Origin of the sequence: Streptomyces scabichelini, from assembly GCF_011045015.1 — a bacterium.
GTDB classification, from domain to species: Bacteria; Actinomycetota; Actinomycetes; order Streptomycetales; family Streptomycetaceae; genus Streptomyces; species Streptomyces scabichelini.
On sequence record NZ_JAAKZY010000057.1, the window covers coordinates 1 to 52,528 of the forward strand.

Here is a 52,528-nt window from a genome sequence, read left to right on the forward strand (position 1 = left end):
GCCACGGAACCCGGCCCGGCGGAGCCCCCCGGCCCCGACCACAAGAACGGCCGCAGGCGCGACACGGCCCGCACCCACCCGGCGTACCGGAAGATTTTCTGACGTAGTGTCAAACCAAGTGCGCACCTGACCAGGGGCGGTTGCGAAAAAGGCGGGCGTAGCCTGGCATATGCGTGGCGATCGGGGGAACGCTTGCCTCCATTGGCTCGTCTCCACAAGCGAGGCGGCACATCATCTGCTGACAATGGCGAAGACCCTCGCGCGGTGTTCGGTGCAGGCGAGACTACGATGGAAGCCTTCACGTCACAGCGCTCAACCCTCGCCGACCTAACAAGCCATCAAAAGCTCCACTTGGGAAGGCCAGACGAATCCTGATGGGGAACTCAATGTCGTTCATCGGCCGTGACATGGCTGTCGACCTCGGGACCGCCAACACGCTGGTGTACGTCAGGGGTCGAGGGATCGTACTCAACGAGCCGTCCGTCGTCGCGATCAACACCAACACTGGTGGAATTCTCGCGGTCGGCGCGGAGGCGAAGAAGATGATCGGCCGGACACCCGGCAACATCGTCGCCGTGCGCCCGCTGAAGGACGGCGTCATCGCCGACTTCGAGATCACCGAGCGGATGCTCCGCTACTTCATCCTGAAGATCCACAAGCGGCGGTATCTCGCCCGTCCTCGTGTCGTGGTCTGTGTGCCCTCCGGGATCACGGGCGTCGAGCGGCGCGCCGTCATCGAGGCCTCCTCGCAAGCCGGTGCGCGCCAGGTGCACATCATCGAGGAGCCGATGGCCGCGGCCATCGGCTCCGGCCTGCCGGTCCACGAGGCCACGGGCAACATGGTGGTGGACATCGGCGGCGGCACCACGGAGGTCGCGGTCATCTCGCTCGGCGGAATCGTCACGGCACAGTCCATCCGCGTCGCGGGCGACGAACTGGACAACGCGATCATCCAGCACATCAAGAAGGAGTACTCGCTCCTCCTCGGTGAGCGGACGGCCGAGCAGATCAAGATCACCATCGGCTCTGCGTACGATCTCGACACCGACGAGCACACCGAAATCCGCGGCCGGGACCTCGTGTCCGGTCTGCCGAAGACCGTCGTCATCTCCGCGGCCGAAGTCCGGAAGGCCATTGAAGAGCCGGTCAACGCCATCGTCGACGCGGTGAAGACCACGCTCGACAAGTGTCCGCCCGAGCTCTCCGGTGACGTCATGGACCGGGGGATCGTTCTTACGGGTGGTGGTGCGCTGCTGCGCGGGCTCGACGAGCGGCTGCGGCGTGAGACCGGTATGCCGATCCATATCGCCGAGGACCCGCTGGACAGCGTGGCGCTCGGCTCCGGCAAGTGCGTGGAGGAGTTCGAGGCGCTCCAGCAGGTGCTGGACGCCCAGCCCCGCAGATGACGTAACTCTTCGATTCCGCCGTACGAGACGATCTCTTCTCGTGCGGCGGATCGTTGATATGGAGACATAAGCTCCCGCGATATGGAGACATAAGCTCCCACATAGCGCCCCGGCGCCCCTGCCTCGGGGAGCCCTCCACAAGAACACAAGAATTCCGACGAGGAAGGCACGGCCGCCGCACGTGAGGGACACACGAGAGAGCCGGCTGCTCCTGGTGCTGCTGATCGCCATCGCGTTCGCATTGATCACGGTGGACATCCGCGGCGGCGAGGACTCACCCGTCGACGGGGCCCGCTCGGCCGCCGCCACGGTCTTCGGCCCGATCGAGGACGGGGTGTCCACCGCGGTCGACCCCGTCGGCAACGCGATCGCTGCGGTCCGCGACTCCGGCGACCGGCACGACAGGGTCGCCCAACTGGAGCGTGACAACGCCGCGTTGAAGGCGAAGCTGGGCAGTGACGACCGTAACCGCAGCCGGCTGAAACAGCTCGACAAGATTCTGAAGACGGCGGGCGCCGGGCAGTACGGCATCAAGGGCGCCGAGGTCATCGCGATAGGAGCGGCCCAGGGCTTCTCCTGGACCGTCACCATCGACGTCGGCGCGAACGACGGCATCAAGCGCGACATGACCGTCCTGAACGGTGACGGTCTGGTCGGGCGGGTGACCACCGTCGGGCCGAACACCGCCACCGTGCTGCTCGCCAGCGACCCGGACTTCACGGTCGGTACGCGCATGGAGGCCACCGACGAACTCGGCTTCGCCTCCGGCCAGGGCGACCGCCCGCTGCGCGTGGAGATGCTCAACGGCAAGGCCGAGATCAAGAAGGGCGACCGCCTCGTCACCTTCGGATCCCAGGCCGACAAGCCGTTCGTACCCGGCGTCCCCGTCGGCGTCGTCTCCCGCGTCGACCCCTCCGGCGGCGACCTGACCCGCACGATCTACGTCGAGCCGTACGTCGGCTTCACCAAGCTCGACATCGTCGGCGTCGTCACCGAGAACCCGCCCAGGGACCCCCGTGACCAGGTGCTGCCCCCCAAACCCAAGCCGACCCCCACGCCGACGGTGACCGTGACGGTCACCCCGTCGGCCGAGGTGCCCGCCGACGGCCTGCCGCAAGAGCAGCAAGAGCAGTAGGAGCTGAATCCCGTGCGCTTCAACCGAATGCTGCTCTCCGCCACCCTGGTGATCGTCGCCCTGGTGATCCAGGTGAGCATCCTCGCCCGCCTCCACCTCCCCGGCGCCGTACCGGACTTGCTGCTGCTCACCGTCCTGGGCCTCGCCCTGGTGTACGGCCACGTCGGCGGCGCCTTCGTCGGCTTCGGCGCCGGCCTCCTCGCCGACCTCGCGCCACCCGCCGACCATGCCGCCGGGCGCTACGCCCTCGTGCTGTGCGTCATCGGCTATCTCGTCGGCCTCGCCAAGCCCGACAACGGCCAGCTCAGGTCCGCGACCGGCCCGATGGTCGTGGTCGTCGCCGCCGCGATCGGCTCCACACTTCTGTACGCGGGAGTCGGCGCCCTCGTCGGCGACACCGCCGCCCGCCATGTGGGCCTGGGCAGCCTGCTGTTCACGGCCGCCCTGTACGACCTGCTGCTCGCGCCCTTCGTGGTCCCCGGGATCATGGCGCTGGCCCGGCGCGCCGACAACGACCCGCTCGCCGAGACCACCACCTCCGCCAAGACGGACGTCACCGCGGGCTGGCTGTCGTCCGGCACGGGGCTGCGGCTCGGTGGGCAGCGGGGTGGGCTCCGTATGAAGTCCGCGAAGTCGCGCGTTGCGCGGGCGGGACGGATCAAGGGGGTCAAGCGGCTTTGACCCCTGTCCCTACCCTTCCCATCCCTGAGGGCTGCGCCCCCAGACCCCCCTTGAGACGTCGTATTTCGGCTGCGGGTACGCCGTGGCTTGTCGCGCAGTTCCCCGCGCCCCTAACGGGGCGCATGTCCCGTACGCGTGTTGAGAGGGGGAGGCAGCAGCCGTGACCAATATTCCTGAGACCGGGCGGACCCCACGGGTTCAGATTCGGCTCGTCATCATTCAGATTCTTGTGTTCTCCCTCCTTGCCACCCTCGGCGGACGCCTCTGGTATCTCCAGATCCGCGAGGGCGACGCCTACGCCAAGGAGGCGTCCGGCAACCACGTTCAACAGGTCGTCAGCCCCGCCGTACGCGGCTCGATCCTCGACGCCCGCGGCGTGCCGATCGCCGACAACGAGACCCGGCTCGTGGTCTCCGCCTCGCGCACCGACCTGCTGAAGATGAAGGACGACGGCCAGGCGGTCCTCACCAAGCTCGCCGGCGTTCTGGGCATGAAGCCCAAGGACGTCATGGACAAGGTGCGGCTGTGCGACTCCAAGACGCCCCAGCCGTGCTGGAACGGCTCGCCCTACCAGCCGATCCCCATCACCGACGAGGCCACGCCCAAGCAGGCCCTTCAGATCCGCGAACGCTCCGAGGCCTTCCCCGGCATCACCGCCGAGCCTCAGGCCGTACGCCGCTACGCGAGCCCCGGTGACGCCAACACCGCGCAGGTTCTCGGCTATCTCTCGCCCGTCACGGACGAGGAGATCAAGGAAGCGGAGAACACCGAGTCCCCGTATCTCCGCTCCGACATGGTCGGCCGGTCAGGGCTCGAGCGCGAGTACGACAAGCAGTTGCGCGGCAAGGCCGGCGTCACCCGCTACGAGGTCGACAACCTCGGGCGCGTCATGGGCGAGGCCAAGAGCGACCCGGCCGAGCCCGGCGCGAACCTCGTCACCAGCATCGACGCCCGCGTCCAGCGCGTCGCCGAGTACGAGCTGAACGACGCGATGAAGAAGGCCCGCGATGTGTACGACAAGAACACCGGCGAGAAGTACAAGGCGGACTCCGGCGCCGTCGTCGTCATGGAGGCCAAGACCGGGCGCATCGTCTCCATGGCGTCCAGCCCGACGTACGACCCGAACGCCTGGGTCGGCGGAATCTCCGGCAAGGACTACGCCAGGCTCACCGGCAAGGACTCCAACTACCCGCTCCTGAACCGGGCGATCCAGGGCCAGTCCGCACCCGGCTCCATCTTCAAGGTCATCCCGACGGCCGCCGCGATCAACGCGGGTTACCCCTTCGACGGCCCGTACCAGTGCTCCAGCTCGTACTCCATCGGCGGCCAGGTCTTCAAGAACTTCGAGTCCAAGGGGTACGGCCCGATCAGCCTCGGCCGTGCCCTGGAGGTCTCCTGCGACACCGTCTTCTACCGGCTCGGCCACGAGGAGTGGAAGCGGGACGGCGGCACCAAGCCGAAGAAGAACCCTGACGACTGGTTCTACAAGACCGCCCACCAGTTCGGCCTCGGCAAGGAGACCGGTATCGACCTGCCGAACGAGGTCACCGGGCGCGTCCCCGACCGTCAGTGGAAGCAGGACTACTGGAAGGCCAACAAGAACTCCTGGTGCAAGACCGGCAAGAAGAGCGGCGACTACGCCGAGCGCATCGCGTACGAGAACTGCCTCGAGGGCAACAAGATGCGTGCCGGTGACTCCGTCAACTACTCCATCGGCCAGGGCGACACGCTCGTCACACCGATCCAGATGGCCACGATCTACTCGGCGATCGCCAACGGCGGCACCCTCTACGACCCCACCGTCGGCAAGGCGATCGTCGGCGCCGACGGGAAGAGCGTCCAGGAGATCGCCCCGAAGTCGCACGGCAAGCTGCCGATAACGCAGAAGACGCGCGACGAGATGGACGAAGCCCTCGCGGGAGTCGCCACCCGCGGTACGGCCGCCTGGCGTTTCGCCGATGTCGGCTGGCCGCAGGACAAGATCCCGATGCACGCCAAGACGGGTACGGCCGAGGTCTACGGCAAGCAGACGACGTCGTGGTTCGCCACGTACACCAAGGACTACACGGTCGTCATGACGATCTCCCAGGGTGGTACGGGTTCCGGCGCCTCGGGACCCGCCGTGCGCAACATCTACGACGCGCTGTACGGCGTCTCCGACGACGGCGACATCAACAAGAAGAAGGCCCTGCTGCCCGAGCCGCAGAAGAGCCTGCCGAAGATCGAGCCGGACGGTTCGATCGACTCCCCGAAGATCAAGCCGTACGTGCCGTCCCCTGAGGCGAGCGAGGGGGCCCAGCAGGTGGGAACCGGTGACGACCCGGCCGCCACGGTGCCCTCGCCGACCCCCGGCAACCGCGACACGCGAAGGCGCACCGACCGCCGCAAGAAGAGGCGGAGGACCACCTCATGACGGGCGCGAACGGCTTCTCCGTCTCCGGGTACGGCCCCCAACGCCCCGTCTGGGCACGGCTGTTCGCCCGCGACTCGCTGGCACGCCGGCTCGACTGGCCGATACTGCTCGCGGCCATCGCGCTCTCCTTGATCGGCGCGGCCCTCGTCTACTCGGCGACCCGCAACCGCACCGAGCTCAACCAGGGCGACCCGTACTACTTCCTGGTCCGGCACCTGCTCAACTCGGGCATCGGCTTCGCCCTGATGATCGGCACGGTTTGGCTCGGCCACCGCACGCTGCGCACGGCCGTGCCCATCCTGTACGGCATCTCGGTGTTCCTGATCCTGCTGGTGCTGACCCCGCTCGGCGCGACGATCAACGGCTCGCACGCCTGGATCAAGCTCCCCGGCGGCTTCTCGCTCCAGCCCTCCGAGTTCGTGAAGATCACGATCATCCTGGGCATGGCGATGCTGCTCGCGGCCAGGGTCGACGCGGGCGACAAGCCGTACCCCGACCACCGCACGGTCCTGCAGTCCCTGGGCCTGGCCACCGTGCCGATACTGATCGTCCTGCTCATGCCCGACCTCGGCTCGGTCATGGTCATGGTGATCATCGTGCTCGGCATACTGCTCGCCTCCGGTGCCTCCAACCGCTGGGTGTTCGGCCTCATGGGCACGGGCGCCGTCGGCGCGATCACGGTCTGGCAGCTGGGGATCCTCGACGAGTACCAGATCAACCGCTTCGCCGCCTTCGCCAACCCCGAACTCGACCCGGCCGGCGTCGGCTACAACACCAACCAGGCCCGGATCGCGATCGGTTCCGGTGGCCTCTTCGGCACCGGCCTCGGCAAGGGCTCGCAGACCACCGGCCAGTTCGTCCCCGAACAGCAGACGGACTTCGTCTTCACGGTCGCGGGCGAGGAACTCGGCTTTCTCGGCGCGGGCCTGATCCTGCTGCTGCTCGGCGTCGTGCTGTGGCGGGCCTGCCGTATCGCCCGCGAGACGACTGAGCTGTACGGCACGATCGTCGCCGCCGGGATCATCGCCTGGTTCGCCTTCCAGTCCTTCGAGAACGTCGGCATGACGCTGGGCATCATGCCGGTGGCGGGTCTGCCGCTGCCCTTCGTGTCGTACGGAGGGTCGTCGATGTTCGCCGTGTGGGTGGCTGTGGGGTTGTTGCAGTCGATCAGAGTGCAGCGGCCGATGTCCGCGTAGGCGGGGAGCGGGGATGTCGCCGGGGGAAGCGCGAAGTAACGCCCGGAAGGAAGTAACGCCCAGAAGAACGTGAAATGTGTCTCGGATGGCGAGCGCGTGCCTTCTGGGGGCTGCCCCCGATATGGAATCGTGACTAGATTCGGTCCATGGCGGACACAAAGCGGGAGATCGAGCGTAAATACGAAGCCGGTGAGAGTACGGGGCTTCCGGATCTGACCGGCGTCAGCGGCGTCGCGGGCGTCATCGACAAGGGCGTCGCCGAACTCGACGCGACCTACTACGACACGGCCGACCAGCGGCTCGCCGCCGCATCGATCACCCTGCGCCGCCGCACCGGAGGCGACGACGCGGGCTGGCACCTGAAACTGCCGGTCTCCGACGGCGTACGCGACGAGATCCACGCCCCGCTGTCCGACACGCTGCCCCGCACCCTGGCCGGACTCGTCCGCTCCCGCGTGCGCGACACCGAACTGCTCCCCGTCGTACGGCTGAAGTCCGCGCGCGACGTCCGCCACCTCGTCGACGCCTCCGGCGGCCTGCTCGCCGAGGTCAGCGTCGACCGCGTACACGCCGAGCGGCTCAGCGGCGGCGACGGTACGACGGAATGGACCGAGATCGAGGTCGAACTGGGCGACGACCGCGACCCCGCCTTCCTCGACAAGGTCGAGAAGAAACTCCGTAAGGCAGGCATCAGCCGCTCCAAGTCGGCGTCCAAACTGGCCAGAGCGCTGGGGGAGACCGGGCGGACGGGGGAGAACAGGCGGACTGGGGAGAACGGGAAGGCCGTACGCAAGAAGCCCAAGGCCGTTGCCACCAAGGCCGTCGCCACCGCCACCAAGGCCGTCGTCACCAAGGAGCCGGTCACCGCGGGCGACCACGTCCTCGCGTACGTACGCGACCAGCGTGACGCACTCGTCGAACTCGACCCCGCCGTACGGCGCGACGTGTACGACTCCGTGCACCGGATGCGAGTCGCCACCCGCCGCCTGCGCAGCAGCTTCCGCTCGTACGGGAAAGTCCTGGACCGGGCCGTCACGGACCCGATCGGCGACGAACTGAAGTGGCTGGCCGGGGAGTTGGGCGTCGACCGCGACCAAGAAGTGCTGACGGAGCGACTGACCACGGCCCTCGACGAGCTGCCGCGCGCCCTGTCCGTCGGCCCCGTCCGCACCCGCCTGCGCACCTGGGCGCACGCCCGTCGCGGCGGATCGCGCCGCCGGCTGATCGCGGTCCTCGACGGGAAGCGGTACCTGGACCTGCTCGCCGCCCTCGACGCACTGATCGCCGAACCGCCACTGCTCAAGGCCGCCGCCGGACCGCCGGACAGAGTGATCGGCAAGGCCGTCCGCGGCGACTTCGCGAAGCTGTCCGCCCTGGTCGTGCAGTCCATGGAGGTGCCGGCAGGGCCGGACCGCGACCTCGCGATCCACGAGGCCCGCAAGAAGGCCAAGCGCACCCGGTACGCGGCGGAGGCAGCCACCAAGGCGCTGGGCGAGCCCGCCGTCGACATGGTCAGGTCGATGAAGTCCCTCCAGGGCCTGCTCGGCGACCACCAGGACAGCGTGATGGTCCGCCTCGCCCTGCGTGACCTCGCCACCCAGGCGCACGCGGCGGGGGAGAACTCCTTCACGTACGGGGTGCTGTACGGCAGGGAGGAGCAGCGGGCGGCGGCGGTCGAGCGGGCGCTGCCGGAGGCTTGGGGGTCGATCTTCGCCGCGGCCGGAGGGCTCCTTGGGACGCGTTAGTCTTGAGGGTCACCCCTGTCAAGCTCACGAAGGTCCCCACCACGATGTCTGTCGAGTCGGTCTTTCCACAGCTCGAGGCCCTGCTCCCGCATGTGCAGAAGCCCATTCAGTACGTCGGCGGTGAGCTGAACTCCACCGTCAAACCGTGGGACGAGTGCGACGTCAGGTGGGCGCTCATGTACCCCGACGCGTACGAGGTCGGGCTGCCCAACCAGGGCGTACAGATCCTCTACGAGGTGCTGAACGAGCGCCAGGGCGTGCTCGCGGAGCGCACGTACAGCGTGTGGCCCGACCTCGAGGAGCTGATGCGGGAACACGGCGTCCCGCAGTTCACGGTGGACAGCCACCGCCCGGTCCGCGCCTTCGACGTGCTCGGACTCAGCTTCTCCACGGAACTCGGCTACACGAACATGCTGGCCGCCCTGGACCTCGCGGGAATCCCCCTGGAGTCGAAGGACCGTGGGCTCGACGACCCGATCGTCCTCGCCGGAGGCCACGCCGCCTTCAACCCCGAGCCGATCGCCGACTTCATCGACGCGGCGATCATCGGCGACGGCGAGCAGGCCGTCCTCGACATGACGCAGATCATCCGCGGCTGGAAGGCCGAGGGGCGGCCGGGCGGCCGCGAGGAGGTGCTGTTCCGCCTCGCGAAGACCGGCAGCGTCTACATCCCGGCGTTCTACGACGTGGAGTACCTGCCCGACGGCCGCATCGGCCGTGTCGTACCGAACAAGTCCGGAGTCCCGTGGCGCGTGTCCAAGCACACGGTCATGGACCTGGACGAGTGGCCGTACCCCAAGCAGCCGCTGGTGCCTCTGGCGGAGACGGTCCACGAGCGGATGTCGGTGGAGATCTTCCGCGGCTGCACGCGCGGCTGCCGCTTCTGCCAGGCCGGCATGATCACGCGCCCGGTGCGCGAGCGCTCCATCACGGGCATCGGCGAGATGGTCGACAAGGGGCTGAAGGCGACGGGGTTCGAGGAGGTCGGACTTCTTTCGTTGTCGAGCGCCGACCACTCGGAGATCGGCGACATCGCGAAGGGCCTCGCGGACCGGTACGAGGAGGACAAGGTCGGCCTGTCGCTGCCCTCCACCCGGGTGGACGCCTTCAACATCGACCTAGCGAACGAGCTCACTCGTAACGGCCGCAGGTCGGGCCTGACCTTCGCGCCCGAAGGCGGTTCGGAACGCATCCGCAAGGTCATCAACAAGATGGTCTCGGAGGACGATCTGATCCGCACGGTCGCCACCGCCTACGGCAACGGCTGGCGCCAGGTGAAGCTGTACTTCATGTGCGGCCTGCCGACGGAGACGGACGACGACGTCCTCCAGATCGCCGACATGGCGACGCGCGTGATCCAGAAGGGCCGCGAGGTCTCGGGCCAGAACGACATCCGCTGCACGGTGTCGATCGGCGGCTTCGTCCCCAAGCCCCACACCCCCTTCCAGTGGGCCCCGCAGCTGTCGGCAAAGGACACGGACGCCCGCCTGGAGAAGCTCCGCGACAAGATCCGCGGCGACAAGAAGTACGGCCGCTCCATCGGCTTCCGCTACCACGACGGCAAGCCGGGCATCGTCGAGGGCCTGCTCTCGCGCGGCGACCGCCGCATCGGCGCCGTCATCCGCGCCGTCTACGAGGACGGCGGCCGCTTCGACGGCTGGCGTGAGCACTTCTCGTACGACCGCTGGATGCAGTGCGCCGACAAAACGCTGCCCGCGTACGGCGTGGACGTCGACTGGTACACCACCCGCGAGCGTACGTACGAGGAGGTCCTCCCCTGGGACCACCTCGACTCCGGCCTCGACAAGGACTGGCTCTGGGAGGACTGGCAGGACGCCCTCGACGAGACGGAGGTCGAGGACTGCCGCTGGACGCCTTGCTTTGACTGCGGCGTCTGCCCTGCCATGGACACCGAGATCCAGGTCGGCCCGACGGGCAAGAAGCTGCTGCCGCTGACGGTCAAGAACGCTGCGACCAGCGGGCACGCGCACTGAGCACTCCCTGGGGGTCTCCTTAGCAGGGATCTCCCTAGTCGGCAGTCACCACTTGGAATACCGCAATCAGAATGGGCAGGACCAATGTGGTTGCACTGCGAGTCAGTGTGCGCATGGGCGGGGGCAGCGAGTGCTGCGCGGCCATTTCTCCCCGCACTTGGGACAACGCCTGGAGGCTGTAGTAAACACGAGCAGCTTCGTCCAAAGGCAAGCGGTCTGCGTGACGCAGACGCAGAACGAGTGCCTCCATCTGCGGGGCGAGCTGATCCAGAGCCTCCTCCTTATGGCGCTCGAGCAGCCTATAGATATAGATAGAAGGAATGGTGAAGAATCCAAGCCCACCCGCAAAGAGATATGCCACATAGATCAGCACAATTACTTGCGAGGTGGCGCTGAGATGCTCTCGAATGATGAGCAAGACAGGGATCATCAGCGTGCCCGTACTAAAAATGACGCCCATCACTTGCAAGACGGAATATGCCTTGTCGATCAACTTTGACGGCGTCGATCGATAAGGGCTCCACCGTAGGCGGACGGTCGCCGCAGCGGCTGGAATGACTGCGAGAGCTTTCATGAATCCCCATGCCCCGCTGGCGGCGGTGAGCCCGAAATGGGTCACCACAATTAAGCCCGCCGCAGTTTCCCATCCGCCTCGCACGGGGATGATGGAATCCACGGTGGCGACTGAGGCCAAGAGTGCCACGGCGGCAAGAAGCCCGAGCGGCAGCACAATGTGATAGTAAAGCCTGTCAATTTTGTTGAGTCTGTGCTGGATGGCAGGGAGGTCCCAACCCTCCAAAGTGCCCTCCCTGTTGAACTCGGCGAGAAGATCCTCTTCCATGAACTCGCCGTGCTGCATGAGAAGAGGGGCAAGGGTGATCAGAGAACCGGCAAGCGGGATCGCCAAGCGAAGGCTGGAGAAATCCCCTACGATTTTGTCTTGTACGTCAAAAAGAAACCATGCCCAAAAGGCCAAGGTGGGCGCGAGTCCAAATGTGAGAAGATTCCCTAAACGCTGACGGTGGCGATTTGCGGAGAAGAAGGGGATTCGCCGGGGGATTTCTGTGAATGGTGTCACCCAGACAGTGAGGGACACGGCAGTACCGCCAGCCGTCATGTCTCATTCCCCCGGCCTTGAGTATTCAGAGATAGCTCGTGCAGTGCGCCTTGGCCCCCCGTTTGGCCACGCAAGCCTTCACGTCGAGGTCGGCGGACACCATCGGAGTGTGGAATGCATTGATCAGGTTCGACGACTGGCCCTCGTGGATCCTGCCGTCGACCGTCCCCCAGATTCGCTCCGTCGGCTTGCTCAGTCCTCGCCGCTCAAGGAAGTACGTCGCGGATGCCGGCCCACTGGTGAGGACGACCCACTTCATGTGGCAGTCGCTGGACTCGTAGACGCGGGCCGTGCCGACACCCTTGAGCACCACGGCGTCACCGAGCGCACGGGCGTCTCGCCCGCAGCCTTGCGCGTACGGGTCCGAACTCAGGGGCTTGACCCCGTCTTGTCCGGCTGTGGCGACTGGTGTGGGCGTGGCCACGGCGTCGCCCTGTGACAGGACGGTGATTGCCGCTACGGCGATGCTCGCGATCGCGGTGATCACGGCAACGATCACGGTTGGGTCGAACCGGTGCCGTGACCGGCGGGCCTCATCCTGCTGCGGCTCTGCCGCCCCGTCAGCAGATGCTGCCGAGTCGGCCGGTGATGGTGCTGTCATCCCTGGTTCCTCTGCACAAGCCGTCTCACCTGATCTTCGGGTGACGGTGCCATGCCCGGCGGCGGAGCCTTTTGGATTCAGCGGTTGATTCCCCTGTTTGAGTGACCGGACCTCATGGGCGGACGCAAGCAGAGGGAGCGCTGGGGCCGTGCCCAGCGCGATCCGGTCGTTCTGGACCGTCGTGTTCGAGTTCGCCACGCCGGTTGTTCTCGGCGCTTCGGGCCGGCGACGGCCCGGTGGGCGGCCGTCGGCGGAAACGCCATGGCCGGACCCTCGTGCGCCCCGGCACAATGATCCGATGCCGCAACTCATCCGCCCTGACCCCCGCTTCCGTACGTCCTTCCTGGCAGCGGTCCAGGAGAATCTCGCCGAGGGTGAGTACTTCGGCAACAGCCTCAAGCGAGAGCTCGCCGTGTACGGCGACAGCTGGCACGAGGCGGACGGGTTCGCGCGCTATGTCGCCGCCGTCCGCGAGGAGGAGTTGGAGGAGGGGCGCCGGCCCGAGGGTTTTGTGCCCGGGAGTTGGTACTGGTACGTGGACGGTGAGACCTATCTCGGGCGGATACAGCTGCGCCACCGTCTGACACCCCACCTTCGCGACTACGGCGGCCACATCGGCTACGGCGTACGGCCGACCGCGCGGCGGAACGGGTACGCCACCGCCATGCTCCGCGACGTCCTGCCGTACGCGCGTGCCCTCGGCCTCGACCGGGTGCTCGTCACCTGTGACACCACCAACGTCGGTTCCCGCAAGGTCATCGAGGCCAATCGTGGAGAGTTCGAGGACGAGCGGGACGGAAAGCTGCGTTTCTGGATCCGTACGGGCCGCTGACGCGTCTTCGTCGGCATGGACCTGGAAAAGCCGTCGTCCGCGATGCGTGAGCCGCGGCCGTACGAGCGGCCGTACGAGTCGAAGCAACAGCGGGATGAGGCGCCCGAGGGGTGTCTCGCGGTCGCGATCCGCATCCCCGTGCGGATCGTGGTGTTCGTGCTGGTCGTGCCGGTGCGGATGGTGTGGGACGCGCTGGTGGTCGGCGGGCGTTTCCTCAGGGACACGGTGTTCCGACCGCTGGGGCGGGCGGTCATGTGGGTGCTCGCGCCTGTCGGGCGGTCAGTCGTGTGGCTGGCCGAGGGAGTTGTGACGGTCCTCGGGTGGCTGGCCAAGCTGGTGTTCGTGTGGCCGTGGGTGGGGCTGTGGCGGTACGTGGTCGTGCCTGTCGGCCGGGGTCTGGGGTGGCTCGGACATGTGCTGCTCGTCGTGCCGACCGTGTGGCTGTACGCGCACGTGCTGACGCCTGTCGGGCACGCGATCGTGTGGGCCCTGCGGGGGTTCGGGGCCGGGTGCGCCTGGTTGTGGCGAGTGCTGGTGGTCGTTCCGGCGGGCTGGCTGTACGCGCGGCTGCTCGCGCCGACCGGGCGGGGCATCGCCTGGGTGGCGCGGGGTGTCGTCGCCGGTGTGGCGTGGGTGGCCCTGACCGTGTGGGCGGGGATCGCCTGGGTCGGCCTGGGTGTGTGGGCCGGTGTGACGTGGATCTGCCGTGGGGTGTGGGCAGGTGTCGCGTGGGTCGCTCGTGGCGTGTGGGCCGGTGTGGCATGGATCGGTGGTGGTCTGTGGGCCGGTGCGACGTGGGTCGGTCGTGCGGTCTGGGCGGGGGTGACCTGGGTCGCGATCGTGGTCGGGACGTTGCTGCGATGGGTCTTCGTCGTGCCGGCCGTCGCGCTGTGGCGCTGGGTGCTCGCGCCGGTCGGGCGGGGGATCGCCGTCGTCGCGCGCGAGATCGGCGCGGCGCTGGGGCATGCGTGGCGGGTCGCCGGGTATGTGTCGCTCGCCGTCGGGCGGTTCCTCGGGCGGCTCTTCCGGTGGATCTTCGTGGAGCCGGTGCGGTGGGCGTACAAGAGCGTGCTGACCCCCGTCGGACACGTCGTACGGGACGCGATCTGGCGGCCCGCCGCCGAAGCCGCGCGGAGCGTGGGGCGCAGCACCAGGCAGGCACTGGCGAGCGCCCGTGAGACGGTGCGGCAGACCCGGGCGGACATCCGGCGGATGCTCTTCGGGGCGCCGCCGGCTCCTGAACCGGTGCCCTTGACCGAGGGACTGCGGGAACCCACCGTGGTTCCTGCGCGTACTCTGGGTGGTAGGTCCGGACGCGACGACCTGTCCCCGCCGACGCGGGGGTGATCCGGATCGGACGACGCCGGAAGGCGTCATCCGCCACCGTTCCCGCCGACGCGGGGGCGACGAGGTCCACCGCACGTCCACGAGGCGGCGCACCACGTACCGCCTCACAGCGAGGAGAAGAACCACTGGGCAAGCGACAGCCCGAAGGCCCGCCGCCCGCACCCGCGGTGCAGCGCATCCGACTGCGCTACACCAAGCGCGGCCGCCTCCGGTTCACCAGCCACCGCGACTTCCAGCGCGCCTTCGAGCGTGCGCTGCGCCGCGCCGAGGTGCCGATGGCGTACTCGGCGGGGTTCACCCCGCACCCGAAGGTGTCGTACGCCAATGCCGCACCCACCGGCACGGGCAGCGAGGCCGAGTACCTGGAGATCGCGCTCACCGAAGCGCGCGACCCCGACAAGCTGCGTGCCCTCCTCGACGAGTCGCTGCCCGCCGGGCTCGACGTCGTCGACGCGGTGGAGGCCCGTACGTCGGGTCTCGCCGACCGGCTCACGGCCTCCGTGTGGGAGCTGCGCCTCGACGGCGTGGCGCCCGCGGACGCCGAGCGCGCGGTCGACGCCTTCAAGGAGGCCGAGACCGTCGAGGTCCAGCGCAAGATGAAGAACGGCATGCGTACCTTCGACGCCCGCGCCGCGGTCGCGAGCCTGGAGGCGCACAGTGCCGAGCCTGAGACGCACAGTCCACAGGCTGATAGGCCGACCGACCAGCCCTGTGCGATACTGCGGCTGGTTGTTCGGCACGTGACGCCTGCCGTACGACCCGACGACGTCCTGTCCGGTCTCCGAGCTGTGGCCGACCTGGCGCCGCCGGTCCCCGCAGCGGTGACCAGGCTGGCGCAGGGGCTTTTCGATGAAGAGACCGGCACGGTGACCGACCCGCTCGCGCCCGACCGCGAGGCAGTGGCCGCCGCCCCGCTCATGGCCGCAGCCACAGCCGCCGCGAAAGCGCCGGTGCCGGAAGGTCCCGCGTAAGGACGGATGTCGTAGCGCCGCCCTCGTACTCGGGAGCCACCTGGGTCGGGCAGCGCACCGACCACAAGACTTTCGCCAGGCCGTACGCACACATGGCGTACGGAACCGGCGAGACAGGACACAGAGAGCTCCCGTGCGGCGCCCGCGCCCCGGACGGCGGCACCGCGCATCGCGCGAGCCGCGGACGTCACCGGATCAGGTGCGGCGCCCGGGAGCCTGACGGGAGATCCACCCGCATGCACGAGCCGAACGAACCCACTGAGGGTTCCCAGAACAACACCCCCAGCGACACCTTGCCGCCACGTCGGCGCCGTCGCGGCGCGTCCCGCCCCGCGGGCCCGCCCGCCGCGACGTCCGAGACCGCGGCTGAGACCACGGCACCGGCCATACCGCCGGTTACCTCCGCCGATCTTGCGGCGGAGGAGCCGGAGAAGACGGCAGCGACCTCTGAGCCGGTCGTTGCCCACGAGACGGCTGTGGCCGCCGAGGCGGTGGCTGCTGAGGAGACTTCAGCCGAGGCCGCCGCCACGGGCGACGAGCCCGCGGCTGCCGCCGCCCCGGCTGCGGACGAGTCGGCGCCGACCGAGACCACCGTGCCCGCTGAGGCCACTGCTTCTGCCGCTGCCGCCGCCCCTGCCGAGGCGGTGCCCGCCGCGGCCGAGGCCGCGTCTGCCGGGCGTACGCGTCGTCGTGCGACGCGTCGTGCCTCCGCTCCGGCCGGTGCGCCCGAGGCCGCCGAGGCCGCGGAAGCCGTAGTGCCCGCGTCCACGTCGGGCGACGAGATCGCGGCGCCCGAGACGGGTGCCGCCGCCGAGGCCCCGGCTTCGGCCGCCCCGGCCGTCGAGGAGCCCGCGGCCGAGGCAGCCGCTCCCGGTGAGACCGCCGCATCCGCGGCTGCCGAAGCTGCCGAGGCGGAGCCCGCCGTCGCCGAGGCCGCGTCTGCCGGGCGTACGCGCCGTCGTGCGACGCGTCGTGCCTCCGCTCCGGCCGGTGCGCCCCAGGCGGCCGAGGCCGCCGACAGCGCGGCCTCCACGACTGCCGCGCCCGTCGCCGAGACGGCACAGACCACCACCGAGCCGCAGACCGAGCCCGCCGCTGTCGCCGAGCCGGAGCAGACCACCGAGACCGAGGGCACCGCCCCGCGTCGTACGCGCCGTCGCGCCACACGCCGCGCCGCCGCGCCCGCAGGCGCGCCGACCGCCGAGGCGGAGCCCACCGCGGCCGCCGACGCCGAGGCCGCTGTCCGTGACGAGCGCAGGGAGGCCCCCGTGGCCGCTGCCGAGACCGACCAGATCTCCGCCACCGAGCCGGAGACCACCGAGACCGACCAGGCCCCGGCCACCGAGCCGAAGGCCGCCGCCGAGGACGCCGCCCCGCGTCGTGCGCGGCGTCGGGCCACCCGTAAGGCGGCCGGCGGCTTCGCCGAGCCCGCGCGGAAGACTCCCGAGGAGAAGCAGGCCGAGGAAGAGGCCGCGAAGCCGCCCGCGCGGCCCGCTGTCGCCGTCTTCCAGGCGCCCGTGTTCACCGAGCCGATGTTCCAGACGCCGGAGCGCGCGGCGGCTGCCGCCGCTGCCGAGGCCGCGGAGGACTCGGAGGACGCGGAAGACACAGAGGACACGCAGGACGTCACCGAGACGGCGGCCCCGGAGCCCGTCGAGGAGGAGACCGGGCCGCGTCGGCGCCGTCGCCGCAGGGGCGCGGCCGAGGAGCCCGCCGAGACGGCTGAGACGCCCGAGACCCCCGAGGCTGAGGAAGAGGGCGACGAGTCCGAGGAGACCGGCTCGCGTCGTCGCCGTCGCCGCGGTGGCCGTCGGCGTCGCCGGGGCGAGAACGCCGAGGCGGAGGGCGAGGCCTCGGAGAACGAGGAGATCGCCGCCGAGCAGGCGGCCCAGGACGCCGAGGACACCGCCGAGCAGGCCGAAGAGGACGCTCAGGACGAGCGCGAGGAGTCCGGCGGCTCCGCCAGCAGCCGTCGCCGTCGTCGCCGCCGTCGCCGTGCCGGAGACGCGCCCGTCGAGGCCGAGCCGAGCGACGGCGACCCCGAGCGCACGGTCGTCAAGGTCCGCGAGCCCCGTCCCCTGCGGGAAAAGGGTGCCGAACCGTCCGACGAGGTGCAGTCCATCAAGGGCTCGACCCGTCTGGAGGCCAAGAAGCAGCGCCGCCGCGAAGGCCGCGAGCAGGGCCGCCGCCGGGTGCCGATCATCACCGAGGCCGAGTTCCTGGCCCGCCGCGAGGCCGTAGAGCGCGTGATGGTCGTCCGGCAGAACGGCGACCGTACGCAGATCGGCGTACTCGAGGACGACGTGCTCGTGGAGCACTACGTCAACAAGGAGCAGTCGACCTCGTACGTCGGCAACGTCTACCTGGGCAAGGTCCAGAACGTACTGCCGTCGATGGAGGCTGCCTTCATCGACATCGGCAAGGGACGTAACGCCGTCCTGTACGCCGGTGAGGTCAACTTCGAGGCGCTGGGAATGGCCAACGGCCCGCGGCGTATCGAGACCGCCCTCAAGTCCGGCCAGTCGGTCCTCGTGCAGGTCACGAAGGACCCGATCGGCCACAAGGGCGCGCGTCTGACCAGCCAGGTGTCGCTGCCGGGCCGCTACCTGGTCTACGTCCCCGAGGGGTCGATGACCGGTATCAGCCGCAAGCTGCCCGACACCGAGCGCGCCCGTCTGAAGACCATCCTCAAGAAGATCGTCCCCGAGGACGCGGGCGTCATCGTGCGCACCGCCGCCGAGGGCGCGAGCGAGGACGAGCTGCGCCGTGACGTCGAGCGGCTGCAGGCGCAGTGGGAGGACATCCAGAAGAAGGCGAAGAGCGGCAACGCCCCGAGCCTGCTGTACGGCGAGCCGGACATGACCGTCCGCGTCGTGCGCGACATCTTCAACGAGGACTTCACCAAGGTCATCGTCAGCGGCGGCGAGGCCTGGGAGACCATCCACGGATACGTCTCCCATGTCGCCCCCGACCTGAACGAGCGTCTGCAGAAGTGGACGAGCGAGGTCGACGTCTTCGCGTCGTACCGGATCGACGAGCAGCTGATGAAGGCGCTGGACCGCAAGGTCTGGCTGCCGAGCGGCGGTTCGCTGGTGATCGACAAGACCGAAGCGATGATCGTGATCGACGTCAACACCGGCAAGTTCACCGGTCAGGGCGGCAACCTCGAAGAGACCGTGACCAGGAACAACCTGGAGGCGGCCGAGGAGATCGTGCGCCAGCTGCGGCTGCGCGACCTGGGCGGCATCGTCGTCATCGACTTCATCGACATGGTCCTGGAGTCCAACCGGGACCTGGTGCTGCGGCGTCTGCTGGAGTGCCTGGGCCGCGACCGTACGAAGCACCAGGTCGCCGAGGTCACCTCGCTGGGTCTCGTGCAGATGACCAGGAAGCGTGTCGGCCAGGGCCTGCTGGAGTCGTTCTCCGAGACGTGCGTCCACTGCAACGGCCGTGGCGTCATCGTGCACATGGAGCAGCCGACTGCCGCGGGAGGCGGCGGCAAGCGCAAGAAGCGTGCGCGTGCCGGTGCCGAGCCCCTGCCCGAGCAGGTCCCCGCTCCGGCCATAGAGGCTGTCGAGACCGCCGAGGAGGAAGCCGAGACCGAGGCGGAGATCGCCGCCGAGGCCGCCGCTCCCGTCGCGCTGGCCGAGCCCGCCTTCGTACCGGACGAGGAGCTGTACAGCAGCGCCGCCGAGGCGGAGGCCGCGGCCACCCGTGGTGGCCGTTCGCGGCGCCGGGCCAGCCGGCGTGCGTCGGCACCGGCGGGTGCGCCGAGGTCCGAGTCCCGCAGGCCCGAGGGCAGGGACGAGGTCCCGACGGCCCAGTCCGTGACGGCCGATGACGAGGCCGCGCGCGCCGTGCAGCCGGAGCCGGCCGCCGTCGCGCAGGCGGAGCCCGTGGCCGCCGAGGACCCGGTCGTCGAGGCGTCGGCTGCGGAGGCTCCAGTCGCCGAGGAGGCCGCGCCCAAGGGCCGTACGCGTCGTCGGGCGACCCGCAAGGTCTCCGCGCCGGCCGGTTCGCCGAAGGCGGCAGAGGAGGCCGTGGTGACGGTCACCGAGCCGGTCGCGGCACCCGTCGCCGAGCCTCAGGCCGAGCAGGTCGCCGAGCGGCCCGAGCCGCAGCCCGAGCCGACCGCCGACGCGGCGCCGGCCCGCCCGCGCCGCCGTGCGGTGCGCAAGGCCACCGCGCCGACCGCGCCGGAGGAGACGGCTGTGGTGGTCGTCCCGTCGACGCCGCCGGAGGCCGCCGAGGCGCCCGCCGAGGCCCCGGCCGAGGACGAGGCTCCGGCCAAGAAGACGGCCCGTAAGACGGCCAAGAAGGCGACCGCGAAGAAGGCCGCGGCGAAGAAGACGACGGCCAAGAAGACGGCCGCCAAGAAGACCACGGCCAAGAAGGCGGCGAAGACAGCCAAAACGGCCGCGAAGTCGACGGCGAAGAAGACCGCGGCGGCTGAGCAGACTCCGTCGTCGTCCACCGTCACGGCGGCGACCGACGAGGACTGAACCGCTAAGCGCTCAGCTGGAAGAACGGTGATGCTGTATCGACATGCGGCTCCGCCGCGGGTGCGGGCCGGTGGGGGCTGGTCGCTCCCCCACTCTCGGCTTCGCTCGAGCGGGGGGACCCCCATCGCGGCGGAGCCGCAAATTGATACAGCCCCGCGCCCCTTACGGGGCGCGGTAGACCGACAACCCGATGCCCCCTGACCGGCGGAGAACCCGCCGGTCAGGGGGCATCGGCGTACTCGACTCCGTACCCCGACTTTCTTGAGGTCCGCCCGATTTACCATGCGGTGGCGTGATTTCGGCGGCATCTCGTGTCTCATAATCACCCCCCGCCTCTTGGAACGCGATCGACCTCCTGTAAAACTCATGCGGTCATAGACATGAACACGCGGGTGCGCGTTGGGGAGAACGCTCGCTCGTGTCAGGGAGGGGATCACATGGCTCGCGTGCGCCTGAAAGGCAGTGGGCGGCACCGTGCCGTGAAGCCGGTCAAGGGCGGACGGCAGGCCGTGGCGCTGGCCACGGTGCTGTCCGCGGCGGGCGTCCAGGCCGTCACGACGGGAGGCGCCGCGCAGGCCGCGGGCAACCCGACCTGGACCGAGGGCCCGATCTTCAACAACCCGCTCGGCACCAGCGACGAACAGCTCGCCATCCGCACCCGGCTGATCGAGCTGACCAACGCGGCGCTGCCCGGCTCCACGATCAAGGTCGCCGTCTACCACGTCTGGGAGACCTCGGTCGTCAACGCGCTCGTCGCCGCCAAGAACCGCGGCGTGAACGTGCAGGTCCTCCTCGACGAGTCCAGCGTCAGCGACCGCCCCACCAACACCTCGTACGGCACGCTCGCCTCGGCGCTCGGCACCGACCGTACGAAGGGCTCGTACGTGACGACCTGCCCGGTGGACAAGTCCTGCCTCGGCGACCCGAAGTACGGGGCGTCGATCATGCACAACAAGTTCTGGCTGTTCTCGGCGGTCCAGGGCGCCACGAACGTGGTCGTGCAGACCACCTCGAACTCGACGCCGTCCGCGCACACCAAGTTCTTCAACGACGCGCTGCTGCTGCCGAACAACCCGACGATGTACGACGCGTACGCGGACTACTTCGACACGATGACCACGCGGGACTGGCAGTCCTGGCACTACCGCACCGTGAGCAACGGCCTCTACAAGGCGTACTTCTTCCCGCGGGCCGGCAACACCCGGGACACCGACACGGTGTACTCGGTGCTCAACAACGTCACGTGCAGGTACAAGGACAGCGCGGGCGTCACGCGGTCCACGATGGTCCGGGTGTCGATCTTCAAGCTCACCCGCATGGCGATCGCGGAGAAGCTGGTCTCGCTGAAGAAGGCGGGCTGCGGCGTCAGCATCGTGTACGCCGAGACGGACAGCGCGAAGAGCTCCGGCACCGCGGGCACCTGGGAGAAGCTGCACACCACCGGCGGGCCGACCGTGCGCTGCTACAACGACGACCGGGACCCGCTGAACCCCGGCGCGAAGCTGGCGACGCCGTACATCATCCACTCCAAGTACATCCTCATCGACGGCATGTACGACGGCGTCAGGAACAAGGTCAGCTTCACCGGCTCCGGGAACTACACGGGGCCCGCGCTGCGCGAGAACGACGAGTCGATCGTGAAGGTCGACGACGATGCCGTACACGACATGTACCGGGCCCACTTCGACCGGGTGATCAAGGTGGCCTACCCCGGCACGGCGGACACCACGGACCTGTGCAAGGGGGTCAAGCCGCTGCCGCCGGACGGTGAGAAGCCGACCACCTAGGCTCCACCCAGGCTCGGTTTGACCCTATGGCCTGGGCCACCGTAATCTTGACCCTCGGTGTGTCGTTCACTGACATGCCGCATTCCCGTAAACCTCTTCCTCCCGGTGGCTCGCGCCCCGGGAGAGGCCGCTTGCGCTGCCGGTGGCTGGACTGCGGGGATTCCGAATCGAGCGAGAGAGAGATCCGCGTGTACGCCATCGTGCGCAGCGGTGGTCGCCAGCACAAGGTTGCTGTCGGCGACACCGTTGAGGTTGACAAGATTCCCACGGCCAAGGTCGGCGACACCGTCGAGCTCTCGACGCTGCTCGTTGTCGACGGTGACGCCGTCACCAGCGACCCGTGGGTGCTTGCCGGCATCAAGGTCCAGGCCGAGGTCGTGGACCACCACAAGGGCGCGAAGATCGACATCCTTCGCTACAAGAACAAGACCGGCTACCGCCGTCGTCAGGGCCACCGCCAGCAGTACACGGCGATCAAGGTCACTGAGATCCCCGCGGCTGCGAAGTAAGGGACTGAGGAGAGATGGCACACAAGAAGGGCGCATCGTCCACCCGGAACGGTCGCGACTCCAATGCTCAGCGGCTCGGCGTGAAGCGCTTCGGCGGTCAGGTCGTCAACGCCGGTGAGATCCTGGTCCGCCAGCGTGGCACCCACTTCCACCCCGGCGCGAGCGTCGGCCGTGGCAAGGACGACACGCTGTTCGCGCTGGCCGCCGGTGCGGTCGAGTTCGGTACGCACCGTGGCCGCAAGGTCGTGAACATCGTTCCGGTCGCCTGACCGGATCTTTCGCGAGGCGGACCTCACTTCCCGTACGGGAAGCGGGTCCGCCTTTCGCGTGTTTCAACTGAGCAGGGATTTCTGAGCGGAGATTTCTGCGTAGAGATTTCCGTACGTAACTGGAGGCACATCCCATGACCACCTTCGTGGACCGCGTCGAGCTGCACGTCGCCGCGGGTAGCGGAGGCCACGGCTGTGCCTCCGTACACCGGGAGAAGTTCAAGCCGCTGGGCGGCCCCGACGGCGGCAACGGCGGCCGTGGCGGTGACGTGATCCTGGTCGTCGACCAGTCCGTCACGACTCTCCTCGACTACCACCACTCCCCGCACCGCAAGGCCACCAACGGCAAGCCCGGTGAGGGCGGCAACCGGTCGGGCAAGGACGGGCAGGACCTGATCCTGCCGGTTCCGAACGGCACGGTGGTGCTGGACAAGGCGGGCAACGTGCTCGCGGACCTGGTCGGGCACGGTACGGCGTACGTGGCCGCGCAGGGTGGCCGTGGCGGTCTCGGCAACGCGGCGCTGGCCTCGGCCCGTCGCAAGGCGCCCGGGTTCGCGCTGCTCGGCGTGCCCGGTGACCTTCAGGACATCGTCCTGGAGCTGAAGACGGTCGCGGACGTGGCGCTGGTCGGCTACCCGAGTGCGGGCAAGTCGTCCCTGATCTCCGTCCTGTCGGCCGCCAAGCCGAAGATCGCGGACTATCCCTTCACGACCCTGGTGCCCAACCTCGGTGTGGTGACGGCGGGTGCGACGGTCTACACGATCGCGGACGTGCCCGGGCTGATTCCCGGGGCGAGCCAGGGCAAGGGCCTGGGCCTGGAGTTCCTGCGCCATGTCGAACGCTGCTCGGTCCTGGTCCACGTACTCGACACCGCCACACTCGAATCGGACCGCGACCCGGTCTCCGACCTCGACATCATCGAGGAGGAGCTGAAGCAGTACGGCGGCCTCGGCGACCGCCCGCGCGTCGTCGTCCTCAACAAGATCGACGTGCCGGACGGCAAGGACCTGGCGGAGATGGTGCGCCCGGACCTGGAGGCTCGGGGCTACCGGGTCTTCGAGGCGTCGGCGGTGGCGCACACGGGCCTCAAGGAGCTGTCGTTCGCGCTCGCCGACCTGGTGGCGAAGTCCCGCGCGGCGAAGCCGCAGGAGGAGGCGACGCGGATCGTTATCCGCCCGAAGGCGGTGGACGACGCGGGCTTCTCGGTCGTACGCGAGGAGGACGGTCTCTTCCGGGTACGCGGCGAGAAGCCCGAACGCTGGGTCCGCCAGACCGACTTCAGCAACGACGAGGCCGTCGGCTACCTCGCCGACCGCCTCAGCCGCCTCGGCGTCGAGGACGAGCTGATGAAGGCGGGCGCCCGCACGGGTGACGGCGTTGCCATCGGTCCCGAGGAGAACGCCGTCGTCTTCGACTGGGAGCCCACGGTCATGGCCGGTGCGGAGATGCTCGGTCGCCGGGGCGAGGACCACCGTTTCGAGGCTCCTCGGCCCGCCGTTACGCGTCGCCGCGAGAGGCAGGCGGAGCGGGACGAGTCGGAGAAGGAGTTCGACGACTTCGAGCCGTTCTAACACGCCTTCGGGGCTGGTGGGTTCGGTTCGCGGGCGGCTGCGGGTCGGTTGTGGCTGGTCGCGCAGTTCCCCGCGCCCCTAAAAGACGGGGCTGCGCCCCTGTCTTTTGTCTTTAGGGGCGCGGGGAACTGCGCGATCAACCCACCACGACCCGCAGCCGAAAACGCACCCCACCCAAACGAGGGGCCCCGGAGAACACCCGGGGCCCCTCGTCACATGCTCAGCCGACGGCAGTCGCTACGCGTTGACCGAGTCCTCCGCCTCGGTCGGGTCCTGGGCCGATTCCTCGGCCGCTTCTGTGGCTGCTGTGGAGCGGGGGGAGGGGACTCCCGAGGCCAGGCGGGACTCCATGCGGACGCGGCGCTCGTCGGCCTTGTCGCAGAGGGAGGCGATGGCGGTGTTGAAGCGGGCCAGGGACGGGGGGTCGGAGGGGCCCAGCAGGTGTTCCTTGAGTTCGGCGCGGGCTGCCGTGAAGCGGTCCTTCTCCGGGTGGCGTACGGACTCCAGGAGGGCCGGGACGCCGTCCGCCTCGGGGGTGAGGATGACGCCCGCGGACACCGTCGGGAAGTACTCGCGGAAGGCCTCCTCAGGCATCCCCGAGGTGTTGGCGACCGCGTACGGCTTCTCGCTCGACAGCCAGTCGGAGACCACCGAGGAGACATCGCTGATCAGCAGGTCCGCCTGGTTGAAGCAGGCGAAGATCGCGGGGCGCGCGTCCGTGATGATCTGGTGCTCCCACTCCGGGAACGACGCCCAGTACGCCTTCTCCCAGGCCACCGTGGCCTCGGCGATGGCCGCGTCACGGTCGCCCCGCGGCGTGCCCTGGAGCAGCATGCGCTCCATCTCGTCCGCGCCGGGCCGGAAGGAGGTCGAGGTCAGCCGGTCCAATTCAGCGGTACGGCGCGCCAGTTCGGCCGCCGCCTCCGCGTCAGGGCGGGCCCCCGACCGCTTGGCGTTGGCCTCGCGGATCATCGCCTTGATGCGCTCGTTCGCGGCACCCGCACGCGGGTCGACGGAACCGGTCAGCGGGTGCGGCTTGTAGAGGAGGCGTACGCCTTCGTCCGCGAGCAGCTGCCGCACCATGTTCTCGCCGGCCAGGACCACCGAGGTGTTGCCGGGGTTCCCGTCCCAGCCCTCCCACGTGGGGGCGTACAGCACGGTCGTGTACGGACCGGTGGGCGGGCCCGCGTACGGCCGGATCGGCGCCAGCTGCGGGCGGCCGACCTCCACGATGTCCTTGTCCTCGACGCCGACCTCGGCCATCGCGTACCGCTCGCGGGCCGCGGGCCCGGCCACCCACACCTCGTCGTACGCCTTCGCGTACGGGTTGACGGAGGACAGCTTGTCGCTCTCGCCGTGGTTGATGAAGGCGTGCTTGATGGTGGGGATGCGCAGCACCTGCGAGGTCTTCGCGGCGTTGGCCGGGTGCAGCATCATCTTCAGCGTCGAGTTCTCCAGCGAGAACATCGTCGACACCTTCGGGAAGCAGATGATCGGCACGTCCGTCGCGTCGATCTTCTGCACCATGAACCGCTCACGCAGCACGATCAGCGGCTTCGCGTCCAAAGAGGCCAGCGTGGAGAGCCACATGTTCGCCTGGTACGCGGAGGTCGTACCGCCCGAGAAGTACATGCCGACCGTCGGCCGGTAGCCGGCCAGCCACTTGTCCAGCCACTGCATGACCTTCTGCTCGCTCTTGGCGCGCTTCTTGGGCAGCAGCCAGGTGGCGAGGTACGCCGTGCCGCCGCCGACCAGCGCGAGGGCGACGCCGACACCGATACCGCCCCAGTACCCGTCCGTCGTGGCCGCCGTGACCAGCAGACCGATCGTGGTCGGCACGGAGAAGACGAGCAGCCGGTGGCTCTGACGGCGGGCCAGAATGCGCGGCGGCGCGGCGGTCAGGTGCAGCGTGGACGCGTCGATGTTGCGGGTGACGATCGGCAGCGTACGGGTGCGGCGGACCAGGACCGCGGCAGCCTGGCAGGCGAAGTGCAGGGCGTAGAAGGCGCACAGGGCGACAAGGAGCGGCGCCTGCTCGCTCGTCGGGTCGATGCCGTCGATCCGCAGGAGCCCCACCAGGATCAGCATGTCGCGCAGCAACTGCCGGACCGTGACGTCGAAACGTACCTTGCCCAGCAGCGCGAGCAGCCCGGGATTCCGGTACTGCAGATATACGTCCAGGGCGAGGCCCGCCGCGCTCGCGGCGATGAACACCGGGACGTTCGGCAGCAGCGCGGAGATGATCTGGGCCGTGAAGAGCGCGAACATCGACAGCAGCGCGGAGAGCTGTGTGATGCGGCGAGGGGAGAGTCCGGCGGAGGGCACGGAATGGGCTCCTGCGAGGAATGCGGTGGATGGGGGGAACGGGAGGTAGGGGCCGCGTAAAGCCCCGTACAACAGCCCCTTACAGCAGAGGCTGACCCCTGACCGTATGACTAGTGCGGCCCGCCAAGCAATCTTCCGTAGGAGCTATCACTGGATATCGGATGAAACCGCAGTGAACCTATGGGGTGCGAGGTCCGTCTGCCTGTCATCACCCGGCGTGTCCGCCACTCGAAACGCGGCGGCGTCCGCCGTCCGTATTCACGTAGATTGCACGGACCGGGCTGGTCGGAACATTGGGGAACAGCGTGTCAGCGGCAAGGCAGGCAGGGCAGGCGACTGGGCAAGCAGGGCAGGCGACCAGGCAGGCCGTGGCGGAAGCCCGCAGGATCGTCGTCAAGGTGGGTTCCTCCTCCCTGACCACCGCGTCGGGAGGCCTCGACGCGGACCGTGTGGACGCCCTGGTGGACGTACTCGCCAAGGGCCGCAGTGGCGGGGAGAGGGAGATCGTCCTCGTCTCCTCCGGTGCCATCGCCGCCGGTCTCGCCCCGCTGGGCCTGCGCCGCCGCCCCAAGGACCTGGCCCGGCAGCAGGCCGCCGCAAGCGTCGGGCAGGGCCTGCTCGTCGCCCGCTACACGGCGTCCTTCGCGCGGTACGGCGTCCGCGTCGGCCAAATCCTGCTCACCAGCGACGACATGAGCCGCCGCGCCCACCACCGCAACGCCCAGCGCACCCTCGACAAGCTCCTCGCCATGGGCGCCCTGCCGATCGTCAACGAGAACGACACGGTCGCCACCGACGAGATCCGCTTCGGCGACAACGACCGGCTCGCCGCGCTCGTCGCCCATCTCGTACGCGCCGACCTGCTGGTCCTGCTCTCCGACGTGGACGGGGTCTACGACGGCGACCCCAGCAGGCCCGGTACGTCGCGGATCGCGGAGGTACGCGCTCCGGCGGACCTCGCGCACGTCGAGATCGGCAGCGCGGGCCGGGCCGGCGTCGGCACCGGCGGCATGGTCACCAAGGTCGAGGCCGCCCGGATCGCGGCGGCGGCCGGCATCCCGGTCGTCCTCACCTCCGCCGTGCACGCGGCCGACGCCCTCACGGGCCGGGACACCGGTACGCACTTCCACGCCACAGGACGCCGCTCCGCCGACCGGCTGCTGTGGCTCCAGCACGCGTCCACCCCGCAGGGCGCTCTGACGCTCGACGACGGGGCGGTGCGCGCGGTCGTCGAGCGGCGCACGTCGCTGCTGCCCGCGGGCATCGCGGCGGTCGAGGGCGAATTCGTCGCCGGTGACCCCGTCGAGCTGCGCGACAGCACGGGCCGGGCGGTCGCGCGCGGGCTGGTCAACTTCGACGCCAAGGAGATCCCGCAACTCATCGGCCGCTCCACCCGCGAGCTGGCCCGCGAGCTGGGCCCCGCGTACGAACGCGAGGTCGTACACAGGGACGATCTGGTGCTGCTGCACCCGTAAACGGCCGAAAGGGGCGGCTCTCGCAGGGGACGTTCCGTAAAACCGCCACACGAAGCCGCCCCGCCTGCTCAACTTTGTTTCAGGGAACCATGTCCGGGAGCCCCCGAGATTCAGTGATTCAGTAACCCATCGCATAAAAGGAGGCCGTCGTGAGACGAGTGCGCCCTGGGGCGACGTCCCGCGGTGGTGGCGCCTCCCGCGCGGCCGGTGAGGAGCGGGCCCTCACCAGCGTCGCGGCCGGAGACACGTACGAGGGTGAGGAACCGAAGGACCTGCCGCGGCTGTGGCACGTCACGCTGAGCGTCTCGGGCGGCGAGGCCCCGCTGAACGAGGTCAGGCGATCGCTCGAACAGCTCGCCCACGACCACCCCTTTCTGCTGACCAGCCGGTACGCGTCCGACCACGCGGAGATCCGCTACTGGGAGGAGGCCCGCGACCTGCACGACGCGGCGGCGGTCGCACTGCGCCTGTGGGGCGAGCACCGGCAGACCGCGAAGCTGCCGCCCTGGGAGATCGTCGGCCTGGAGGTCATCGACCGCGAGACCTACCACCAGCGCATCGCCGAGGGCTACGGCCCGCAGCCGGCGACGCCCGTGGGCGTTCACCCTTTTTGAGCCTGTCTCGGGGTGTGGAACACCGGCTGGACGGTGGCCCCGAGCGCATTACGCTGCTCACATGACCACGCTCTCGCCGTACGACTCGATGACCCCGGTCACCCAGGCCGCCTACCGCGCGAAGTCCGCCGCCGCCGACCTCGCTCCGCTGCCACGGGCCGAGAAGGACGACGCGCTCCTCGCGATCGCGGACGCGCTGGAGGTCCGTACGAGCGAGATCGTCGAGGCCAACGCAAAGGACATCGCCCGCGCCCGCGAGGCCGGCACCAGCGACACCGTCATCGACCGGCTCACGCTCACACCCGAGCGGATCCGCGCCATCGCCTCCGACGTGCGTGACGTGGTGGCGCTGCCCGACCCCGTCGGCGAGGTCGTCCGGGGCTCGACCCTCCCGAACGGCATCGACCTGCGTCAGGTCCGCGTTCCGCTCGGTGTCGTCGGGATCATCTACGAGGCCCGGCCGAACGTCACGGTCGACGCCGCCGCGCTGTGCCTGAAGTCCGGCAACGCGGTGCTGCTGCGCGGCTCGTCCTCCGCGTACGAGTCCAACACCGCCCTCGTACGCGTCCTGCGCGACGCCGTCGGCGGCTCGGGCCTGCCCGCCGACGCCGTGCAGCTCGTACCGGGCGAGAACCGGGAATCCGTACGGGAGCTGATGCGCGCCCGCGGCCTGGTCGACGTACTGATCCCGCGTGGCGGCGCCTCCCTGATCCGTACCGTCGTGCAGGAGTCCATCGTCCCGGTCATCGAGACCGGCACCGGCAACTGTCACGTGTACGTCGACGCGCACGCCGACCTCGACATGGCGATCGAGATCCTGATCAACTCCAAGGCGCAGCGGCCCAGCGTGTGCAACGCCGCCGAGACGCTCCTCGTCCACCAGGACATCGCCCCCGAGTTCCTGCCGCGCGCCCTGGACGCCCTCGCCGACGCCGGGGTCACCGTGCACGCCGACGAGCGCGTGCTGGCGTACGCCAAGGGCTCCAAGGCCACCGTCGTGGAAGCCACGACCGACGACTGGGACACCGAGTACCTGTCGTACGACATCGCGGCCGCCGTCGTCGACTCGCTCGACAAGGCCGTGGCGCACATCCGGCTGTGGAGTTCCGGCCACACGGAGGCCATCGTCACCACCTCCCAGCCGGCGGCCCGCCGCTTCACCCAGCTGGTGGACTCCACGACGGTCGCCGTGAACGCGTCCACGCGCTTCACGGACGGCGGCCAGTTCGGCTTCGGCGCCGAGATCGGCATCTCCACGCAGAAGCTGCACGCGCGGGGCCCGATGGGGCTGCCGGAGCTGACGAGCACGAAGTACATCGTCACGGGCGATGGCCACATCCGCCGCTGAACGCTCCGCTGAGAGGGCGGGTTTGAAGCTGCGGGTTCGTTGTGGCCCTTCCCCGAGACCGCTCAGGTCCTGGCCCACCCGGCCTCGCTCGAAGAAGCCGTCTCGCCAGGTGGATGAATTTCCGTACCGTCTGCCCAAATTGACCCCTCAGGTCTACTCTGGATCTGTGCCGGAGGACGTGGGGGGCACGCCGTTTCCCGACGGCTGGGAGCCCGACGACGACCGCGACCGCGGAGGCTCGGACGAAGAGTTCGCCTCCGTGGTCTTCGACGAGGCCTTCGTACGGGCGGCCAGGGTCCACGAGCCGACCGCCGTCGAACGCCTCCTGGCCGCCGCGCAGGCCCGTGCGGAGGCCTCCGAGGCCGAGGCGCGCCGGGGGCGCACCAGAGGCGCACGCGGCGACGACGAGCGCTACGGAGACGGGTACGGACGCGACGGCCGTGGTGATTTCGGCCATGATCCGGACCTTGACGACCTGGACGACCGCGATGTCCTCCACGGCCGCTACGGACACCCGGGGGCGTACGGCAAACAGGCCCGCTGGCACCGCCCCGTCGCCTGGATGCTCGCCCTCGTGATGGGCATCGGCATGGTCGCCCTCGCCTTCACGGCGGTCTACCGGGGCGCCTCGTCCAGCCGCCAGGACCCGGGTCCGCAGGCCCCCGCCTCGACCGGCCTCGAGCAAGGAACCGGAACGGGCCCCTCGGCCTCCGCCGACTACTCTCAGCCACCCGCCACGGCGGTACCGCGCACGCCGTGAACTTGTCGTGTACAGCGGCGTTTACCTGAGGTCCAGGAGACCTACTCTCTAAGGTATGGGCGGGCTAGGAGACCCACCGGAGGGGACACCCGACGGCGCTCCCGGTGGTGGTGAGGAAGAGTACCGATCCGTCGTCTTCGACGAGTCGTTCGTCCGTGCTGCCCGTCTCCAGGAGTTCTCCGCGCAGGAGCGGATCGCCGACCACGCCCCGGCGGTACGGCGCCGCCCGCCGCTGCGCCGCGGCCTGTCCCGGCAGGCGCTGATCCTCGTCCTGCTGATCGCCGTCGCCTTCGGCACCGCGATCTACATGGGTGTGCGCCACCCGTACCAGACGCCCGCGGCGAAGCCGCCCGAGCCGCTGCGGATGACGGTGATACCCCTCGCGCCGCAGGGCGCGGTACCCGGCGCCGCCAACACGGAGCTGCTGTACGCGCGCAGCCCCGCCGACCAGTTCCGCATCGGCGCCGACGGCATCACGATGCCCGCATCCCGGCGCACCGCCCACTTCTCGGACAGCCAGGTCGTCACGGCCCTCACCACGGCGAAGGACTTCCTCGTCGAGTCCGCGCTCGACCCGGACGTCCTCACCGGCGGCGCCACCAGGCCCGTACGGATACTGCTTGACCCGCAGCAGCTCGACCAGTTCGACCAGAGCTTCGACCGCCCGGCCGCGGACGGGCGGCACGCGCCCACCGGCTGGCTGGTCCGCTTCGACCCCTCCCAGGCCCAGCTGGCCGACTCCAGGATCCGGGTGCAGGGCACGCTGCAGGCGGCCGAGACCGACTCCGACACTCTTGAGGTCACGGCCGACCACACCTTCGTCTACGCGCTGCGGCCGACCGGCTCGGACGACGGTGCCAAGGCCTCGCTGTTCACCGTGCGGCGCGAGCTGCACTTCCGGTTCGACCGCGACGACCTGCGGATGCGCCAGACCGAACTCGTCGTCTCGTATGTCCAGGCCGGGCCGCTCGCCTGTGCCGAGGACGCGACGAACCATCTGCGCCCGCTGCTCGCGGGGCAGACGGCCAAGGCGGGCGGACCGGCAGGCACCGACCCGTACGCGACGGGAAGTGCCACGGCGCTGTGCGGGTCGCTGGCGGCCAGTGCCCAGCCCAGGGTGTGACCCGGCCGGTTTCTGCCCGGCCGGTCCCATTTCCCTTTTATCCGGGTCTCTCTGTCCGGCCGGTCTTCGTCCGGCCGGCCTCAGATGGTGATCAGGCGCTTCCGTTGGGGCTCTCGTCGTCGGGGCCGTCGCCTCGCGGCTGGTCCTTGGGGGAGCCCGTGGCGAAGCCCCCGAACCCGCGCCGTACCCGTCCGCCGAGGTCGCCCGCGCCGCCCGCGATGTCGCTGACCAGCTTCATCAGCGGGTCCTTCGAACTCCGCACGTCACTGGCGTAGCTGGCCGCCGATTCGCGGAAGGAGTCCGTGACCTTGGTGTCGCCGTCCTCGCCGCGGCGCGGGTAGTGGCCGTCCATGATCCGCTGGTAGTCGCGGGACTCGGCCCACTTCTTCAGCTCGGCCGCCCGCACGGTGGTGAAGGGGTGGGAGCGGGGCATGACGTTCAGGATCTTGAGTACGGAGTCGCGGAGGTCGCCCCCGGCCTCGTACTCCTCGGCCTGCGCGAGGAACGCGTCCACGTTCATCTCGTGCAGGTGGTTGCCGCCCGCGATCTTCATCAGGCCGCGCATCGAGGCCTGCAGGTCCTGGCCGACCAGGAGTCCGGCGCGGTCCGCGGACAGCTCGGACTTGCGGAACCACTCGCGCAGGGCCGTCACGATGGCCATGATCGCGAGGTTGCCCAGCGGGATCCAGGCGACGCGGAGCGCGAGGCTGGTGAGGAAGAGCAGGATCGTGCGGTAGACGGAGTGGCCGGACAGGGCGTGGCCGACCTCGTGGCCGACGACCGCCCGCATCTCCTCCTCGTCGAGCAGTTCGACGAGGCCGGTGGTGACGACGATGATCGGCTCGTCCAGGCCGATGCACATCGCGTTCGGCTGCGGGTCCTGGTTGACGTACATCGGCGGGACCTTCTCCAGGTCCAGGATGTAGCAGGCGTCCCTCAGCATGTCGTTCAGGTGTGCGAACTGCGCGTCCGAGACCCGTACGGAATCGGACAGGAACAGCAGCCTCAGGCTGCGCTCCGGGAGCAGTCCGCTGAGCGCCTTGAACACCGTGTCGAAGCCGCTGAGCTTGCGCAGGGCGACCAGGGCCGAGCGGTCAGCGGGGTGTTCGTACGCCCGGGAGGAGATCCCCTCGAAGCGCCTGCGCTGCCTGCTCGGTACGTTCTCGTGGCTGTCGTCTGGCATGTGGTCCCCCATGCGTCTGGTTGCCCTCTGTGCCCCCAAGGCGGGGACCAGCCTAGGCGGAGATACCGTGGACTTGCAGTACAGCGAAGGAGTCGCACGCCATGGAGCACAACCCCCAAGCCTGGCTCGCCGAAGCAGCGAGCGCCGCGCAGCAGCAGGGGGCGGGGAATCTCCTCCGTGTCGTGCTGATCGTGATGGTCGTCGGCTGCGTTCTGGTCGCCTGGTTCCTGCTGCGCGGTTACAAAGACGACTGAGAACCGGATGAAGTTCCCCTGCGGCGGAGCCGACGTGATCCGGGCGGCGGCCGACGCTTACGATGGCCGTACGTCTGTATCCCCCTGTACCCCGCCGACACCGGATAGGTCCTGCCGAAGATGAGCTTCCACAGCACCGCTGCCCAGTTGGTCCAGATCGCCGCCGAAGGCGAGGAGCACAGTGGCAACCACGAGAGCCTCAACGCCTACCTGACCGGCGGCGGCGCGCTCTTCATCCTCCTTCTGCTGCTGTGGATCACCACTCGCTTCAACCGGGACCGCTGACGGCTTCGCGCCGGAGCTCGAAGGACGGGCCGGTAGGCTCAGCACGCATGGGAGAGCAGGACATGCCAACCGGCCCGGTGAGCAGTCGGGAGAACAGCCCGGCGGGCGGCCCGTCGAACCCGGGCAAACGCCGCCTCGGCGTCATGGGCGGGACGTTCGACCCGATCCACCACGGCCACCTGGTCGCGGCCAGCGAGGTCGCCGCGCAGTTCCACCTCGACGAGGTGGTGTTCGTGCCGACCGGACAGCCGTGGCAGAAGACCGACCGCAAGGTCTCCGCGGCCGAGGACCGCTATCTGATGACGGTCATCGCGACCGCCGAGAACCCGCAGTTCTCGGTGAGCCGCATCGACATCGACCGGGGCGGCCCGACGTACACCACGGACACGCTGCGCGATCTGCGCGCACTCAATCCCGACACGGACCTCTTCTTCATAACCGGCGCCGACGCGCTCGCCCAGATCCTCACCTGGCGCGATGCCGAAGAGCTGTTCTCCCTCGCGCACTTCATCGGGGTCACCCGGCCCGGTCACGCGCTGACCGACCCGGGACTCCCGGAGGGCGGTGTCTCGCTCGTCGAGGTCCCCGCGCTCGCCATCTCGTCCACGGACTGCCGTGCCAGGGTCGCCAAGGGCGACCCGGTCTGGTATCTGGTGCCGGACGGTGTGGTGCGCTACATCGACAAGCGTGAGCTGTACCGCGGCGAGTGAGCCGAGAGGGGCACCGGTGAACGACCGATACGACGCTGGGTACGGGGGCGACCAGAGTTACGAGCTCGTCGGCTACGACGAGTTCGGCCAGCCTGTGTACCGGCAGGTGTCGCCGCCTTCCCAGGCCCCTCAGGGGTACGACTCCTACGGCTCGCAGCATCAGGGCTACGGCTACGACCCGTACGCGAACGGGCAGCAGCAACCGGCACCGTCGTACGACACCGGTACCGGTCATCAGCAGCCCGTCGCCCCGCACGACCCGTACCACTCGTACGGTTCGTACGACCCCTATGGCGCGGGTGCTTCGGGGGCTTCGGGGGCGGCTCCGGGAGCCGCTCCGACCGCGTACGACCCCTACGGGCAGGCCGCGGGCAGCGGGCAGCAGCCGCGCGTCGCCGAGCAGACCGCCTACATCCCGCAGCAGGCGGGGCCCGCGGAGCGGACGCAGGCCGGGGAGCCAGAGGCCGGGCAGCGGGGTGAACGGGACTACCGCACCGAGCAGTTCACCTTCGTCGAGGAGCCGGACGACGACTCCGAAGACGTCATCGACTGGCTGAACTTCACCGAGAACCGCACCGAGCGGCGCGAGGAGGCCCGGCGCAGGGCCCGCGGCCGCTTCGTCACCCTGGTCGTCGTACTCGCCCTGGTCGCGGTCGGCGGCGCCGGCTACCTCTGGTACGCCGGGAAGCTGCCGGGCACGTCGTCGGAGGCGAAGACCGGCGGTACGACGGCCGCGGGCGCCCAGAACCGTGACGTGATCGTCGTCCATCTGCACAACACCAATGGCGGCGGCACCTCGACGGCACTTCTGGTCAACAACACCACCACCAAGGAGGGCGCGACCGTCCTGGTGCCCAACTCCTTTGCCGTGACGGACAACGACAACGGCACCACGACGACGCTCGCCAAGTCCGTCGACGACGACGGCTCCTCCGGGACGCGCGACGCGATCGACACCGTGCTCGGCACGGACATCGAGGGCACCTGGCGCCTCGACACCCCCTACCTCAACAACCTCGTCGAGCTCGTCGGCAACATCGACATCGACACCAACACGGACGTGCCCGACCCGGAGGCCAAGAAGGGCGAGGCCCCCCTGGTCAACAAGGGTGAGGACCAGACGCTCAGCGGCAAGATGGCCGTCGCGTACGCCACGTACCGCGGCTCCGGGGAGGCGCAGAACGCGCAGCTGGAGCGGTTCGGGCAGGTCATGCAGGGAGTGCTGCGCAAGGTGTCGTCGGATGCGCAGGCCGCGACGACCACCGTGCAGACGCTGGCGCAGATCATCGAGCCGCCCTTGACCGACAAGGACCTGGGCGCCTTCCTCGCCAAGCTCGCGGACCACGCCAAGGGCGGCGACTACAAGACCACGCTGCTGCCGGTCCAGTCGGACGGCAGGCTGAGCGCGAAGGCGAGCGACAGCATCGTCAAGAACGTGCTCGGCGGAACCGCGAAGAGCCCCGAGAAGGACGCGGCCGTCCAGGTCGGCATCCGCAACGCCACCGGCAAGGAGGACGCCACCGAGCAGGCCCGCGTCGTGCTGCTCAACGGCGGCTACACCTTCGTCGACGCCGGCAAGGCCGATGCCGCCCAGTCGGTGTCCCAGATCACATACACCGACGCCGCGAAGAAGGAGGACGCGGTGGAGGTCGCCAAGACGCTGGGGCTGCCGACCAGTTCCGTGAAGAAGGCCAAGGGCGCTTCGAACGCGGATGTGTCGGTGGTGCTGGGGCAGAACTACAAGGCGAGCGGGTCGTCGGGCTGATCGTCTCGGGTGCTGTCGGCGGTCCGTGAGACCCTTGGGGTAACCCTTCGGGGATTCTGACCGCCGACGGAAAGCCTTGTAGTGACCGCCACTGACCGCTCTCTCGAGCTCATCACCACCGCCGCGCAGGCGGCCGCAGACAAGCTCGCGCACGACATCATCGCGTACGACGTCAGCGACGTGCTGTCGATCACGGACGCCTTCCTGCTGGCCTCCGCGCCCAACGACCGCCAGGTCAAGTCGATCGTCGACGAGATCGAGGAGCGGCTGAACAAGGAACTCGACGCCAAGCCGGTGCGCCGCGAGGGCGACCGCGAGGCCCGCTGGGTGCTGCTCGACTACGTCGACATCGTGGTGCACGTCCAGCACAGCGAGGAGCGCGTCTTCTACGCCCTGGAGCGGCTCTGGAAGGACTGCCCGGAGCTCGAGCTGCCCGCCGACGCCAAGGCCACCCGCGGCAAGGCGGCGGAGCACGCCAAGCTCCAGGAGGCGGAGGACGCCGGACTGGGCGGTGAGTGGCGTTGAGCGCAGAGGCGGGGTCTTCGGCCGCGGACGGCGTCGGGTCTTCGGCCGGGACGGACGGCAGGCCGCTGTCCGAGACCGGTAAGAAAGCGGGCCGGGGGCGCCGCGTCATCCTGTGGCGCCACGGACAGACCTCCTGGAACGTGGAGCGCCGCTTCCAGGGCACCACGGACGTCGAGCTCACCGAGATCGGCATCGAGCAGGCCCGCCGCGCCGCCCGGCTGCTCGCCTCCCTGAAGCCCGACGCGATCGTCGCCTCGGACCTGAAGCGGGCGGCCGACACCGCGGGCGAACTGGCCGCCCTCACTGCCCTCGACGTGACGCACGACGAGGGCCTGCGCGAGACGTACGCGGGCGTCTGGCAGGGGCTGACGCACGAGGAGATCATCGGGCGGTACGGCGACGAGTACGCGGCGTGGAAGCGCGGTGAGCCGGTGCGCCGGGGCGGCGGCGAACTGGAGACCGAGGTCGCCGAACGCGCCGCCCCCGTGGTGCTCCGGCACGCCGAGAAGCTGCCCGACGACGGCACACTCGTGGTGGTCAGTCACGGCGGCACCATCCGCACCACCATCGGCCGCCTCCTCGGCCTCGACGCCCACCACTGGGAAAGCCTCGGCGGACTCTCCAACTGCTGCTGGTCCGTCCTCGGCGAGGGCGCCCGCGGCTGGCGCCTCCTGGAGCACAACGCGGGCACGTTGCCGCAGCCGGTCCTGGGAGACGACGACTGACGCGGAGACTGACGGAGACCGACATGGACGACGTCGGCGGTGGGCCTCGTCCCGGTGGGTCTCGGCCCCAGGCGTCCGTAGGGCTGGATTTCACTTTCCGGCTGGTCGCAAGCTAAAGTTCTTCTTGTTCAACCCGCCCGGCGGGGTGAGCGCGAGGGGCTATAGCTCAGTTGGTAGAGCACCTGCATGGCATGCAGGGGGTCAGGAGTTCAAATCTCCTTAGCTCCACAGAGACCGCAAAGACAGAACAGAAGCGCTACCGCGCGAGGATCCCGTTCCCCTCAGGGGAGCGGGATTTTTCGTCGCGCCTCAGGTCCCGCAGGCAGGCCGCGCGCGCCCTCGTCTCCTCGTCGACCGGCCGGTACACCACGATCCGGCACTCGGGCATGCCGTCGACCGACAGGGACATCGACGTCATCCGCAGCTCGCCCACCGTCTTGTGGCGGAACGTCTTCACCCGCGACCCCGGCGGCGCCACATCGCCGCTGCTCCACAGCTCGGCGAAGCGCGGGCTGGCCTGAGACAGCCGGCGTATGAAGTCCTCCCAGGCGGGTTCGCCGACATGTCTGCCGTACGCGGACCGCAACGTCGCCACCATCACGGGCAGCTCGCTGTCCAGGAAGGCCACAGGACAGTCTTCCTCGGGCACCATGAACAGCATCCACAGCGCGTTGTGCAACATCCCTCCGGCGGCGTCTCGCGTCTGCTGTATGAAGAACAGGTCCCGGTAGGCGGGGTTGGTGGCGAGGATGTCGTACCGCGTGTTGTAGACCACCGCCGGCTGCGGATCGAGGGCGTCGATGATCTCCTGGATCTCCGGGCCCACGGCCAGCGCGGTGCTCTCGGGACCGGGCGCGTACGGCACCTCCGCCAGGTGGTACAGATGCTCGCGCTCCGGCTGGTCCAGGCGCAGGGTGCGCGCCACGGCGTCCAGGACCTGCGGCGACGCGTTGATCGGCCGGCCCTGCTCCAGCCACGTGTACCAGGTGACGCCGACCCCCGACAGCTGTGCCACCTCCTCACGGCGCAGCCCCGGGGTGCGGCGGCGCAGACCCGGCGGCATGCCCACGTCGGCCGGTGTCACCCGCGCCCGCCTGCTGCGCAGGAAGGCGGCCAGCTCCGGCCGGCGACGCTGTGCCGTGGTCATCGTCACATCCCCCATCGTCGGCGCCTCACCTGTCCCCTGCCAGGTGCTGTCACTACCAGCATCGGCGGGCTCTCGTTACCCGTACCGGCGTGCGAGCACGCTCGATGCCATGACGACGACAACCCCCGCGGACCCGGATCCCGCAACCGGTCCAAGTCCTGCAACCAGTAAAGACCCTGGCACTGACAATCGCCCCGGACGACTCCTCGCGGTCGTCCTCGCCGCCCAGTTCATGGCCCTGCTCGACGTCTTCATCGTCAATGTCGCGGTGCCCACCATCGGCACCGAACTGAACGCGTCCGGCGCCGAGTTGCAGCTGGTGGTCGCCGGATACGCCATCACGTACTCCGTGTTGCTCATCACAGGCGCCCGCATCGGCGACCGGCTCGGCCATCGGCGGGTCTATCTCGCCGGGCTCACTCTGTTCACGGCGGCCTCGCTGGCCTGCGGACTCGCCCAGGGCACCACCGAGTTGATCGTCTTCCGCCTCGTCCAGGGCGCCGGCTCGGCCGTGATGATCCCGCAGGTGCTCAGCCTGATCCAGCGGAACTTCACCGGAGAAGCACGGGCCAAGGCCCTCGGCGCGTACTCGGCCGTTCTCGCGACCGGCGCCGCCGCCGGACAGGTGCTGGGCGGCGTCCTGGTCAGCGCGGACCTGTTCGGCACCGGCTGGCGGCCGGTGTTCCTGGTGAACGTGCCCGTGGGCCTCGTACTCCTGGCCCTCGGCGCGCGCGTACTGCCGCGCGACGACGTGTCGGCGAGGGAGCGTTCACGCGGCCTCGACCTGCCGGGCCTGCTGCTCCTCGCCGCCGCCGTGTCGCTGCTCACGGTGCCGCTGGTGCTCGGTCAGGAGAAGGACTGGCCACTGTGGTCGTGGCTGTCGCTGGCCGCCGCCGTGGTGTTCTTCGCCGTGTTCTGCGTGTACGAGTCCTGGCTCTCCCGGCGCGGCGGCGCCCCGCTGATCGCGCCCCGGGTGCTGCGGCACCCCGGCATCGGCCTCGCGGTCTTCCGGATCATGGCCGTGATGGCGGTCAACGGCGGTTTCCTGTTCGCCCTCACGTTGCACGTCCAGGGCGGCCTCGACTACAGCGCACTGCGCGCGGGGCTCACCTTCGCGCCGACCGCGGTGGTCTTCGGCGTGGTCGGGCTGACCTGGCGCAACTGGCCCGCTTCCTGGCAACGCGCCCTGATCCCGGCCGGGTTCGCGCTCGCCGCGCTCTCGATGGCCGGGGTGGGCCTGGCACTGCGGGACGGCCGGGAGACGGGCTTCTGGCTGTACGTCGCGTTCGTCGGCGTGGGTGTGGGACTCGCGCTCGGCTTCAGCCCGACCCTCACGCGCGCGTTGGCCACGGTGCGCCCCGAGGACGCGGCGGACGCCAGCGGACTGCTCGCGACGGTCACCCAACTCGGCCAGCTCATCGGTGTCGCGGCGTTCGGCACACTCTTCTTGAACCGACTTGAGTCACTTGGGGCCCCGGAGGCGTATACCTCTTCGGAGGCGCTCCTCGTCTGCACGTTCGCGCTGGCCGGAACAGCCGCCGCGGGCGTCGTGTCCGGACTGGTACGAAGGCGTCGCTGACCGTATTGGTCCGGCCGTGGCAGAATCAAACGGCCGGAAGGGGGCGCGACCCGACGGGAGGGAGTGGCGATGCCTGCGAGCATCCTCGGGGAGGTCGACGACCTCCTCGACGCAGAGGTGATACGGGACAGGACCACCCGCCTCGACTGCCCTTCCTGCGGATCGGCCCACGTCGCCCAAGTCCTCGGCGACAACGGCGGAATCTCCTACGTGTGCACGGCCTGCGGCCACAGCTGGAGCTGATCGATGGGTGCGCACAGGCGAAAGTGCGATTGGTGTGGCAGTGGCACGCCGATCGTCCGCGACATGGAGCCGGTCAACCACGACTACCAGTACTGGTGCGAGGAATGCGCGCGGGCGCTGATCATAAAAGGCGACCCGATCGAGACGTACCGGGAACTGGAGGGCGAGCCGATCTACGGCCGGCTCCTCGACGAGCACTGCACGCTCAAACGGTTCTACTCGTTCGCCACGGCCTGACCGCGATCCGGCTTGCCCTCCTGCCCGTGTCTGCTTGTCCCTGCCTGCCTGCCTGTCCGTGTCGGCCCGTCCGTGCCTGTCGGTGCACTCCGTAAACGATTTGGTGGTGCACCGGGAGGACCGTGTAATGTTGGCGTCGCCGCCGGGAAACCGGCGACGCGGTCAATATGCGGCTCCGCCGCGTGACCGCGAGGGGCTATAGCTCAGTTGGTAGAGCACCTGCATGGCATGCAGGGGGTCAGGAGTTCAAATCTCCTTAGCTCCACACCAGATGAAGGCGGGCCATCCTGATCAGGATGGCCCGCCTTTCGTTTGGCCGGCTTATGAGGCCGGCCGACTTATGGGGGGCGGCCCGGGAGACCGGGCCGCCGGTGGGGGCGTGGTGTCAGCGGCCGCTGCCGAGGGCGCGTCGGCCCCGGCCCTGGCCGCGGCCCTGCGACAGGACGGGCAGGTTGTTGCGGGGCGGGGCGCCGGACGTGTCCTCTTCAAGGCGCAGGGCGAGCGCCGGGCAGCGGCGTACGGCGCGGATGGCCTTCTGCTCCGCGTAGCGGGGCACCTGCCCCTGTGCGACGGTCGGGAAGCCGTCGGCGCCCAGTTCGAAGACCTCCGGGAGGATGTCGGCGCACAGACCGTGTCCCTGGCAGAGCGTCCAGTCGACGTAGATCTTCTGCCGGCTGGGACCTGCCTCCAGCTGCCCCTGGCCGCCCGGGATGCCGGTCGGTTGCTGGCCGCCCTCGAAGAGCGGCAGAACGCCCTCCACGGGCCTGCCGCAGCCGTTGCCGAGGACATGTGCGGCCAGGTCGTCCGTGAACGCCTTGATGGTCGACTCCAGGAACATCGCGGAGCCGTCCGGGTGCGAGCACGCACCGCGTCGCTTCACGGCATGGGCGACCTGCTTCAGCGCTTCCAGAGCGGCGGGACCGCCGCCGTTGAGGATGTCCTCCATGCCGCGCGCCGCGGCGGGCAGACCGAGGTAGCAGGGACCGCACTGTCCCGCGCTCTCCTCGGCCAGCCACTGCGCCACCCGCAGCGACTCGCCCAGCGGGCACGTCTCCTGGCTGATCGGGAGGATCGCGCCCGCGCCGAGCGAACCGCCCACCGCGTCCAGGGAGTTGCGCGAGACGATGGCCTCGTTGACCGTCGCCGCGTCGATCCACTTGCCGTGGTAGCCGCCGGTCAGCACGCCCTGCGGGACCGGCGGCGCGCCGGCGAGCTGGAGCACGTACCGCAGCGGCACACCGGTCGGCATCTCGATCACCATGGGGCGCGCGACCGCGCCGGAGACGGTGACCATGATCGTGCCGGGCTCGTCGTACAGACCGGTGTTGCCGTAGCGCTCGGAGCCGATGCGCGCGGCGATCGCCAGCTGGGCGAACGTCTCGGCGTTGGACAGCAGCGTGGGGGCGCCGCCGACGCCGCTCTGCGAGGCGCTGATCTTGCGGCCAGGCGGGATCGCCGGGCCGCCGTCGATGGAGCGGATCAGCGAGGCGGCCGCCCCGGTCACCATCCGCACCGGATTGCGCTGCACGCGCGCGCGGAGGACCGATCCGCGCCGGTTGCTCAGGCCGCGCTCGGCGAGCGCGGCCTCCATGGACTTCTGGGTGGATTCACGTGTCACCCCGACCACGAGGGTGCGGGCACCGAGGGCCTCCGCGACCAGCAGGGCGCCGTCCAGGATGAGGTGCGGAGCACGGTTGATCAGCACCGTGTCCTTGCGGCAGGCCGGCTCGTCCTCACTGCCGTTGACGACGACCACGGGCCGGACGCCGCGTTTGATCGCGGACTCCGCGACCGACCGCAGCTTCTTGTGGAAGGGGAAGCCCGCTCCGCCGCGGCCCTTCAGGGAAATCCGCTCGGCCAGCAGTGCCAGCTGCTCCCCGCCCATCGGCTCGAGCGGACCGTGCACCTTCAGGTGCATGTCGAGATCGAGTCTTTCGACCAGGTCGAAGCCCGAGGTGAGCTGGGGAAGCCCGACCACGCGGACCTCGGGGACATCGGGCAGAGCGGCGTTCACTAAAAGCCTCCGGAAGGCGCGTTCCAGGGTTCGCCGGAGCTGGGTGCATCGAAAGCACCGGGCAGCGTTTCAGTGGCGGGACCGCTGTCGTACGTGTCATTCGTGTTGTACGTACCGAGGGGGTCGTTCGTCTCACCGGTGTCGTACAAATCACTGGACCCGTACGCAGGGATCGCGCCGGTGTCGTAGGTGGTGCCGTACGCCGGGATGGAGCCGGTGTCATACGTCATGTCGTACGCCGTGCCGTTCGCGGGCGAGCTGTAGGTGGCGTTGTACGTGGTGGGCGCCTCGGTGGGGCGCGGCGGGGCCTCGTACAGCGGCGGGGACGGGGCCGGCCAGCGGGGGGCGTTGTCGTCGACGCGCGGCAGCGACTCCGTGGGCTGCATGTCCATCGGAACCTGCTGCATGCGCTGGGTCGGCTCGGGCTGCCCCAGGGGGTCCTGCACGCGCGGGATGCTGCCGGTGTTGGACACGGCCCGGTAGGCGGCCGCGAAGCCGCCGGTGTCGGTGAGGGCGTTAGACCCGGTGTCCGTGAGGGCGGAGCGCTGCCCGGTGTCGTACAGCGAGGCGTTCGACGGGGACGACGTCCGCTGCTGGGGCACCTTCCCCTGCGGGAAGCCCGGCCGTGAACCGGCGCCCGCCATCGCGGAATCCGCCGTGGCACGGCGTGCCGGAGGCTCCTCGCGGATCGGCCGGTTGCCGGACCCCATCAGGTCCAGGACCCGCCGGGACACCTTCCGCTTGAACGGCAGGGGAGCCGCGCGCAGGGCCAGGGCGCCGCCGACGGCGACGATGGTCAGGCTGTACATGACCGTGACGTAGGTGGCGGCGGGACGCCCGGCGAACAGGCCGTGGACCAGCGCCGAGCACCATGCCGGGTAGGCCAGCATGTGCACCGCGCGCCAGCGCGCGGCGACCTGGACCGGGGACGCGAAGGCGCTGCGCAGGGCGCCGGTGAGGGCCGTGAAGATCATCAGTAGGCCGGCCAGCGAGCCGAAGCCGATGAGCCCTTCGGGGCCGCTGACGCCTCCGCTGAAGGGGATCAGCGCGGCGAGCACCGTCGTGTGGTCGAGCGCGATCTTGGCCGTGATGTGCAGCAGCAGGAAGGCGACCGAGCTCACCGCTGTCGTCCTGTGCACGGCCTGGGCGATCAACCGCTGGCGTGTGTCGAGGAAGACCCGGTCGGTGGCGACGAGCCCCCAGACCACCGAGCAGGTGAGGGCGACGAGCGACAGAACGCCCGCGCCGAAGTTGAGGAAGTCGCGGAATCCGTCACCTCCGACCAGGACGAGCAGGGGTATGAGCAGCAGAGCGGCAGCTGTGATTCCTCCGCGGGCCGACCGGCTCTGGGGGAGCGAGCTGTTGTTCTTGCGGCGAGGGTTCATGGGGGCAACTCCGAACAGTTCGGGAAAGCGGTCCCGCTGCCGCACTCTAGGTCGAGACATACCGAGGGGTACGAGGTTTGAGTTATTGCGTTGTTACCAAGGCGCTTCCAGGGAGCTGTGATGCCCCTTAGAGGCCCTTACGCGAAGTAATCCTTGACCTTTGTTCAGCTTTTGGGGACCGCAACAAGAGTGTGGCACGCCGTGTCGCAGGCCCCCGGAATGCTCGTCGCGGCCCGCTCGGCGGCTGCGGTACCCTGACGCCATGCGTGCCGTACGCCTTCTGCTTAGCGAGCCGCGCTGAACAGTCCCGGCCACCGACGAATCCGTGGCCGGAATCAGCGCGGCGACCCCTCCTGTGCGAGGGGCTTTTTCATTTCCGGCCGCTGGCAGAGACGATCGATGGAGCTTTGAGGATCATGAGCGAGACGAACCCCGCTGCCGCCTCCGAGGTGGTGGCGCCGCACCGCTACACGGCCGCCATGGCCAATGAGATCGAGGCACGCTGGCAGGACTTCTGGGAGGCTCGCGGCACCTATCAGGCGCCCAACCCGAGCGGTGACCTGGCCGGTGACCCGACGCTGGTCGCCAAGCCCAAGAAGTTCATCATGGACATGTTCCCGTACCCCTCCGGTGCGGGTCTGCACGTCGGCCACCCCCTGGGCTACATCGCCACCGATGTGTCCGCCCGGTACCAGCGCATGAGCGGCCACAACGTCCTGCACACCCTGGGCTTCGACGCCTTCGGCCTGCCCGCCGAGCAGTACGCGGTGCAGACCGGCACGCACCCGCGTGTGTCCACCGAGGCCAACATCAAGAACATGCAGGTGCAGCTGCGCCGGCTGGGCCTGGGCCACGACAACCGCCGGTCGTTCGGGACGATCGACCCGGACTACTACAAGTGGACCCAGTGGATCTTCCTGCAGATCTTCAACTCCTGGTACGACGACGAGGCGAAGAAGGCCCGCCCGATCGCCGAGCTGGTCGCCCAGTTCGAGAGCGGTGAGCGGGCCGTACCGAGTGCCGAGGGCCACGCGCGCGCGTGGAGGGACCTGACCGCCGCCGAGCGCGCCGACGTCCTGAGCGAGTTCCGGCTGGCGTACGCCTCCGACGCGCCCGTCAACTGGTGCCCCGGCCTGGGCACCGTCCTGGCGAACGAGGAGGTGACCGCGGACGGCCGCTCCGAGCGCGGCAACTTCCCCGTCTTCAAGGCCAAGCTGCGCCAGTGGAACATGCGCATCACCGCGTACGCCGACCGGCTGCTGGACGGCCTGAACGCGCTGGACTGGCCCGAGGCCATCAAGCTGCAGCAGCGCAACTGGATCGGCCGCTCCGAGGGCGCCCGTGTCGACTTCCCGATCGACGGCGAGGTCATCACGGTCTTCACCACGCGCCAGGACACCCTGTTCGGCGCGACCTACATGGTTCTGGCGCCCGAGCACCCGCTGGTCGAGAAGTTCATCCCGGCCGCCTGGCCCGAGGGCACCCACGAGGTGTGGACCGGCGGCCACGCCACGCCCGCCGAAGCCGTCGCCGCCTACCGTGCCCAGGCCGCCTCGAAGTCCGACGTCGAGCGCCAGGCCGAGGCCAAGGACAAGACCGGCGTCTTCACCGGCTCGTACGCCACCAACCCGGTCAGCGGCCAGCAGGTCCCCGTCTTCATCGCGGACTACGTGCTGATGGGCTACGGCACCGGCGCGATCATGGCCGTGCCGGCGCACGACACACGCGACTTCGCGTTCGCGCGCGCCTTCGAGCTGCCGATGCGCTGCGTGGTCGAACCCTCCGACGACCGCGGTACGGATCCCACTACGTGGGACGACGCGTTCGTCTCGTACGACGCGAAACTGGTCAACTCCTCGAGTGACGAGGTCTCCCTGGACGGCCTGGGCGTCGTCGAGGCCAAGGCGCGCATCACCGAGTGGCTGGAGCGCAAGGGCATCGGCGCGGGCACCGTCAACTTCCGTCTGCGCGACTGGCTGTTCAGCCGCCAGCGCTACTGGGGCGAGCCCTTCCCGATCGTCTACGACGAGGAGGGCGTCGCCCACCCGCTGCCCGAGTCGATGCTGCCCCTGGAGCTGCCGGAGGTCGACGACTACTCGCCGCGCACCTTCGACCCGGACGACGCGAACACGTCCCCGGAGACCCCGCTGTCCCGCAACGAGGACTGGGTCGCCGTCACGCTGGACCTGGGCGACGGCCGGGGCATGCGGAAGTACCGCCGCGAGACCAACACCATGCCCAACTGGGCCGGTTCCTGCTGGTACGAGCTGCGCTACCTGGACCCGCACAACTCCGAGAAGCTGGTCGACCCGGAGAACGAGCGGTACTGGATGGGCCCGCGCGACGGCATGCCGCACGGGGGCGTCGACCTGTACGTGGGCGGCGCGGAGCACGCTGTACTGCACCTGCTGTACGCGCGCTTCTGGTCCAAGGTCCTGTACGACCTGGGCCACATCTCGTCGGCCGAGCCGTTCCACAAGCTGTACAACCAGGGCATGATCCAGGCCTACGTCTACCGCGACAGCCGGGGCATCGCAGTGCCCGCCGCGGAGGTCGAGGAGCGCGACGGCGGGTACTACTACGAAGGCGAGAAGGTCACCCGGCTGCTGGGCAAGATGGGCAAGTCCCTGAAGAACGCGGTCACTCCGGACGAGATCTGCGACGAGTACGGGGCGGACACGCTGCGCCTGTACGAGATGGCGATGGGCCCCCTGGACGTGTCGCGGCCGTGGGACACGCGCGCGGTGGTGGGTCAGTTCCGGCTGCTGCAGCGGCTGTGGCGCAACGTCGTGGACGAGGCCACCGGTGCGGTGACGGTCGTGGACACCGAGCCGGACGAGGACACGCTGCGTGCCCTGCACAAGGCGATCGACGGCGTACGCCATGACCTGGAGGGCATGCGCTTCAACACCGCCATCGCCAAGGTCACCGAGCTGAACAACCACCTGACCAAGGCTGGGGGGCCGCTGCCGCGGTCGGTCGCCGAGTCCCTGGTGCTGCTGGTCGCGCCGCTGGCCCCGCACATCGCCGAGGAGCTGTGGCGCAAGCTGGGGCACACGGACTCGGTCGTCCACCAGGACTTCCCGGTCGCCGACCCGGCGTACGTCGTGGACGAGACCGTGACCTGCGTGGTGCAGGTCAAGGGCAAGGTCAAGGCGCGCCTGGAGGTGTCCCCGTCGATCTCCGACGAGGAGCTGGAGAAGGCGGCGCTGAGCGACGAGAAGGTCGTCGCGGCGCTGGACGGCGCGGGGATCCGCAAGGTGATCGTGCGGGCACCGAAGCTGGTGAACATCGTTCCTGCGTAACGCGGTCGGGGTAGTCCCCTACGGGCAGGTTGGGGGTTCCGCCGGAACCCCTGGCCTGCCTCTTCCGTTTACCGTGGAAGAGATCGCATGCACTGCAAGCAGGACCCGAGAGGAGCGTCATGGAAGCCGTGGTCGCAATCGTGGCGCTGATCTTCGTGCTGTTCCTGGCCCTGGGGGCGTATGCGACGGTGAAGGTGGTCGGCGCCGCCAAGCGCGGAGTGGACCGCACCGTCGCGCAGGCCCGCCGCACGGTGGAGGACTCCACACTCAGGGCGAAGACCCTCGCGCAGCCGGGAGCGTTCGGCGAGCTCGCCCGACTGCGGCTCTCCCTGCGTACGTCGATGCGAGCCACCCAGGACGCGCTGCACGCGGGCGTGGGCGAGGACGAGTCACTGAAGGAGTCCCTGGCACTCTTCCAGCGACTCAGCGCGCACGGCCACGAACTGGACGCGGAGCTGAAGCGACTGGAGCGTGAGCCGAACAGGGCCCGCCTCGTCGAGCAGCTGCCGGAGCTGAGGGAGCGTACGGAGCAGATCACGAAGTCGGCCGACGCCTTGCGGTGGGCGGCGCGTGACCGGGCCCGGCGGTTCGCGGGCGACGACCTGGACTCGCTGAGCCAGCAGATCGACATGGAGGCGGGCGCGCTGCGGCACTGGACGACGGAGCCGGCGCCCGCGCAGTCGCCGCCCCCGTGGCCGGAGGCACCGGCCGCCGCGGGCGACCAGCAGACCTGGCCGGACACCTCGGAGTCCCGCACCGCCGAGGAGCCCACCCGGCCCGCCATCACCCCGCCCGCACGGCGGCCCACCTACCCGTGGGAGAAGAAACCCCGTCCCGAGAGCACGACTTGATCCGGGAGCACGACGTGATCCGGCCGGTCCAGGCGCGGGTGGCACGGGCCGGGCTGCCGCCCGCGCGTTCCTGCGGGTAATCTCCAGCTCATGTCCCGCCATGTCGCGATCGTCACCGATTCAACGGCCTACCTGCCGCCGCGGACGATGGAGCGCCACGGCATCACCACGGTGCCCCTGACCGTGGTCCTCGGCGACCAGGCGCTCGAAGAGGGCACCGAGATCTCGGCCCGCTCGCTGGCGCTGGCACTGCAGAAGCGACGGCCCGTCACCACGTCCCGGCCCAGCCCTCAGGTCTTCGCCGAGACCTACCGCAAGGTCGCCGAGTCGGGCGCCACCGGCATCGTCTCGCTGCATCTGTCCGCCGAGTTCTCGGGCACGTACGACGCGGCGGTGCTCGCGTCGCGCGAGGCGCCGGTGCCCGTACGGGTGGTGGACACCGGGATGGTCGCCATGGCCCTCGGCTTCTGTGCCCTGGCCGCGGCCGAGTCCGCGGAGGCGGACGGAACGATCGACGAGGCGGTGACCGCGGCGGAGAAGCGGGCCGCGGGCACATCCACGTACTTCTACGTCGACACGCTGGACTATCTGCGCCGGGGCGGCCGGATCGGGGCGGCGCAGGCCCTGTTCGGGTCCGCGCTGGCCGTGAAACCGCTGCTGCAGCTGGACGGCGGGCGGATCGAACTGCTGGAGAAGGTGCGGACCGCGTCCAAGGCGATCGCCCGCCTCGAGGAGATCGTGGCGGGGCGGGCGGGCAGCGCGCAGGTCGACATCGCGGTCCATCATCTCGCCGCGCCTGAACGGGCGTCGGCGCTTGCGGAGCGGTTGCGAGCTCGGGTACCGGGGCTGGCCGATCTGCATGTGAGTGAGGTCGGAGCGGTCATCGGGGCACATACCGGGCCCGGGTTGCTGGGGGCTGTGGTTTCGCCTCGGTGAGGTTTTTCACGGTGATCCCGGTGGGGGAGTCTCGTGAGGGCGACGGAGTTATCCACAACTGGGCGGTAATCCCCGGGAATTGAGCAAGATCATCGCGGTAGTGCCGTGGTGCCCGATTCTCGTGGCATGGCACTTCGATCACCTTCACGGACAGCGACAGCCACCAGCGGCCCGGGCCGCGGCCCCGTCTCCGACGGCCGCACCCGGCACCGCCGCCGCACTTACCCGGGCAGGGCCCGACGCCGCCAGGCCTCGGCGGAGTCGCTCCGCCTGCGCGCGGAGGCAATCTTCGCGGAACGGGCGAGAGCGCGGCGGGAGTTGGGGCATGAGGGGCCTGGAGGACGCAGACCGCCGGTGGCGCCGGACGAGGACCTTGCCGGCACCGGGGCGCGCAGGGCGGGAGTCGTTCTCGGCGCCGATTTGGCCGGTATGGGGACGGGGACGGACCTTGGCGCTCGTTCAGTTGTCAGTGCCGGGACGGGTGCGGCTTATCGGGTTGGCGTTGTGCATGGACGACCCGAAGCTGCCCCGGGAACAGGTGTGGCCCATCGGGACGGGTCAGTTGGCGGTGGCGTGGTTGGGGCCGCGGAAGCCGACGCAGGCGGGAGTGGGGCCGGGGCTGGCGCTGCTGGGGCTGGGCCTGGCGCTGGGGCTGGAGCCGCGTGGCGAGAGCGAGTTGGGCTTGCCGTGCGGGAGCGGATGCCGTTGTGGCTCCAGTCCAGGTGCGGGCTGGAGCGGAAGAGCGTGGTCGCGCTCTCGGTGTTGCTCCTGGTGGCCGCCCTCTTCGCTGTGCAGCACTTCTGGTCCGGCCGGACCCAGCCGGTGCGGGCGCCGGAGGTGGTGCGGGCGGCACCCTCGGCTCCGTACGAGGAAGCGGCGGTGGCGCCGGGGTCCTCCGCAGCCGCGCGCGACCCCGTGGGCGCGGCCGGCACCGCGATCGTGGTGGACGTCAGCGGCAAGGTGCGTGAGCCGGGTATCCACCGGCTGCCCGCCGGTTCCCGGGTCGCCGACGCGCTGCGGGCCGCCGGAGGGGTGCGCCCCGGCACCGACACCGCGGGGCTGAACCGCGCGCGACTGCTCGTGGACGGCGAGCAGGTGGTGGTCGGTGCTCCGCCGGTCGCGGCGGGGTCTGCCGTGGCCGGAGGCACAGGAGCTACGGGAGGCGGCGCCACAGGAACCACGGGCGCCGTGGGTTCCGGCGGAGCCGCCGCCGGGGCGGCCGCTCCGGTCGCTCTCAACACGGCCACCCTGGAGCAGCTCGACACGCTGCCGGGCGTCGGCCCCGTGCTCGCCCAGCACATCATCGACTACCGCACCCAGCACGGCGGCTTCCGCTCGGTCGACGAACTCCGAGAGGTGAACGGCATCGGTGACCGTCGTTTCGCCGATCTGCAGAATCTCGTACGACCATGAGGGGCCCGGAGGTTCATGGTCCCGCCGGTCCGGAGGCATCGCTGCGGATCCCCTCGGCACCGGCCGTCCCTGATCCAGCCGTCCACGACCCAGCCGCCCCTGCCCCAACCGTCCACGAGCCCGCCGCGCCCGACCAGGTGATGCCCAGCGTCGGAAGGCACGACCGCGTAGCCGTGCACGCCGCCTCCGGGAATCCGCTCGGCGCCGCGCGTCCTCGCCAGGAGGGGCCGACAGACCTGCGGCTGGTGCCGCCCGCCCTGGCGGCATGGGCGACGGCGGCACTGACGCTGGACGCGTCGACGGGGTGGATCACCGGTGTGGTGGCTGTCTGCCTGGTCGCGGCCGGTGCGTTTCTGGTCGCCGGCCGAAACCGCTTGCGCGCCGAGTCCGAGCGCCGCCGCGGGCGACGGGTCCTGTGGCGCACCTGGCCGAAGGCCTCCGTCGCCGCCGTGCTGCTCTGCGTGGCGGCAGCGGCTGCCTCCGGCGGGCTGCACGGGGCGGACCTGCGCCGTGGCCCCGTCCCGGAGTTGGCGCGACAGTACGCCGAGGTGACCGCCGACGTGGAGGTCACCTCGGACCCACGGCTCACCCGCCCCCGGATCAGAGGAGCCCACGCCGCCCCGACCGCCGTGCTGCTCAACGCCGAGGTCCGACGCATCGAGCAGCCGGACGGGACGGCGACGGCGACACGGACACCGGTGCTGGTGATCGTGACGGCGGGCTCGGGGACGGCACGCGAGACGCGGACCTCGCCCTGGCTCTCCCTCCTGCCCTCCACGAAGGTGCGCGTGGCGGCGCGAGTCGTGCCCGCGCTGAGGGACGGTGGGCGGATCGCGGCCGTGTTGCGGGTGCAGGGCAGCAGGCCGCCCCGGGTGGTGGGGGAGCCGTCTGGGGCGCAGCGGTTCGCGGGGGAGTTGCGTGCCGGGTTGCGGGAGGCGACCGAGGGGCTGGAGCCGGACGCACGGGCCTTGCTGCCGGGTCTTGTGGTCGGGGACACCTCGCGGATCACGCCGGAGCTGGACGAGGCGTTCAAGGCGACCGATCTCACACACCTCCTGGCGGTCAGTGGGGCGAACTTCACGATCGTGCTCGCCCTGCTCATCGGACCGCCGGGCCGTGCGCAGCACGCCGAGAGACGAGGACTCGCCCCCCGGCTCGGTATTCCACTGCGGGCGACCGCCGTGCTCGGCGGCGCGCTCACGCTCGGCTTCGTCATCGTGTGCAGGCCGGACCCGAGCGTGCTGCGGGCCGCGGCCTGTGGAGCGATCGCGCTGCTGGCCATCGCCACCGGCCGCCGCCGGTCCCTGATTCCGGCGCTGGCCTCGGCGGTTCTGCTGCTGGTGCTGTACGACCCCTGGCTGTCACGGAGTTACGGCTTCCTGCTCTCGGTACTCGCGACCGGCGCCCTGCTCACGCTGGCCCCGAGGTGGAGCACCGCGCTCCAGAGGCGCGGGGTCTCTCCGCGGCCGGCAGAGGTGCTGGCCGCCGCGGGAGCCGCGCAGGCCGTGTGCGCGCCCGTTGTCGCCGTTCTCTCGGCGCGGGTGAGCCTGGTGGCGGTGCCGTGCAATCTGCTCGCGGAGTTCGCGGTCGCGCCGGCCACGGTGCTGGGCTTCGCGACGCTGGCCACGGCATCGTGGGCGATGCCCGTCGCCAAAGCGCTGGCGTGGTGCGCGAGTTGGCCCGCGGGATGGATCGCGGACATCGCCCGCGCCGGAGCCGCCCTGCCCGGTGCGGGAGTGGACTGGCCGGACAGTTGGCCGGGGGCGCTGCTGCTCGTGTGCGTGACCGTGGTCGTCGTCCTCGCCGGGCGGAGGCTCCTGGGGCACCCTTGGCTGAGCGGTGCCTGCGGAGTGCTGCTCCTGCTCGTGCTGGTGCAGCCGGCGCCCCTCACGCGGGTGATCACGGGGTGGCCGCCGCCGGGGTGGCGGTTCGCGATGTGCGACGTGGGACAGGGCGACGCGATGGTGCTCGCGGCGGGCGGCGGCACCGGTGTGGTCGTCGACGCGGGACCCGACCCGGTCCTGATCGACAGATGCCTGCGCGTGCTCGGCATCACCAGCATCCCTCTCGTCGTGCTGACCCACTTCCACGCGGACCATGTGGCGGGACTGCCGGGTGTGCTGCGCGGGCGTTCGGTGGGCGCGATCGAGACGACGGGCTTCGAAGAGCCGCTGGACCAGGCGGAGTTCGTGCACCGGCAGGCGGCGGCCCGGCGTATCCCGGTGACCCGGGCGGTGGCGGGGGAGCGGC

41 protein-coding genes and 2 tRNA genes are annotated in these 52,528 nt (G+C 69.8%); 36 read left to right on the forward strand and 7 right to left on the reverse strand.

Going from position 1 to position 52,528, the window contains the following annotated elements; all coding sequences use genetic code 11:
* Positions 1–386: 386 nt before the first annotated feature.
* From G5C60_RS19420 to G5C60_RS19450, 7 genes are all read left to right on the forward strand, one after another.
* A complete protein-coding gene (locus tag G5C60_RS19420) occupies positions 387–1,406 on the forward strand; it encodes a rod shape-determining protein (protein WP_081217257.1) in 1,020 nt (339 codons plus the stop codon).
* Positions 1,407–1,587: 181 nt separating this feature from the next.
* Positions 1,588–2,541, forward strand: coding sequence for a rod shape-determining protein MreC (gene mreC / locus G5C60_RS19425; protein ID WP_165260942.1), 954 nt, complete (start codon positions 1,588–1,590; stop codon positions 2,539–2,541).
* A 12-nt stretch (positions 2,542–2,553) separates the two neighbouring features.
* Positions 2,554–3,222: a rod shape-determining protein MreD gene (gene mreD / locus G5C60_RS19430; RefSeq protein ID WP_165260944.1), complete on the forward strand. Its 669-nt coding sequence runs from the start codon at positions 2,554–2,556 to the stop codon at positions 3,220–3,222.
* Between the two features lie 160 nt (positions 3,223–3,382).
* Positions 3,383–5,635: a penicillin-binding protein 2 gene (gene mrdA / locus G5C60_RS19435; RefSeq protein ID WP_165260946.1), complete on the forward strand. Its 2,253-nt coding sequence runs from the start codon at positions 3,383–3,385 to the stop codon at positions 5,633–5,635.
* The gene (gene rodA / locus G5C60_RS19440) at positions 5,632–6,831 is read left to right on the forward strand and encodes a rod shape-determining protein RodA (protein WP_165260948.1); all 1,200 of its coding nucleotides are present in this window, start codon (positions 5,632–5,634) and stop codon (positions 6,829–6,831) included. The genes mrdA and rodA overlap by 4 nt, the downstream gene beginning before the upstream one ends.
* A gap of 146 nt (positions 6,832–6,977) precedes the next feature.
* Positions 6,978–8,576: a CYTH and CHAD domain-containing protein gene (locus tag G5C60_RS19445; RefSeq protein ID WP_165260950.1), complete on the forward strand. Its 1,599-nt coding sequence runs from the start codon at positions 6,978–6,980 to the stop codon at positions 8,574–8,576.
* 44 nt (positions 8,577–8,620) lie between these two features.
* Positions 8,621–10,570, forward strand: coding sequence for a TIGR03960 family B12-binding radical SAM protein (locus G5C60_RS19450; RefSeq protein WP_165260952.1), 1,950 nt, complete (start codon positions 8,621–8,623; stop codon positions 10,568–10,570).
* A gap of 34 nt (positions 10,571–10,604) precedes the next feature.
* Here the strand turns inward: G5C60_RS19450 and G5C60_RS19455 are convergent, their stop codons facing one another.
* Together G5C60_RS19455 and G5C60_RS19460 are read right to left on the reverse strand one after the other, a co-directional pair.
* Positions 10,605–11,687: a hypothetical protein gene (locus G5C60_RS19455; RefSeq protein WP_165260954.1), complete on the reverse strand. Its 1,083-nt coding sequence runs from the start codon at positions 11,685–11,687 to the stop codon at positions 10,605–10,607.
* Between the two features lie 25 nt (positions 11,688–11,712).
* Positions 11,713–12,186 carry a hypothetical protein gene (locus G5C60_RS19460; RefSeq protein ID WP_165260956.1) on the reverse strand — a complete coding sequence of 158 codons (474 nt, stop codon included), beginning with the start codon at positions 12,184–12,186 and terminating at the stop codon, positions 11,713–11,715.
* Positions 12,187–12,586: 400 nt separating this feature from the next.
* On the opposite strand from G5C60_RS19460, the gene G5C60_RS19465 reads away from it, so the two are divergent.
* The 8 genes from G5C60_RS19465 to obgE all read left to right on the forward strand — a co-directional run bounded on the left by G5C60_RS19465 (position 12,587) and on the right by obgE (position 24,076).
* The gene (locus tag G5C60_RS19465) at positions 12,587–13,120 is read left to right on the forward strand and encodes a GNAT family N-acetyltransferase (RefSeq protein WP_165260958.1); all 534 of its coding nucleotides are present in this window, start codon (positions 12,587–12,589) and stop codon (positions 13,118–13,120) included.
* A gap of 15 nt (positions 13,121–13,135) precedes the next feature.
* Positions 13,136–14,467, forward strand: a complete 1,332-nt coding sequence (locus tag G5C60_RS19470; RefSeq protein ID WP_420907388.1) for a hypothetical protein — start codon at positions 13,136–13,138, stop codon at positions 14,465–14,467.
* Between the two features lie 167 nt (positions 14,468–14,634).
* On the forward strand, positions 14,635–15,438 hold the full coding sequence (locus tag G5C60_RS19475; RefSeq protein WP_165260960.1) for a TIGR03936 family radical SAM-associated protein: 804 nt from the start codon (positions 14,635–14,637) through the stop codon (positions 15,436–15,438).
* A 236-nt stretch (positions 15,439–15,674) separates the two neighbouring features.
* Entirely contained in the window at positions 15,675–19,940 is a 4,266-nt protein-coding gene (locus G5C60_RS19480) for an Rne/Rng family ribonuclease (RefSeq protein WP_165260962.1), read from the forward strand.
* A 437-nt stretch (positions 19,941–20,377) separates the two neighbouring features.
* Complete coding sequence (locus tag G5C60_RS19485; RefSeq protein WP_165260964.1) at positions 20,378–21,727, forward strand: phospholipase D-like domain-containing protein; 1,350 nt, start codon at positions 20,378–20,380, stop codon at positions 21,725–21,727.
* 188 nt (positions 21,728–21,915) lie between these two features.
* Positions 21,916–22,236 carry a 50S ribosomal protein L21 gene (gene rplU / locus G5C60_RS19490; RefSeq protein ID WP_165260967.1) on the forward strand — a complete coding sequence of 107 codons (321 nt, stop codon included), beginning with the start codon at positions 21,916–21,918 and terminating at the stop codon, positions 22,234–22,236.
* Positions 22,237–22,250: 14 nt separating this feature from the next.
* On the forward strand, positions 22,251–22,505 hold the full coding sequence (rpmA, locus tag G5C60_RS19495) for a 50S ribosomal protein L27 (RefSeq protein ID WP_006374707.1): 255 nt from the start codon (positions 22,251–22,253) through the stop codon (positions 22,503–22,505).
* 134 nt (positions 22,506–22,639) lie between these two features.
* Complete coding sequence (gene obgE, locus G5C60_RS19500) at positions 22,640–24,076, forward strand: GTPase ObgE (protein WP_165260969.1); 1,437 nt, start codon at positions 22,640–22,642, stop codon at positions 24,074–24,076.
* A 237-nt stretch (positions 24,077–24,313) separates the two neighbouring features.
* On the opposite strand, the gene G5C60_RS19505 is transcribed toward obgE, so the two are convergent.
* Positions 24,314–26,401 carry a hypothetical protein gene (locus G5C60_RS19505; RefSeq protein ID WP_165260972.1) on the reverse strand — a complete coding sequence of 696 codons (2,088 nt, stop codon included), beginning with the start codon at positions 26,399–26,401 and terminating at the stop codon, positions 24,314–24,316.
* A 368-nt stretch (positions 26,402–26,769) separates the two neighbouring features.
* On the opposite strand from G5C60_RS19505, the gene proB reads away from it, so the two are divergent.
* The 5 genes from proB (at position 26,770) to G5C60_RS19530 (ending at position 31,721) form a co-directional block, all read left to right on the forward strand.
* Positions 26,770–27,876, forward strand: coding sequence for a glutamate 5-kinase (proB, locus tag G5C60_RS19510; protein ID WP_165260974.1), 1,107 nt, complete (start codon positions 26,770–26,772; stop codon positions 27,874–27,876).
* A gap of 149 nt (positions 27,877–28,025) precedes the next feature.
* Positions 28,026–28,490 carry a hypothetical protein gene (locus tag G5C60_RS19515; RefSeq protein WP_420907389.1) on the forward strand — a complete coding sequence of 155 codons (465 nt, stop codon included), beginning with the start codon at positions 28,026–28,028 and terminating at the stop codon, positions 28,488–28,490.
* Positions 28,491–28,551: 61 nt separating this feature from the next.
* Positions 28,552–29,838: a glutamate-5-semialdehyde dehydrogenase gene (locus G5C60_RS19520; RefSeq protein WP_165260977.1), complete on the forward strand. Its 1,287-nt coding sequence runs from the start codon at positions 28,552–28,554 to the stop codon at positions 29,836–29,838.
* Positions 29,839–30,004: 166 nt separating this feature from the next.
* Positions 30,005–30,598, forward strand: a complete 594-nt coding sequence (locus tag G5C60_RS19525; RefSeq protein WP_165260980.1) for an SCO2584 family spore wall biosynthesis protein — start codon at positions 30,005–30,007, stop codon at positions 30,596–30,598.
* Positions 30,599–30,653: 55 nt separating this feature from the next.
* Positions 30,654–31,721 (forward strand): SCO2583 family membrane protein, encoded by a 1,068-nt coding sequence (locus G5C60_RS19530; RefSeq protein WP_165260983.1) that lies wholly within the window; start codon positions 30,654–30,656, stop codon positions 31,719–31,721.
* A gap of 91 nt (positions 31,722–31,812) precedes the next feature.
* Here G5C60_RS19530 and G5C60_RS19535 read toward each other — a convergent pair whose 3' ends face one another.
* On the reverse strand, positions 31,813–32,916 hold the full coding sequence (locus G5C60_RS19535) for a M48 family metallopeptidase (protein WP_165260986.1): 1,104 nt from the start codon (positions 32,914–32,916) through the stop codon (positions 31,813–31,815).
* A gap of 89 nt (positions 32,917–33,005) precedes the next feature.
* On the opposite strand from G5C60_RS19535, the gene G5C60_RS19540 reads away from it, so the two are divergent.
* The 7 genes from G5C60_RS19540 to G5C60_RS19570 all read left to right on the forward strand — a co-directional run bounded on the left by G5C60_RS19540 (position 33,006) and on the right by G5C60_RS19570 (position 37,396).
* Positions 33,006–33,158, forward strand: coding sequence for a hypothetical protein (locus G5C60_RS19540; RefSeq protein WP_165260989.1), 153 nt, complete (start codon positions 33,006–33,008; stop codon positions 33,156–33,158).
* A 120-nt stretch (positions 33,159–33,278) separates the two neighbouring features.
* On the forward strand, positions 33,279–33,443 hold the full coding sequence (locus tag G5C60_RS19545; protein WP_165260992.1) for a hypothetical protein: 165 nt from the start codon (positions 33,279–33,281) through the stop codon (positions 33,441–33,443).
* Positions 33,444–33,490: 47 nt separating this feature from the next.
* Positions 33,491–34,153, forward strand: a complete 663-nt coding sequence (gene nadD / locus G5C60_RS19550; RefSeq protein ID WP_165260995.1) for a nicotinate-nucleotide adenylyltransferase — start codon at positions 33,491–33,493, stop codon at positions 34,151–34,153.
* A 16-nt stretch (positions 34,154–34,169) separates the two neighbouring features.
* Positions 34,170–35,918: a LytR C-terminal domain-containing protein gene (locus G5C60_RS19555; RefSeq protein ID WP_165260998.1), complete on the forward strand. Its 1,749-nt coding sequence runs from the start codon at positions 34,170–34,172 to the stop codon at positions 35,916–35,918.
* An 81-nt stretch (positions 35,919–35,999) separates the two neighbouring features.
* Positions 36,000–36,443 carry a ribosome silencing factor gene (gene rsfS, locus G5C60_RS19560; protein ID WP_165261000.1) on the forward strand — a complete coding sequence of 148 codons (444 nt, stop codon included), beginning with the start codon at positions 36,000–36,002 and terminating at the stop codon, positions 36,441–36,443.
* A gap of 65 nt (positions 36,444–36,508) precedes the next feature.
* Positions 36,509–37,168, forward strand: a complete 660-nt coding sequence (locus G5C60_RS19565; protein WP_165261023.1) for a histidine phosphatase family protein — start codon at positions 36,509–36,511, stop codon at positions 37,166–37,168.
* Positions 37,169–37,323: 155 nt separating this feature from the next.
* A tRNA-Ala gene (locus tag G5C60_RS19570) sits at positions 37,324–37,396 on the forward strand.
* A gap of 28 nt (positions 37,397–37,424) precedes the next feature.
* On the opposite strand, the gene G5C60_RS19575 is transcribed toward G5C60_RS19570, so the two are convergent.
* Positions 37,425–38,315 (reverse strand): helix-turn-helix transcriptional regulator, encoded by an 891-nt coding sequence (locus G5C60_RS19575; protein ID WP_165261003.1) that lies wholly within the window; start codon positions 38,313–38,315, stop codon positions 37,425–37,427.
* Positions 38,316–38,424: 109 nt separating this feature from the next.
* Between G5C60_RS19575 and G5C60_RS19580 the strand changes: the two genes are divergently transcribed.
* From G5C60_RS19580 to G5C60_RS19595, 4 genes are all read left to right on the forward strand, one after another.
* Entirely contained in the window at positions 38,425–39,894 is a 1,470-nt protein-coding gene (locus G5C60_RS19580; protein ID WP_165261005.1) for an MFS transporter, read from the forward strand.
* A 69-nt stretch (positions 39,895–39,963) separates the two neighbouring features.
* Positions 39,964–40,137 carry a hypothetical protein gene (locus tag G5C60_RS19585; RefSeq protein WP_165261007.1) on the forward strand — a complete coding sequence of 58 codons (174 nt, stop codon included), beginning with the start codon at positions 39,964–39,966 and terminating at the stop codon, positions 40,135–40,137.
* A gap of 3 nt (positions 40,138–40,140) precedes the next feature.
* Complete coding sequence (locus tag G5C60_RS19590) at positions 40,141–40,374, forward strand: hypothetical protein (protein ID WP_010986886.1); 234 nt, start codon at positions 40,141–40,143, stop codon at positions 40,372–40,374.
* A gap of 192 nt (positions 40,375–40,566) precedes the next feature.
* Positions 40,567–40,639, forward strand: a tRNA-Ala gene (locus G5C60_RS19595).
* Positions 40,640–40,759: 120 nt separating this feature from the next.
* Here the strand turns inward: G5C60_RS19595 and G5C60_RS19600 are convergent.
* Together G5C60_RS19600 and G5C60_RS19605 are read right to left on the reverse strand one after the other, a co-directional pair.
* The gene (locus G5C60_RS19600) at positions 40,760–42,388 is read right to left on the reverse strand and encodes an NADH-ubiquinone oxidoreductase-F iron-sulfur binding region domain-containing protein (protein WP_165261009.1); all 1,629 of its coding nucleotides are present in this window, start codon (positions 42,386–42,388) and stop codon (positions 40,760–40,762) included.
* Positions 42,388–43,773: a ferric reductase-like transmembrane domain-containing protein gene (locus G5C60_RS19605; protein ID WP_206439719.1), complete on the reverse strand. Its 1,386-nt coding sequence runs from the start codon at positions 43,771–43,773 to the stop codon at positions 42,388–42,390. Before G5C60_RS19605 ends, G5C60_RS19600 begins: the two co-directional genes overlap by 1 nt.
* A 416-nt stretch (positions 43,774–44,189) precedes the next feature.
* Between G5C60_RS19605 and leuS the strand changes: the two genes are divergently transcribed.
* From leuS to G5C60_RS19630, 5 genes are all read left to right on the forward strand, one after another.
* Positions 44,190–47,078: a leucine--tRNA ligase gene (leuS, locus tag G5C60_RS19610; protein WP_165261012.1), complete on the forward strand. Its 2,889-nt coding sequence runs from the start codon at positions 44,190–44,192 to the stop codon at positions 47,076–47,078.
* A 119-nt stretch (positions 47,079–47,197) separates the two neighbouring features.
* Entirely contained in the window at positions 47,198–47,929 is a 732-nt protein-coding gene (locus tag G5C60_RS19615) for a hypothetical protein (protein ID WP_165261013.1), read from the forward strand.
* A 90-nt stretch (positions 47,930–48,019) separates the two neighbouring features.
* Positions 48,020–48,865 carry a DegV family protein gene (locus G5C60_RS19620; protein WP_165261015.1) on the forward strand — a complete coding sequence of 282 codons (846 nt, stop codon included), beginning with the start codon at positions 48,020–48,022 and terminating at the stop codon, positions 48,863–48,865.
* Between the two features lie 699 nt (positions 48,866–49,564).
* On the forward strand, positions 49,565–50,278 hold the full coding sequence (locus G5C60_RS54190) for a ComEA family DNA-binding protein (protein ID WP_420907390.1): 714 nt from the start codon (positions 49,565–49,567) through the stop codon (positions 50,276–50,278).
* 140 nt (positions 50,279–50,418) lie between these two features.
* Positions 50,419–52,528 (forward strand): ComEC/Rec2 family competence protein (locus tag G5C60_RS19630; protein WP_241266915.1); only part of this gene is annotated, 2,110 nt, incomplete at its 3' end.

What these genes read in the sequence shown, in the direction of transcription:
- G5C60_RS19420 (WP_081217257.1), top strand. Translation starts at nt 387, where the DNA reads ATGTCGTTCATCGGCCGTGACATGGCTGTCGACCTCGGGACCGCCAAC.
- rodA (WP_165260948.1), top strand. Translation starts at nt 5,632, where the DNA reads ATGACGGGCGCGAACGGCTTCTCCGTCTCCGGGTACGGCCCCCAACGC.
- G5C60_RS19445 (WP_165260950.1), top strand. Translation starts at nt 6,978, where the DNA reads ATGGCGGACACAAAGCGGGAGATCGAGCGTAAATACGAAGCCGGTGAG.
- G5C60_RS19450 (WP_165260952.1), top strand. Translation starts at nt 8,621, where the DNA reads ATGTCTGTCGAGTCGGTCTTTCCACAGCTCGAGGCCCTGCTCCCGCAT.
- G5C60_RS19455 (WP_165260954.1), bottom strand. Translation starts at nt 11,687, where the DNA reads ATGACGGCTGGCGGTACTGCCGTGTCCCTCACTGTCTGGGTGACACCA.
- G5C60_RS19465 (WP_165260958.1), top strand. Translation starts at nt 12,587, where the DNA reads ATGCCGCAACTCATCCGCCCTGACCCCCGCTTCCGTACGTCCTTCCTG.
- G5C60_RS19470 (WP_420907388.1), top strand. Translation starts at nt 13,136, where the DNA reads ATGGACCTGGAAAAGCCGTCGTCCGCGATGCGTGAGCCGCGGCCGTAC.
- G5C60_RS19480 (WP_165260962.1), top strand. Translation starts at nt 15,675, where the DNA reads ATGCACGAGCCGAACGAACCCACTGAGGGTTCCCAGAACAACACCCCC.
- G5C60_RS19485 (WP_165260964.1), top strand. Translation starts at nt 20,378, where the DNA reads ATGGCTCGCGTGCGCCTGAAAGGCAGTGGGCGGCACCGTGCCGTGAAG.
- rpmA (WP_006374707.1), top strand. Translation starts at nt 22,251, where the DNA reads ATGGCACACAAGAAGGGCGCATCGTCCACCCGGAACGGTCGCGACTCC.
- obgE (WP_165260969.1), top strand. Translation starts at nt 22,640, where the DNA reads ATGACCACCTTCGTGGACCGCGTCGAGCTGCACGTCGCCGCGGGTAGC.
- G5C60_RS19520 (WP_165260977.1), top strand. Translation starts at nt 28,552, where the DNA reads ATGACCACGCTCTCGCCGTACGACTCGATGACCCCGGTCACCCAGGCC.
- G5C60_RS19530 (WP_165260983.1), top strand. Translation starts at nt 30,654, where the DNA reads ATGGGCGGGCTAGGAGACCCACCGGAGGGGACACCCGACGGCGCTCCC.
- G5C60_RS19535 (WP_165260986.1), bottom strand. Translation starts at nt 32,916, where the DNA reads ATGGGGGACCACATGCCAGACGACAGCCACGAGAACGTACCGAGCAGG.
- G5C60_RS19540 (WP_165260989.1), top strand. Translation starts at nt 33,006, where the DNA reads ATGGAGCACAACCCCCAAGCCTGGCTCGCCGAAGCAGCGAGCGCCGCG.
- G5C60_RS19545 (WP_165260992.1), top strand. Translation starts at nt 33,279, where the DNA reads ATGAGCTTCCACAGCACCGCTGCCCAGTTGGTCCAGATCGCCGCCGAA.
- nadD (WP_165260995.1), top strand. Translation starts at nt 33,491, where the DNA reads ATGGGAGAGCAGGACATGCCAACCGGCCCGGTGAGCAGTCGGGAGAAC.
- G5C60_RS19575 (WP_165261003.1), bottom strand. Translation starts at nt 38,315, where the DNA reads ATGACCACGGCACAGCGTCGCCGGCCGGAGCTGGCCGCCTTCCTGCGC.
- G5C60_RS19580 (WP_165261005.1), top strand. Translation starts at nt 38,425, where the DNA reads ATGACGACGACAACCCCCGCGGACCCGGATCCCGCAACCGGTCCAAGT.
- G5C60_RS19585 (WP_165261007.1), top strand. Translation starts at nt 39,964, where the DNA reads ATGCCTGCGAGCATCCTCGGGGAGGTCGACGACCTCCTCGACGCAGAG.
- G5C60_RS19590 (WP_010986886.1), top strand. Translation starts at nt 40,141, where the DNA reads ATGGGTGCGCACAGGCGAAAGTGCGATTGGTGTGGCAGTGGCACGCCG.
- G5C60_RS19605 (WP_206439719.1), bottom strand. Translation starts at nt 43,773, where the DNA reads ATGAACCCTCGCCGCAAGAACAACAGCTCGCTCCCCCAGAGCCGGTCG.
- leuS (WP_165261012.1), top strand. Translation starts at nt 44,190, where the DNA reads ATGAGCGAGACGAACCCCGCTGCCGCCTCCGAGGTGGTGGCGCCGCAC.
- G5C60_RS19615 (WP_165261013.1), top strand. Translation starts at nt 47,198, where the DNA reads ATGGAAGCCGTGGTCGCAATCGTGGCGCTGATCTTCGTGCTGTTCCTG.
- G5C60_RS19620 (WP_165261015.1), top strand. Translation starts at nt 48,020, where the DNA reads ATGTCCCGCCATGTCGCGATCGTCACCGATTCAACGGCCTACCTGCCG.
- G5C60_RS54190 (WP_420907390.1), top strand. Translation starts at nt 49,565, where the DNA reads ATGCCGTTGTGGCTCCAGTCCAGGTGCGGGCTGGAGCGGAAGAGCGTG.